This window comes from Bifidobacterium minimum, from assembly GCF_000741645.1.
GTDB classification, from domain to species: domain Bacteria; phylum Actinomycetota; class Actinomycetes; order Actinomycetales; family Bifidobacteriaceae; genus Bifidobacterium; species Bifidobacterium minimum.
In genome coordinates, this window is record NZ_JGZD01000009.1 from 575124 (window position 1) to 632320 (window position 57197).

The window sequence follows — 57197 nt, forward strand, 5'->3', positions numbered from 1 at the left end:
GCGGCGCTGTATTTCGTCCTGTGCCTCTGTCTTACCAGGTTCTCGCAGTGGTTGCCCCGGCATATCCGAGTGATGTCCCCGGCGCCGGGCGATGAGTGATCGACGGATGTGTTGCGGGGCACGTGTTGCGGGGCCGCCGCATGGACGTGCTACGGGGTCGGCGCGTCAGATCCGTGGGTTCCTCTGATCCATCCCGATTGCTTTGCGTGCTCCCCGTGATCCCATGATGATCCGGACGACCGTCTGGTCAGGTTCGGTGGGAAGCCATCCGTCTCTTGGCCGTGGGCCGGCCTTCGACCACAGTCTCCCGGCCATTTGCAGCATGTGCCGGCATCCGGCACCATCATGGATGATGGGTGCGCGGTCATGGGGAGACTCATGCTTTTGACGTCTCGCGTTCCTGATGCCTCATGCCCTTGACGATGCCTCATCATTGGGAGCTCATCATTGGAAGCTCATCGATGGGGTAGGGGAGTTGGAAGGGGAGCGGGTAGGGGGGAACGTCGGACGAGCCTGCGATCGCGAGAACCACGGCGTAGACGGGGAAGACCTGGACGATGGGCGGATTCATCGTTTCGCTCTCATCCGTTTCGCTCCGATCTACGCGGCTCTCCGGCGAAGGATCCGTACCGGAGTCGCGTCACGCGCGCAGTCGGGACGCTTCTTTCCGTCGTCGCGGCGGCGGGGCTCGCCTTGGCGACGCCTACGAGTGATGTCCTTGCCCGGGATTCCTGCATGAGGCCGTCCGTCACGACGGCGGCCGTCACGACGACGAAGGATGGATCCGGGTGCGCGTTGATGTCGATGCCGTTGGCGAATCCACGCGTGACCGCCCCGTTCAGTGCTCCTGAGGCCGCATGGGCGCCGGGGCACCGGGGCATCGATCTGACCGCAGGGGAGGGGGATCTCATCTACTCCCCGGACGACGGCGTCGTAAGCTTCGTCGGTCGCGTGGCGGGAAAGAACGTGCTGAGTGTACGGCACGCGCTCGTGGTGTCATCGTTCGAGCCTGCGACATCGGATCTGAAGGTCGGCGATGTCGTGGCCCGCGGGCAGCGCATCGGCGTGGTCTCAGTGGGCTCGGATCATTGCGACGGTCGGTGCCTCCACTGGGGGCTGCGAGCGCGTGACGGGAACCGGTACGTCGATCCCCGGATATGGACGGAAACGGGCCCCATCGTTCTTAAGCCCGTTATATCCGCGAATCAAGGTGGGTAGACTTGAGGGCAGTGTCCTCCACATCCGATGGGGGTTCATCAGAGCAGGGAGAAGAGATGCGTAAGGAATACACCCGTCCGTTGGAGGCTCCTATCGATAGCGATAAGAACGTGTTCTCCATCCTCCAGAGCAGGGCGGAACGCGATCCCGATGGGACGCTGGTGGAGTATTCGGACAACGGACGGTGGAACTCCTTCACCTCGCAGGAGTTCCGGGACAAGGTCATCGCCTTGGCCAAAGGGCTTATCGTCAAGGGCATCACGCCGGGGGACGCCGTTGCTATCATCGCGCACACGTCATGGCAATGGACGGCGTTGGATATGGCGATCATGTCCATCGGGGCGTTGACGGTGCCCGTCTACGAGACGAACTCCCCCGCGCAGGTCCGAATGATCTTCAACGATTCCCGCGTGGTCATGGCCTTCGCCGAGGATGAGTCCCAGCGGGCGAAGATCGAACAGGTGGCTGAGGAATGCCCCACGCTGGGCGAGGTCTTCGTCTTCACCAACGACGCGATAGACACCATCGTCGAGTTCGGCAGAAGCCTTGACGACAGCATGTTCTGGGATCGGGAGAAGAGCGTGCGAGGGGCCGATCTGGCCACCATCGTCTACACGTCGGGATCCACCGGAACCCCCAAGGGGATAGAGCTGTGCCACTCCAACTTCGTCTTCATCGTGTACTCCGGGATACAGTCCATGCCCGACATAGCGATGAAGCCCCAGAGGCGCCTTCTGCTGTTCCTGCCGTTGGCGCACGTGTTCGCCAGATACATGCAGTTCTTCAGCTTCGCGGGGAACATCACGCTTGGGCTGTCCTGCAATCTGACGACCATTCTGTCGGACTTCCATGAATTCAGGCCGACGTTCATCCTCGCCGTCCCGCGTATCTTCGAGAAGATATACAATGCGGCATCCCAGAAGGCCGGTTCGGGGCTGAAGGGACGCATCTTCGCGAACTCCGCCCGGATCGCCAGGGACTGGTCGTATGCGCAGCAGTCCGGAGACCCCATTCCGCTGCTTATGAGGATCAGACACGGTTTCTACCGGAAAGTCGTGTACTCCTCCATCATGGATGTGTTCGGGGGATCGGTGGAATATGCGGTTTCCGGTGGAGCTCCCATGGACTCATCCATCGCGCATTTCTTCAACGGCGTGGGGCTTCCGCTGCTGGAGGGGTATGGCATGACCGAGACCTGCGCCCCCGCGAGCGTGAATCCCACGAAGGGGTATCGCATAGGCACCATCGGTCTGCCGTTGGAGGGCGTGAGCATGGGCGTCGACGACGACGGCGAGCTGTGCATCAAAAGCCGTGCGGTGTGCGTGGGATACCACAACCATCCGGAGGTCACAAAGGCCCAGATCATCGACGGCTGGCTGCATACCGGCGATCTGGGATCGATCGACGACGATGGGTTCGTCAGCATCACCGGCCGCAAGAAGGACCTGATCATCACGGCGGGTGGAAAGAACGTGTCCCCCGGCCAGATGGAGGCCTCGGTTATGACGTCGCCGGTGGTGGATCAGTGCATCGTCATCGGTGACAGGCGTCCGTTCATCGCGGCGCTGATCACCCTGGATCTCAATGACACCAATCAGTGGCTGAAGGCGCACGGCATCCCCGAGGTCGGGAATCTGGAGGAGGCGGCGGCGAACCCCATTATTCGCACGGAGGTCGAGCGTGCCGTGTCCAAGGCGAACGAGCTGGTGTCGCGGGCGGAATCGATTCGCAAGTTCGAGATCATCCCCGAGCGGTTCACGGAGGCCAACGGAATGCTGACGCCCAGCCTCAAGGCCAAGCGGCAGACGATCACCGACCATTACCGCGAGCTCATCGACAAGGTCATCTACGTCCCCCGGAAGAAGCATTAGACAAAGAAGAAGAATCAGACAAAGAAGCAGACGGGAAGCACCGGGGCGCGCGCCGGATCGCGCCGGAATCCTCGGTCCGAAGCCCCCCCCAAAGGATTCCCCTCCATAGGATCCCTGTCGGGGGTCCGCGATCATGATGGCGTCGGATGCAATCATGATGGCGCACCTTCAAAAGGAAGCGCCACCATGATCGGTTCGTCGGCGTCGATCGCCTACGGTTCCGCGTTCGTTTACAGTCCCGCGTCGGCGAGTGAGACGTATCCCGGATCGATGAGGGCCGCCTTGAGATTGGTGGCGCTGACGGCCACAAGACCCGCATCGATGGTTGGAACCTTGGAATCGTAGTAATTGCCGGAGTCCACGCCCTCGACGGACGACGGCTTTCCTCCGCGGTCCATCCTCGCGCAGGCCTGGGCGAGAAGGGTCGCGGCGCTGCCTCGGTCCTCGACGGTGGTCATCCACAGATGTCCGTTCACAACGCTTGGCAGCGTCGAGACGTTCGCCCCGTATCCGGTGATGATGGGCCATTGCGAGTCGTTCTCCTCGGTGGATTCATCCGTCGGGGCGTCTGAGGGATCGGGCACCGGGGAGCGTTGAAGGTCACGCTTTCCGATGATTCCCTCGACGATGCCGGAGACCGTGATGGACGGGTTGATCTGCGCGGCGGAACCCGTGTATCCCATTTTGGTGAGCTTTTTCACGACGCCCGAGGCGACGTAGTCGTTCGAAGCTACTATCCCGTCGATCCGTGGCGTCGCGACGCCGGCGGAATCCGAGTCGTCATGGTGGAGACGGCGATATATCTCGTCGCCGGCCGCCGATGCGTTCTTCGCGTCAAAGGACACGCTTTTCCAGTCGTCGTCCGTCGTCGAGGACGTTAATGTCTTCGAGGCGCTGACGGCCTTACCGCTCGTGAAATAGGGCTTGAGAACGGACCAGATCCCCGAGAAGACGGCCTTGTCGATATCCTCCGACTGCGTTTGGGGAAGAAGGACCTCGATGACGCGGGGGTGCGAGGACGTGGCGGAGTCAAGCCTGAGCTTCTCGACGAGATTGCGCGCCTGCATCTTGCCTATGGCGGATGCCGACGACATCCGGACGAACAGGTCTGGGGTGACGTCCGGAATCGAATTCGAGATCAGCACGACATGCATGCCGGACTGCTTTGCCAGCTGAAGGACGTCGGACAGGCGGTTCAACGCCTGAACCGTCTCCTGTGACTGCGATGCCGTACTCGTCGAATCCGGATAGGGACGGCTGAGGAAGTCTCCGAAATGGATGTCCGTCGTCGTGTCCTCAGGAACGGGGGCGACGATCAACGTCATGGACTCCGACGAGGACGACTTGGAACTGGATGAGGACATCGTCTTGACCACGGCATCCTGGATGGCCGAGCTTTGCTCCGCCAACGTCGAGGACGTAGTGGTGCTGATGGACTTCTTCGAGAACCCCTCCTTGACGAGCGATGTCGTCATTTCGGGCACGAACTTGGCCCACGTACCCACGGGGACGTTCTGACTCAGCTCTATCGGATCCGATGGCACGAAGATGGAGACGCGTCCCGTCAGGGCGGATGAGGATGCGCTCGGAGTCGTTGTCGAGCCCGTGCCCGGGGTTCCGCAGCCTGCGACGGTCAAGGGCAGGAGAATGGCGCACAGGATGGCGACCAGACGACGCGCTCGGGAAATCCTTGACCGGGAAATCCTTGGCGGGCATCCACGCATACGGTCATCCGGCTCGGCGGAGGGGAACGCCCTGTCACGTAACGACGCCCGTGGGGCCTTCCGTGGGGAACAGTGCACTGCGAACCATCCTTCCAAGTGCTGCATCATGTGCTGCATGGTACCGCATACGCCATCGACGCGACGTCGACGATGACGATTGTAGATGCCTGCATGGCCCGTATGGCGGGACTGCCATACGGGCCATGCCGAACATTCACGTCGAACATTCACGTCGACGGTCTGGCAGCCTCGCTCACTCGCTCAGAGCCCGGGCGAGCCCCTCGTCCAGGGCGTCCATGAAACCCGTGGTGTCCAGCCACGGCTGTTGCGGCCCCACCAGGGTCGCCAGATCCTTCGTCATCTTTCCCGATTCCACCGTCGAGATGATGGTTTTCTCCAACGTGTCGGCGAAATGGCCGACTTCGGGCGTGCCGTCGAGCTTCGCGCGATGGCGCAGGCCGCCGGTCCACGCGAAAATCGACGCGATGGGATTGGTCGAGGTGGTCTCGCCCTTCTGCCAGCGCCGGTAGTGTCGAGTGACCGTTCCATGGGCGGCCTCCGCCTCGACGGTCTGTCCGTCCGGAGTCATCAGAACCGACGTCATCAGCCCCAGTGAGCCGAAGCCCTGCGCCACGCTGTCGGACTGCACGTCGCCGTCGTAGTTCTTGCATGCCCAGATGTATCCGCCATGCCATTTCAGCGAGCTGGCCACCATGTCGTCGATAAGGCGATGCTCGTAGGTGAGACCGGCCTCGTCGAACCGGCTCTTGTACTCGGTGTCGAACACCTCCGCGAAGATGTCCTTGAACCGGCCGTCATAGGCCTTGAGAATCGTGTTCTTCGTCGACAGATACACCGGGCAGTGGCGCAGCAGACCGTAGTTGAAGCAGGCCCGTGCGAACCCGCGGATGGACTCGTCGAGGTTGTACTGGACCTGGGCGACGCCCGCCCCCGGATAGTCGTACACCACGTGCTCGGTGGGTTCGGATCCGTCGGACGGGGTGAAGGTCACGGTGAGGCGACCCGGACGGTCGACGGTGAAATCCGTGGCCTTGTACTGGTCGCCGAAGGCATGACGCGCGACGATGATGGGCTTGGACCATCCCGGGACGATTCTGGGGATGTTGGAGATGACGATGGGCTCGCGGAATATCGTTCCCCCGAGGATATTGCGGATCGTGCCGTTCGGGGATTTCCACATGGTTTTGAGGCCGAATTCGCGGACCCGCGCCTCATCCGGCGTGATGGTCGCGCATTTGACGCCCACATGCTCGCGGGCGATGGCATGGGCCGCGTCCACCGTCACCTGGTCGTCGGTGGCGTCCCTGTTCTCGATCCCCAGATCGTAATAGTCCAGATCGATGTCCAGATAGGGGAGGATCAAGCGGTTCTTGATGTCCTTCCAAATGACGCGCGTCATCTCATCGCCGTCGAGTTCGACGACCGTGCCGGTGACCTTGATTTTGGTCATGGTGATCTCCTGTCGCAGATGGTGGTAGGGTCCATATCCAGTTCTAGCGCATGGCCCTGAGCGGAGGACGTCCGGTGGCGCGGCCGTGAGATGCGAGTCGACGGCGTCGTTCAGCGCGCCGCGGTCACGCCCCGGAACTAGCCTAGGTCGTATGACTCAGGAGATCGAGATCGGTTTGGGCAAAAAGGGCCGTCTGGCCTATTCGTTGGACGACGTGGCGATCGTCCCCTCGCGTCGCACGCGTGACCCGGAGGACGTGTCCACCGCATGGCAGGTCGACGCCTACGAGTTTGACGTTCCCGTTATCGGCGCCCCGATGGATTCCGTGACGAGTCCCGAGACGGCCATTGAGATGGGACGTCTGGGTGCGCTCGGGGTTCTTGATCTTGAGGGGTTGTGGACGCGGTACGAGGATCCCCGTCCGCTGCTTGACGACATCGCGGGCGTGGACGAGCATGATGCCGTCGCCCGCATGCAGGAGATCTATGCGGAGCCGATCAAGCCCGAGCTGATAACGCGGCGGCTCCATGAGATACGGAAGGCGGGCGTCACCGTCGCCGGATCGTTGTCGCCGCAGCGCGTTCAGGAGTTCTATTCGACCGTGGTCGAGGCCGGTGTCGACCTGTTCGTCATCCGGGGCACCGCGGTGTCGGCTGAACATGTGTCGCAGAACCATGAGCCGTTGAATCTGAAGAAGTTCATCTATGATCTTGACGTTCCGGTGATCGTCGGGGGAGCCGCCAACTACACCGCCGCCCTGCATCTGATGAGGACCGGCGCGGCGGGCGTTCTCGTCGGCTTCGGAGGAGGAGCGGTTTCGGCCACGCGTGCCACCATAGGGCTTGAGGCTCCGCTGGCGACCGCGATCGCGGACGTGGCCGAGGCGCGCAGGGACTACATGGATGAATCGGGCGGACGGTACGTCCAGGTCATCGCCGATGGAGGGATGGGCACGTCGGGCGGTTTCGTCAAGGCCTTGGCGCTGGGGGCCGATGCAGTCATGCTCGGATCACCTCTGGCGCGCGCCTCCGAGGCTCCGGGGCACGGTCAGCATTGGGGCGCCGAGGCACGTCATGACACCCTTCCGCGTGGAGGTCGGTCCGCGGTGGGGACCGTGGGGTCCCTGAGGCAGATTCTTTTCGGGCCCAGCCATCGTGCGGACGGGACGACGAATTTCATTGGCGCGTTGCGTCGCGCGATGGCGTCGACGGGTTATGTCGACGTCAAAAGCTTCCAGCGGTGCGGGGTCGTGGTCACGCCTTATCAGGGTCGTGGCTGAGAGGAACCGTTCCTGAGCGGAACTTCCGACGATTCGCCGATGAGGGGACATGGCGTAGGAGGAGCACGGCGTAGGGAATCCGTGGAGTATGGAATCCATGACGTAGTGAATCCGCGGCCTAGCGAATCCACGGCTTGGCGGCGGCTTCGTTGTGGCCTGGGGGTCCCGTCCCCGGTGGGGGATTCCATCCGGTCGTCCGTGTCTGGTGTTGTCCGTGTCCGTTGTTGTCCACTTATGCACACCGTCGTGCATGGACGTTGACATCCGCTTTCCATATGTGATGTTGTGTTGATGTCATCGTCCGAATCACTATGGCGTGAGACGGAATGGATGACGGCACGACAATCAGAGAAGGGAACCACATGAGCAACGAATCCGACCAGTCCCGCCGTCATGCTTTTCCCCAGCGTAGACGGATTCCTCCGCAGGTTTTCGACGGCAGCATCCTGCTGGCCATCGATCGTCTGACCGTCCCGTACCATATAACCACGTGCTTTCCTTCCGAATTGACTGAGGCGGACTTCCATGCGGCGGCCATGAGGTCATGCCAGCTGGCCTGCATGTCGGCCGACGTCGTGCGCGGACGGACGGTCCCGCCGTCGGTCGCCAGGGTCGCCTCGCGCTCCTGCATCTCGCGCCTGCGCACCATGGGCATGTTGCTGGACATCCATATGGACGAGTGCGGGGAGGTCAGACACGAGATGCGCCGGTATCCGGTCGTGCCCATTCTGGTCAATGGCATGCTGGTGAGCCCCACGCGATTCGAGATGTGCGTGAGACTGGGAATCGGGCGCACGACGTACTGGTCCTCCCTGGTGTTTCGCCTCACAGGAAGCCGATGGCTGTGCGTTCTGGCTGATTTCGGCTGATGTCCCGTGGGCCGTGAGGCAGACCCGGCACTATAGTGGTTCACATGCTTCGCGAATTTGCCGTTGACGTCATCCATCCGACCACCGAGAGGGACACCATCTTCTCTTTGCTGGACAATCGTGCCGCGCGCGACCCGTCCGACATCATAGCCGAGAGACAGCTGGGTTCCTCCCGTCGTTGGTCGACGGTCACCGCAGGCGAGATGCTCGATCGCGTGCGGGCCGTCGCCCGGGGGCTTCTTGCTCTGGGGGCCGGCAAAGGCAGCCGCGTCATCGTGTATTCGCCCACATGCTATGACTGGGGGGTCGTGGACTTCGCGTGCGCGGCCGTCGGGGCGATATCCGTTCCCATCTATGAGACGGATTCGGAGATTCAGGCGTCCACCATCGTCCACGATGTGGAGCCGGTTATCGCCTTCGCCGGGGACTATGACCATGCGCAGGCCCTGGAGCGCATCCGCAAGACGTGCCCATCCCTGACCGCGGTGTTCACCTTCGAGGCCGAGGGACTGGACGCCGTCGTCGATTTCGGACAATCCGTACAGGATGACGCGCTTGACGAGGCCATCGCGCAGGTGAAGGCCGACGACCCCTCGACCATCGTCTACACGTCGGGATCCACGGGCAAGCCCAAGGGAGCCGTTCTGTCGAGCAGAAACTTCACCCATATCGTCTATGCGGGATACGACGTCCTCAACGAGATGCTGTACCAGCCCAGCCGCCTTCTGCTTTTCCTTCCCCTCGCCCACTGCTTCGCCCGATACATCGAATACGTCGCGATCGGCGCGCATGGCGTCGTCGGATACCTTCCGTCAGCCAAACGACTGCTTGCCGATCTGCGCAGCTTCAAGCCCACCTATCTGCTGGGAGTCCCCAGGGTGTTCGAGAAGGTGTACAACGCGGCGTCCCAGAAGGCCGGAGCGGGAATCCGGGGCCGGATATTCGCCAAGGCCTTCGACCATTTCGTGGCGTGGTCCAAGAACGACGGCCATCATTCCCTCGCGGCGAGGTCGGCGCATGTCTTCTATGAGAAGACCGTGGGAGCCTCCATCCAATCGGCGCTCGGACCGAACCTCAGGTATCTGGCATGCGGAGGGGCGCCCATCAACCCCGATCTCGCGCACTTCTTCAATGGCCTTGACGGGATCACCTTCATACAGGGGTATGGGATGACGGAGGCCGCCGCTCCCTGCGTGGTCAATTTCGAGGACGCCAACAGGGTGGGATCCGTCGGCCGGCCCGGCCCCGGGATCAAGGTCCGTCTTGCCGATGACGATGAGCTCCTCATCAAAGGGCCGAACATCTTCCTGGGGTATTACCACCAGCCGGAGATGACGCGGCAGACGCTGGATGACGACGGATGGCTCCACAGCGGCGATATCGCGTCGATCGACGATGAGGGATTCATCTATATCACGGGGCGAAAGAAGGACATCATCATCACGGCCGGCGGGAAGAACGTCAGTCCCGGCCCACTGGAACGCGAGATCGACGCGTGTCCGATCGTGTCGCATTCCGTCGTGATCGGCGATGGCCGTCCCTTCGTGTCCGCGCTGATCGCCCTCGAACCCGACATGGTGAGGTCCTGGCTGGCCGGTCAGGGGCTGGACTCCACCGCGACCATGTCGTCGATCGCGCGCAACGATGCCGTCCGCTCGTACATCCAGGAGTTCGTCGATCAGGCCAATGTCGGAGTCTCGCGGGCTGAGTCGATACGCAAGTTCGCCATTCTGGACGAGGATTTCACGCAGGAGACGGGCACCCTGACGCCGAGCATGAAAGTGGTCCGCGCCAAGGTCATCTCGAGATTCGCGTCGGTTATCGATACCGAGATCTATGCGCCGCGCGGGGATGCGCGGCCCCTGCCGGCGACGGTCAAGATTCTCGACAAGACCACGGAGACGGTCCGTCAGGCCTCCGAGACGGTCCGTCAGGCCTCCGAGACCGTCACGCCCAAGGTCATGCAGGCCCTTGATCAGGCCAAGGCCACGATGAACGAGAGATGGAAGACATCGCGTGAGAATCGTGGGGAGGACGACGGGGACGAGACATCCGTACCCGGTCCGTCGGATGCGGCACGTGGAGATGACGGCCTCCGCGGGGATGATGACGAGCGGAAGGACATGAGATAGATGTCGATCCGCAGCATCAGAGTAGTGCCGGATCCCGTTCTGCGAACCGTCTGCGATCCGATCACGACGATAACCCCCGCCGTCCGCGGGCTCGTCACGGATCTTCTCGACACCGTCGACGATCCCGGGCGAGCGGGGCTTTCCGCCAATCAGATCGGCGTAAGTCTGCGCGCGTTCTCCTACAACATCGACGGCAGGGTCGGCTATGTCCTCAATCCGGTTATCGAGGAGACCTCCGGCGAGCAGTACGGGGATGAGGGATGCCTGTCCCTGCCGGGATTGTGGTACCAGACGCCACGTGCCGATTACGCCCGATGCCGGGGGATCGACCTTGACGGGCACACCGTCGTCCTTGAGGGGCGTGGAGTGATGGGGCGCATGATCCAGCACGAGTGCGATCATCTGGACGGTCATGTGTATATCGATCGTCTGGAGCGGGACGAACGCAGAAAGGCCATGAGACAGATGAGGGAGTCGGCGGGCGGAAGCCGGCGCTGATTCGGGCCGTCGAGGGATGACGGGATCCGCCGTGGATCCGCCGTTCGGGTGGGACTTGTGGTACGCTTTCGACTTGTGCGCCGTATATGGGGTCATTCTGTCGTGATGGGTGGCCACTGGAAGATAACATCGTCAACCAGGCGCATAAATCGCGCCATGAACACGATGGACTGTGTCGGTCGGCTCGCATGAGTCGCACTCAGATCCGCATGGCCAGGCAATAACCGACAAGGAAGGCACAATTATGGCTCAGATCACCATGAGCGACATGCTGAAGTCAGGACTTCACTTCGGCCATCAGACCCGGCGCTGGAACCCGAAGATGAAGCAGTACATCCTCACTCAGCGCAACGGCATCCACATCATCAACCTTTTCAAGTCCCTTGACCTGATCGACAAGGCCTACGACTTCATCAAAACCACCGTGGCCCATAACGGAACGGTGCTTTTCGTCGGCACGAAGAAGCAGGCTCAGGATTCGATCAAAACGCAGGCGACCCGCGTGAACATGCCGTACGTCTCCGAGCGCTGGCTCGGCGGGATGCTCACCAACTTCCAGACCGTCTCCAAGCGCGTCTCGCGCCTCAAGGAGCTGGAGGAGATGGACTTCTCCGACGTTCATGGATCGGGGCACACCAAGAAGGAGCTCCTGCTCCTCAAGCGCGAGAAGGACAAGCTCGAGAAGCAGCTGGGCGGCATCCGCAACATGACCAGAACCCCCTCCGCGCTGTTCATCGTGGACATCAACAAGGAGGCCCTCGCGGTCCAGGACGCGAAGAAGCTGGGAATCCCGGTCGTCGCGATCGTGGACACCAACACCGACCCCGATCTCGTGGATTATCCGATCCCCGCGAACGATGACGCGATCCGCGGCATCGATCTTCTGACCACGCTGATGGCCGACGCCGTGGCGGACGGCCTTCTTGAGCGTTCGGGCAAGGCCGAGAAGACGGCCGACGCCGCCGAACAGCCCATGGCCGCGTGGGAGAAGGATCTTCTCGCAGGAGAGGCCGGTTCCCCGGATGCCGACGGCGCTCAGGCGGCACAGTCCGCTCCGGCGGCTCAGCCCGTCGCGGATCAGAAGGCCTCCGAACCGGAACAGGTTCCGACGCAGGCCTGAGTCCCCCCACATCGGGCCCCGCATGTGGATGTGGGGCCCATATTCGTGATAGGAGAAACACCAATGGCAGCAATTACCGCAGCATTGATCAAGCAGGTCCGCGAGGAGACCGGAGCGGGCATGCTCGATGTCAAGAAGGCGTTGACCGAAGCCGAGGGAGACGTCGCCCGCGCCAAGGAGATCATCCGCGCCAAGGGCATCCAGGCGGCCGGGAAGCGCGAGGGCCGCAAGGCCCAGGAGGGCACCATCGCATCCGCCGTCGTCGACACGGAGACAGGACAGGCCGCCTATGCGGTCGAACTGAATTCGGAGACCGATTTCGTGGCGAAAACCCCGAAGTTCGTTGAATTCGCTCAGTCCATTCTTGAGGACGCCATCAAGGCCGACGCGACCGACGCTCAATCCGTCCTTGCGGCGCCCGCCGAGGGAGGCACCGTCCGCGAGGCGGTCGAAGAGGCCGCGTCGTTGTTCGGCGAGCACGTCAAAATCGGTCGTGTCGCGAAGGTCGAAGGACCTCGCGTCGAGATCTACGCGCATCGCAAGTCCGTGGAGATGCCTCCCAGCATCGTCGCCATCATCGCCACCGATGAGGCGGGTTCCGCGGTCGCGCACGATGCGGCGCTGCAGATCTCGGCGATGTCGCCGCGTTGGCTCACCCGCGAGGACGTCGATTCCGATGTCCTTGAGTCCGAGCGTCGCGTGGCCATGGAGAAGACAAGCGATGAACTCAAAGCCAAAGGCAAGCCCGAGGCCGTCATCGAGAAGATCGCACCGAAGATCGTCGAGGGACGTCTTAACGCCTTCTACAAGGAGAACGTCCTTCTGGACCAGTCCTATGTGAAGGATCCCTCCAAGACGGTTGGCGACCTTTTCACCGAGGCCGGGGGCAAGGCCCTGTCCTTTGCGCGTCTTGAGGTCGGCAAGTCCGAGGACGAGTAAGACGGTTATTCGTCGACTGCGGCGGTGACGGCGGCGGCAACGCCCCGTCGCCGCCGTTCTTTTTACGCCGTCGCCCTTTTCTCGTCACGGGCCTCCCGGCCTCGTCACCGGCCTCGTCGCCCGGTTCGTGGTGCCGGGTCCGTGGAACGTGGTCCCGTGGTTCCGTGACGTTTCATGCGGTTCTGTCATACGTCCGCGCCCGTCATACGCGAACGGATGCGGATTGCGGGCCGGCTTCGGGATCCGTCGGCCTTCCGCCGTGTCGTTATACATGTATACGCTTGACGTGATTTATCGCATGATGGACGCGCGGCGCCGTGTTCCGACGAAGGATGGAGATGCCATGAGCGAAGAGACCATTGACAAGCCACGACGGGTTCTGCTCAAACTGTCCGGCGAGGCCTTCGGTGGCGGATCGGTGGGGATCGACACCACCATAATCCGACGGATAGCACAGGAGATCACCCGGGCCGTGCGTCGGGGCGTCCAGGTCGCCATCGTCGTCGGAGGCGGCAATTTCTTCCGCGGGGCCGAGCTCCAGCAGGCGGGCATCGACCGGAGCCGCGGCGACTACATGGGAATGCTGGGAACGGTTATGAACTGCCTCGCCCTGCAGGATTTCCTGGAGCAGGAGGGCCAGGCCACGCGTGTCCAGACGGCCATCGCCATGGGACAGGTCGCCGAGCCCTATATACCGCTCAAGGCCATCCGTCATCTGGAGAAAGGGCGGGTCGTCATTTTCGGGGCCGGCGCGGGGATGCCGTATTTCTCCACCGACACGGTGTCCATCCAACGCTCCCTTGAAATTCACTGCGATGAGGTGCTGATGGGCAAGAACGGCGTCGACGGCGTCTACACCGCGGACCCGCGGAAGGACCCCTCGGCCAGGCGCTTCATCTCGCTGAGCTACACCAGGGCCCTGGTCGACAACCTTTCGGTTATGGATGCCTCGGCATTGTCCATGGCGCGGGACAACCGGCAGCGTATCCGCGTGTTCGGGCTTGAGGGCGATGGGAACGTCACCAAGGCCATTCTGGGATGTTCCATAGGCACGCTTGTGTCGGACGTCGAGTCTACCGTGTCTGACTAGGGTGGTGTCAGGTTTGGTGCGGTGTTCATCGTCGAACCCGACGGCAGCCAATGGTTCTTATAGTTAAGCGAGGTAGATGATGGCAACAGCAGTCACCCAGGCCAAGGGTCAGATGGCGAAGTCAGTGGAGGCCACCAAGGAGAACTTCTCCGGGATCCGTACCGGACGGGCGAATCCCGGTCTGCTCAACGGTCTGACGGTCGATTACTACGGAGTCCCCACGCCGATCAAATCGGTCGCGTCGATCGGCGTTCCGGAGCCTCGCACCCTGTCGGTCACCCCGTTCGATGCGTCGCAGGCGAACGCCATCGAAAAGGCGATCCGCGATTCGGATCTGGGGGTCAGCCCGCGGCGCGATGGAAACGTCATCCGGCTGACCATGCCCGAGCTCACCGAGGATCGCCGCAAGGAGTACGTCAAGCTGGCGAAGACCAAGGCCGAGGACGGGAAGATCGCGGTGCGCAACATCCGGCGCAAGGCCAAGGAGGACATCGACAGGTCCGTGAAGGACGGCGATATGGGGAAGGACGAGGGGGAGCGCCTTCTCAAGGATCTCGACAAGGTCACCAAGCAGATCACCGACGAGCTGGACGATCTTTTCGAGACCAAGCGCAAGGAGATCATGGAGGTCTGACGACAGCCGCCACGTCAGGAAGGTGCCATGATGGTCGACAACGTGTCCAAGCCCGAAGGATCCCCGGATCCGCAGAAGGTGGTCGAGGAGATCAACCGCAAGGCCGGCAGGAACATGCCGCAGGCGGTCGCCACGGCCGCCCTGCTGATCGTCGTGATCGTCGGGTGCCTGCTGATCAGTCTTCAGACGTTCGTGGTTCTCGTCATCGTGTTCATGATTCTGGCGCTGTGGGAGTTGAGGGTCGATTTCGCCACGGTGGGGTTGCACATACCCGTGATAACCCTGTGGCTCTGCTCCGTCGGCATGCTTCTGGCGACCTTTTATTTTCCGCGGCATGTGGAGGCCATGGCGGTGTCGTCCATCGTCGCCTTCCTGGCGGTAGTCGTGATGTCGACGATGAGGGTGACGCTGGGCAGCCACCTCTCCCTGGCCGTCGCGGGCAAGCTCGCGGCCTCGGATCCCGGGGAGCGCGATGGACTCGGTCCGTCGTCGGACGCCGAGCCTCCGGTGCACAGCAGGATGAGCAATGTCGCCGTTTCGGTGTTCAGTCTGATGTACGTCCCACTTCTCGCCGGAAGCATCGTCTTGTCGCTGACGTTCCATGGCCATCCGGTCGCCCACGCCATCATTCTGGTCTTCCTTCCCGCCCTTAGCGACACCGGTGGGCTTTTCGCCGGGGCATGGTTCGGCAGGCATAAGCTTTCGCCGCGAATCTCGCCCAAGAAGTCCGTGGAGGGCCTTATCGGGTCCATGCTGTTCGCCGTCATCGGAGCCGTGGCCGTCTTCGCGTCCACCTATGCGCATCTGTGGTCGACCATGTGGTGGGTTCCGGTGGTCATGGGCGTGATGGTCGGCATCGTGGGGACGTTCGGCGACCTGTGCGCATCCATGCTGAAGAGGGATATCGGCATCAAGGACATGGGCCATCTCCTCAAGGGCCATGGCGGCGTCATGGACAGAGTGGATTCGATTTTGCTGGCCGCGCCGTTTCTCACGGTGCTGCTGTGGATGACGGGGATGTGATGGGTGATACAGGATTCCGTGAAGTGCTGTCCCATGCCCATGCGGCGCGGGGGAAGGCTCCGCGCCATTTCGCCGATATGACCGACGACGAGGCCGTGGAGGCAGTCACGGGGATGGGCCTTCCCCGGTTCAGGGCGCGCCAGCTGGCCTCGCACTATTACGGCCACGGCGATGTCGACGTAGAGTCCTTCACCGATTTCCCGCGTGACCTTAGAGGCCGCATCGCCGAGACGCTGTTCCCCGTCCTGATCGACGAGGTCACCCGGCAGATAGCGGACGAGGGCATGACGGTGAAGACGCTGTGGCGTCTGTTCGATGGATCCCGCATCGAATCCGTGCTGATGCGCTACCCGCGACGGGCGACCCTCTGCATCTCCAGCCAGGTCGGCTGCGGGATGGGCTGTCCCTTCTGTGCGACGGGGCATCTGGGATTGACCAGAAACATGTCCACCGGCGAGATACTTGAGCAGGTCCGCGTCGCGTCGTGCGCCATGCGGGACGGTGAGGTGGCGGGCGGTCCCGGGCGTCTGAGCAATGTCGTCTTCATGGGCATGGGCGAGCCCATGGGGAACTACCGTTCGGTGCTCGCGGCCGTCAGAAGGATATGCGCTCCCGCTCCCGGAGGGTTCGGCATATCCGCGCGCAACATCACCATCTCGACGGTCGGCGTCGTCCCGGGAATCAGAAAACTCGCTTCGGAGGGGCTGCCGGTGAGACTCGCGGTGTCGCTCCATGCCGCCTCGGACGTTCTGCGTGACGAGCTGGTTCCGATGAATCGGCGGTTCGACACCACGCAGGTTCTTGACGCCGCCCACGACTACTACGAGGCCACCGGCCGCCGCGTCAGCATCGAATACGCGCTGATGCGGGGAATCAACGATCAGGCCGAACACGCCACGCTGCTGGCGAAGCGGCTCAACCATTACGGCGATGACTGGGTGCATGTCAACCCCATCCCCCTCAACCCCATCGAGGGCTCGCGATGGACGGCCTCGAAACCCGAGGATGAGCGGCGTTTCCTGGACATCCTCCATCATGCGGGGATAGCCGCGACGCTGCGCGACACCCGTGGCAGCGACATCGATGGGGCGTGCGGGCAGCTCGCCGCGAAGATGGAGGATAGCTCCACGCTGTGAGAGACGGAATGTCGTTGACATCCCGGAACTGTACGCTGGTGCCCGGTTGACAACTGTTCACTCGCTGGGAGGTCATCGTGTCGTTGGCGGTACGGGTTATTCCTTGTCTTGACGTCGATGATGGTCGTGTTGTCAAAGGAGTGCATTTCGAGAATCTCCGGGACGCCGGCGATCCCGTGGAGCTTGCGGCGGAATACTACCGTCAGGGGGCCGATGAGCTGACCTTTCTGGATGTGACTGCGTCAAGCTCGCATAGGCGCACGATGGTCGAGGTGGTCAATCGCACCTCGGAGACGCTGTTCATTCCTCTGACCGTTGGTGGCGGGGTCCGCTCCGTCGAGGACGTGGACACCCTGCTTCGTTGCGGAGCCGACAAGGTCGGGGTGAACACCGCGGCCATCAACGATCCGCAGCTGATATCCCGCGTGTCCCGTCGCTTCGGGAACCAGGTCCTCGTTCTCTCCGTCGACGCGAGACGCGAGAAGGGCGAGGCCCACACCGAGTCGGGTTTCGAGGTCACCACGATGGGTGGACGGCATTCGACGGGCATCGATGCGGTGTGGTGGGCCCGACGTGCCCAGGAGCTTGGCGCGGGTGAGGTCCTTCTCAACTCCATGGACGCCGATGGGACCAAACAGGGGTTTGACCTTGAGATGATCCGCGCCGTGCGCCGCGAGGTCACCATCCCCGTGATCGCGAGCGGGGGAGCGGGAGCGCCGGATGATTTCCCTCCGGCGATCGCCGCGGGCGCGAACGCCGTTCTTGCGGCGTCGGTGTTCCATTATGGCGTGATGACCATTCGTGACGTCAAGCAGGAGCTGCGCAGGGCCGGTTACACGGTGCGGTGACGGGGCCTCGTCGACCGCATAAGGCCCCGAGTCATGGCGCGCGTGACGCGGCATGGGACGAGACGATGGTACGGGGTGGAGCGGATGGTACGGGGTGAAGCGATGGTACAGGGTGAAGCGATGGAGATGTGGAAGGTGGAGAGACGATGGGTGTGACGCGTGGCGATGCTGGCATGAGCGATGGGACCGGGAACGACGCCGGACGCCTGTCGGGCGCGGAGGGGGAGCGCCTTGATCCCGCGGTCGCACGGCGCCTCAAAAGGGACGACCGGGGGCTTGTGGCCGCGGTGGTCCAGCAGTACGACAGCAGGGAGGTGCTAATGGTGGGCTATATGAACGATGAGGCTCTGCGCAGGACGCTGACGACGGGCCGCGTGACGTTCTGGTCCCGCTCCCGTCAGGAGTACTGGCGCAAAGGTGACACCTCCGGCCATGTCCAGTTCGTCAAGGCCGTGTCCCTGGACTGCGATGGCGACGCCCTGCTGGTAGAGGTGGATCAGATCGGGGCCGCATGCCATACCGGAAGTCGGTCCTGTTTCGATGCGGGTGGTCCGCTTCCCGCGGTGGTGGGCGAGCGGGATGGACTGGAGGTGACGGCGCGATGATCGACTGCTCCGTCGACGGTCTGCAATGGGGCCAGACATGGCCGACCCGGGACACCTTCCACGGGCTTGCCGACGAGGGGTACCGCGTTATTCCGATAGTCCGCAGGCTCCTCGCCGATTCGCTGACGCCGGTGGGCCTGTACCGGCGTCTGGCGGGCGGTCGCAGCGGGACGTTCATCCTTGAATCGGCGGAATACGGGGGATCGTGGAGCCGATACAGCTTCATCGGCGTTCGCTCCATGGCTCAGCTGCGTTCGCGCGATGGACGGGCGGATTGGCTGGGAACCGTGCCGTCGGGGATACCGGAGGAAGGCGACGTCATCGATGTGGCCCATGCGGCGCTGAAGGTGCTGCGCGCCCCCCGGGTGCTCGGGCTCCCCAACCTCACCGGTGGTCTGGTCGGCTCCGTGGGATGGGACGCCATACGGCATTGGGAGCCCTCCGTCAGCGCGACCGCGCCTGACGAAACGGGCCAGCCCGACGTGGCCCTGTCTCTGGCCACCGATATGGCCGTCGTCGATCATGTTTCGGGATCCGTGTGGCTGATAGCCAACGCGGTTAACGTCGACGACAGACCGACCCGGGCCGACAAGGCCTACGATGACGCCGTGGAGAGACTGGACCGGATGCAGGTTCTGGCTTCGTCGTCGGTTCCCGGTGAGACCAGCGTCAGCGTCCTCGATGGGGACGCTCCCACACCGGAGCTGAGGTTCCGCACGGCGAAGGCGGAGTATGAGCGGTCCGTCGACAGGGCCAAACGTCATATCGTGGACGGCGACGTCTTCCAAGTGGTGATTTCGCAGCGGCTTGACATCGACTCCCCGTCCGATCCCTTCGACGTCTATCGTGTGCTGCGCACACTGAATCCGAGTCCCTATATGTACTTCTTCTCGCTGACGGACGCGATGGGACGGGACTTCTCCATCATCGGATCAAGCCCCGAAACTCTGATCAAAGTCGATGACGGGCATGCGATGACGTTCCCCATCGCGGGATCGCGGCCGCGCGGGGCGACCCCGGAGGAGGACGAGAGGCTGGCGCGGGAGCTCCTGTCCGACCCCAAGGAGCGCAGCGAGCACATCATGCTCGTCGATCTGTCGCGCAATGATCTGAGCCGTGTCTGCGTCCCCGACAGCATCGAGGTCGTGTCGCTGATGGACATCAAGCGCTTCAGCCACATCATGCATATCTGCTCCACTGTCACGGGTCGTCTCTCGCCCGGCGTCAGTTCGTTCGACGTCTTCGCCGCGGCCTTCCCGGCGGGGACACTGTCGGGCGCGCCCAAACCGCGAGCGGTCGACATCATCGATGAGCTTGAGCCATCTGACAGGGGGATATACGGAGGAACCGTCGGGTACTTCGATTTCTCCGGAAACCTCGACATGGCCATAGCCATCCGCACGGCCTTCCTGCGGGACCATGAGGCTTCGGTGCAGGCGGGAGCGGGAATCGTTCTTGACTCCGTTCCCGGCAATGAGTGGCAGGAGACGCGCAACAAGGCGGAGGCAAGCGTCGAGGCGGTGCAGATAGCCGCACGGCTGCGCAATCTGTAGGGAATCGACCTGCATAGGGCGCTGACTGCGTCCGGAATCTGATTATCGGCAACCTGAGCCGGCACGTCCCACGTACAGTGGCGATTGTCGCTCAATGGAGGGAAGAGACTGTGTCAGTACTCGATGATTTGATGGCTGGAGCTCTGGAGGATCAGCGTTCCAGGGAGAGCGCGGTGCCGATCGAGGAGCTTCGGGAGGCCGCCAGGCGGGCGCCTGCCGCGAAGGACGCGCGCAAGTGGCTTCGCCGTGACGCGGAAGTCCCCATAATCGCCGAGATCAAAAGGGCATCGCCGTCGAAGGGCAGGCTGTGCGACATCCCCGATCCCGCGGCTCTGGCACGCGAGTATGAGCGCGGCGGGGCAAGCGCCGTGTCGGTTCTGACGGAGGGACGCCGCTTCCTGGGGTCGTTGGCCGATGTCGACGCGGTCCGCTCCGCCGTCTCGATTCCCGTCCTGCGCAAGGACTTCATCGCGACCGACTATCAGATATGGGAGGCCAGGGCGCATGGCGCCGACATGGTCCTGCTGATCGTCGCCGCGCTGGACGATCCGACTCTTCGGCGCCTTCTCGAATTGGCCCACCGTCTGGGCATGACCGCGTTGGTGGAGACCCACACCCGCGAGGAGATCGCAAGGGCCATCGATGCCGGAGCCCATGTGATCGGCATCAATGCGCGTAATCTCAAGGATCTTCATGTGGATGTCGGCAGATACCGCGAGTTGGCGGCGAACCTTCCCGACGATGTCATCAAGGTGGCCGAGTCGGGCGTGTTCGGCGGCGTCGAGTTGGAGGATTACGCGCGTGCGGGCGCCGACGCCGTCCTCGTCGGCGAAGGGGTGGCGACTGTGGACGACCATGCCGACGCGTGGCGCGTCTCGTCGCGGCGGGGCGTCGCGTCAAGGCCTCGGTGCGGATGCCGCTGAGCTCACATGAGGGGCCGTACTTCGGACGTTTCGGCGGGAGATACGTTCCCGAGGCCCTTGTCGGGGCTTTGGACGAGTTGGAGCATGTCTACGACGAGGCCAAAAGGGATCCCGATTTCCATCGCGAGTTCGCGGATCTGAGCAGGCGATACGTCGGGCGCCCCTCCCCGCTGACCGAGGCGCCTCGGTTCGCCGAACGGGTGAACGACAGGGCCGGCATCCATGCGCGGGTGTTCCTCAAGCGCGAGGATCTCAACCATACCGGCGCGCATAAGATCAACAACGCGCTGGGGCAGGCTCTTCTGGTCAGGAGGATGGGCAAGCACAGGGTCATCGCCGAGACCGGGGCAGGCCAGCATGGCGTGGCGACGGCGACGGTGTGCGCGCTTATGGGGCTGAAGTGCCGGATATACATGGGGCAGATCGATGCTCGCAGGCAGGCCCTGAACGTCGCCAGAATGAGGCTGCTTGGGGCCGAGGTCGTCGAGGTCACCCAGGGGACGAGGATACTCAAGGACGCCATCAACGAGGCGCTTCGAGATTGGGTGACGAACGTCGAGGACACCCACTACCTTCTGGGAACCGTGGCCGGGCCGCATCCCTTCCCCACCATGGTGAGGGATTTCCAGAAGGTCATCGGCGAAGAGGTCCAGCATCAGCTTCGTGAGGACTATGGCATCGACCATCCCGATGCGATCTGCGCGTGCGTCGGCGGCGGCTCCAACGCCATCGGCGTCATGAACGCCTTCCTCGATGATCCGCGCGTCAGTCTGTATGGGTTCGAGGCCGGAGGACACGGTCCCGAATCCGGAGAGCATGCGATTCGCTTCGCTCCGGGGACGGGCCGGCTTGGTGTCTTCCAGGGGACGAAGTCCTATCTGCTCGAGAACGACGAGGGACAGACGCGGGATACCTATTCGATCTCCGCGGGACTGGATTACGCCTCCGTGGGACCCGAGCACGCATGGCTCAAGGAGCTGGGACGGGTGAGATACTCATGGGCCACCGATGACGAAGCCATGTCGGCTTTCAAGGACCTCTGCGAGACCGAGGGAATCATCCCCGCGATAGAAAGCGCCCATGCCGTGGCGGGAGCGTACAAGGCCGCGGCGGATCTGCGCGAGCGGGGCATCACCGAACCCGTGATGATCGTCAACATCTCGGGCCGGGGTGACAAGGACGTGGCGACTGCGGGTCGGTGGTTCGGGTATCTCACGGACGACCAGAGCCGTGCGCTTGACGCCAACGGCGCCCACGGAACCAGCGTCGAGGGGGAATGAGGCAATGATGGATTCGACAGTGACGACTTCGGGACAGCCTCTGGGTATGAGTCATAGGCCTAGCGCCATGGGAGAGCTGTTCTCACGGCTGGATGGGGAGAACCGTCCGGCCTTCATCGGATACCTTCCCTACGGCTTCCCCGATCCGCAGACCTCACTCGAGGCATTCAGGATCATGGTGGAGAACGGTGTGGATGCGGTCGAGATCGGCCTGCCATACTCCGATCCCGTTATGGACGGTCCCGTCATCCAGGCCGCCGCCCAGACCGCCATCGAGTCGGGCGAGAGGATGTCCGGCGTCTTCGACGCGGTGCGCGTGGTGGCCGCGGCGGGTGCCGTGCCATTGGTCATGAGCTACTGGAATCTGATCATGAACTACGGCGTCGAGCGCTTCGCGGATGATTTCGAACATGCCGGCGGCGCGGGGCTCATCACCCCGGATCTCATTCCCGACGAGGCGGACGAATGGGTCGAGGCCTCGCAGAGGCATGGACTCGATCGGATCTTTCTGGTATCGCCGGACTCCACGGACGACCGGCTCGCCTTGGCGGCTCATGCATCCCGCGGATTCGTATATGCGGCCTCCCGTATGGGGGTCACGGGCGAAAGGGCGACGTTGTCCAGTTCGCCGGAACGACTTGTGGAACGAACCAGGCAGTCCGGCGCGGAACGCGTATGCGTCGGAATCGGCGTGTCGACCGCGAGCCAGGCGGCGCAGGTCGGCGGCTATGCGGACGGCGTCATCGTCGGCTCGGCGCTGGTCCACACGCTTTTCGACGCGGATGGCGGTAAGGTGGGTGTTGCGCCCGACCGGCTGGACAGGCTGGCACGGACGACACGCGACATCGCTCGTGGGGTGCGCTCCGCACGGTCCTAGTCCTATGAGGACGTGGGCGAACGGGCGCCACGACGGGGACGCGCAGGGTCATCAACGGAAAGGCTGCTTGGCACATGACATTGGCGTACATCCCCTCACCATCGATATCGCAGTTCACCATCGGACCCGTGACCATTCACATCTACGCCTTGTGCATGCTGGCGGGGATCGTCGCCGCCGTGGCCATCACGTCGAGGAGATGGTCTCGTCATGGCGGTGATTTCGACCAGATACTGGACATAGCGCTATGCGCGGTTCCGGCGGGCATCATAGGCGCACGGATCTACCACATCATCACCACGCCTGAACGATTCTTCGGTCCCGACGGCGATTGGGTCGAGATGTTCCGCATATGGCACGGCGGACTGGGCATCTGGGGTGCGATCCTGCTGGGTGGATTGGCAGCGTGGGGATGGTGCCGGCACAAGCATTATCCTGTGGATCTGCTCGTTGACAGCGTCGCTCCGGCGCTGCTCGTGGCGCAGGCCATAGGCCGTCTGGGGAACTGGTTCAATCAGGAGCTTTACGGCGCCCCCACCACCCTTCCCTGGGGTCTGAAGCTCAACACGGCGGGAACGGCCATCGGATCGGGGGAGAAGTGCTACAGCGGGACGACCTGCCCGACGGGCACGCTGTTCCAGCCCACGTTCCTGTACGAGATGATCTGGAACCTCATCGGCGCCGCGCTGCTTGTCTGGCTGGGACGGCGCGCCGCGGCGTATCTGAAGGCCGGATCGCTTTTTACCGTGTACGTCATGTGGTACACCCTCGGACGCGGATGGATCGAGACGCTCCGGATCGACTATGCCCATGAGTTTCTGGGTGTGCGGATCAACGTCTGGGTGGCGATGATGGTTTTCGTGCTGGGCGCCATAGCCTTCATCGTGGTCCAGCGCATCGGCGCGACGGTGGAGTCGTCGGAGGCGCGGCTGAGGGCCGTCACCGCGACGGAGGTCCGTGACTGATGCCGTCCCCGTACCCGTCGGTCTGTCGCACTTCATAGAATGGGCATCATGACAATTCGAATCGCACCCAGCATACTCTCGGCTGATTTCTGCAATCTTCAGCGCGACCTTGACGCCATCGCCACCGCCGATCTGGTCCACGTCGACGTGATGGACCATCATTTCGTCCCGAACCTCACCCTGGGGGAGCCGATCGTCAAACGCATCTGCGAGGTCACCGATCTTCCGGTCGACGTGCATCTCATGATCGAGGATCCCGACAGATGGGCCCCCGAGTACGCGCGTCTCGGCGCCGCGTCCGTGAGCTTCCACATGGGCGCCGCCCATGCCCCCGTCAGACTTGCCCGTCAACTGCACGATATGGGATGCAAGGCCTGCTTCGCGGTGCGTCCTGCGGAGCCGGTCGAACCGATTTTCGACATCCTCGACGAGTTCGACATGATCCTCGTCATGACGGTTGAGCCCGGTTTCGGCGGTCAGAAGTTCCTGGACAACCAGATGGGCAAGGTCCGCCGGCTTCGTGACGAGATCACGCGACGCGGACTGTCCACCAGCATCCAGGTGGACGGCGGGGTGAGCGCGTCCACGGCGTCCGTCGTGGCTCAGGCGGGGGCGGATGTTCTCGTGGCGGGTTCCGCCGTGTACGGCTCCGGAGATCCCCGGACGGCCATAGCGGACATACGTCGGACCGCGCAGGCGGCGTATCGCGCATGACCGGGACATTGACCACCATACGAAAGGTGACGGAATGAAGACCTTTGAATCGTTGTTCGCGGAGCTGAGCGAGAAGGCGTCTCGGCAGGATCCGGAGTCCCTGACGGTCGGCGAGCTCGCCAAGGGGACCCACTTCATCGGCAAGAAAATCGTCGAGGAGGCGGGGGAGACGTGGATCGCCGCCGAATACGAAGGCGCCGACCGCACGGCCGAGGAGATGAGCCAGCTGATCTATCATCTTCAGGTCATGATGATCGACCGTGGCATCACGATGGAAGACGTCTACAGGAATCTGTAGGCGCAGGGAACAAAGGGAATATGAGCGCGGGCTCAGGTAGGGATGCGAGGAGAGAAGAATGCTGAGAATCGCCGTACCGAACAAGGGCATGCTGTCGGAGCCGGCGTGGTCGATGCTCGGGGAGGCCGGCTACCGTTTGCGCAGCAACCCCCGTCAACTGGTCGTCCATGATGAGGACAACGACGTCGAGCTGTTCTATCTGCGTCCGTTGGACATCGCGGTCTATGTGGGTCGCGGGACCATCGACGTGGGGATCACGGGACGCGATCTTCTGCTGAATTCGGGGACGACCGCACTGGAACAGATGCCGTTGGGGTTCGGAGCGTCGACCTTCCGCTTCGCCGCTCCCGCCGACTCGTCCATCAGCACCATGGAGGATATCGACGGCAAGCGCGTCGCCAGCTCATATGACCGTCTCGTCGACGATTATCTGGCCGCCCATGGCGTCCACGCCGACATCATCCATCTTGACGGGGCGGTGGAGTCGTCGGTGCAGCTCGGCGTCGCCGACCTCATCGCCGATGTGGTGTCCACGGGCACCACTCTGCGCAATGCGGGTCTGCGCGTATTCGGCGATCCCATTCTGCGTTCGGAGGCGATTATGATTCGTTCGCCGCGTCTTGGTTCGGACGACGACCGTCTGGTGATCCTGCAAAGGCGTCTTCAGGGCGTTCTGACCGCCCAGAGGTACGTCATCATGGATTACGACATACCGGTGTCCAAGGTGTCCGAGGCCGTCGCGGTGACACCCGGTTTCGAGAGCCCGACGATTTCGCCGCTGCATGACAAGCAATGGTCCGCGGTCCGCGTGATGGTCCCCAGGGACAGAGTCAACCTGCTGATGGACAGACTGTATGATGTCGGCGCGCGTGGGATCATCGTCACCGCGCTTCAGGCGTCAAGGATCTGATCAGCGCGATGCGTGGTGGAAGCAGCGACAAGGGAAACGGGTATGGCTCGGAGCCCCGGGACATCTATCTGACCATCCCCAATCTCATCAGCATCCTGCGGATCATGTCCATACCCTTCATCGCGGCGCTGATAGCGAAGCATGACATGATTCCGGCGCTGGTCGTGATGGGGATATCCGCCGCATCCGATGGCGTGGATGGGATCATCGCGCGTTCGTTCGACCAGGTCAGCCGCATCGGACAGATTCTCGATCCGGTGGCCGATCGCCTGCTGATATTCTGCAGCATTCTCGCACTCGGCCTCGCGGGGATCATACCGTGGTGGATGCTTCTGGTCGTGGGACTGCGCGATTGCCTGATGGCCGTCGAGATCCTTGTTCTGGCGCAGCATGACTATGGTCCCCTTCCCGTCCATTTCGTGGGGAAAACGGGGACGGCGCTGTTGATGACGTCCATCGTCACGCTTATCGTCGCCGATATGCTGGTCGGCGTCAGCGGTCTGGTGCTGCGGACGATAGCCCTCGCCGTGTTCATCTGGGGGATAGCGCTCTACTGGCTCGCGGGGGTCCTCTACGCCTGGCAGGGCGTCACCCTCATAAAGTGCCGGGGTTGATGTTATGGAACGTGACGGCGGTCCGGAACCCATCAGTCTTCCTGTCGAGCCCGACAGGGCCCTGCTGAGGCGCCGGGCCGTTTTCTCGCGTCAGGCGTGGGGGCTGGGGCCCCACCATGTTTCCGGTCCGGACACGGCGGGTGGCCGTTCCCCGGTTCCCCGGCGCCATGCGCGGGACTCATCTCTGCGGCTTATCGACGATCTGACGAACCGCTCGGTGGATCCGATGTTCGTCGATTCCCTGCTCGCGCCCGCGGCACGCCCACCCCTGACCGTATGGTTGACTCGGACGGTCGTATTCCTCATATGCGTCGGCGTGGGACTGTTCGGCAGCGCCTTCGTGCGTCAGCTGAACACGGATCCGCGAAAGGAGGTCAGAATGAGTCTGGCCGCGGAGCTCGAGCAGCAGACGGACACCCTCAATGGCCTTGACACCGAGGTCTCGCAGCTGAGATCACGCGTGGACAGCCAGTCCAAGAAACTGGGTAGCAACCAGCAGGACGAGACGCTGACCGAGGACGAGCTGGTCAACGGGCTCGTTCCCGTCACGGGGAAGGGCATCACCCTGACCATAGCCAATCCGCTTGCCGCGGCCGATGATGGCGCATCCACGCGAGTAGGAACCTCGCAGCTCAGAGTCGTCACCGACTCGGATCTGCAGACCTTCGTGTCCATCCTGTGGCAGGCCGGAGCCGAGGCGATATCCATCAACGGATACCGGATCGGAGTCCAGACGTCGGTGCGCACCGCCGGGCAGACCATCCTCGTCGGGGTCAACGGGGTGCAGAGTCCCTATAGGATCGAGGCCATCGGCAATCCCTCGACTCTGGCGTCCGCCGTCAGCTCCAGCACGCAGCACGATTTGTATGCGGCTTTTGCGAAGGCCGGCATTACGCCGCATGTGGACAAGTCATCATCGCTTACCATGGACGCTGCGGGCTTCGGTGACGTCACCTTTGCCACGAGGAGGGACTAATGGCCGCTGTACTGGGACTGATCATAGGAATCGTTCTCGGCATATTCGTGCGTCCGGATATCCCCGTCCTTCTGCAGCCGTATCTTCCGATCATGGTCGTCGCCGCGATCGACGCGCTTCTGGGCGCCGGGCGCGCCTATTTCGAACGCAGCTTCTCCGACAAGGTCTTCGTGATCTCCTTCGTCTCCAATGTGATCACGGCGGCGCTGCTGGTTCTCCTCGGAAACCAGCTTGGCGTGGGATCCCAGCTGCAGACGGCCGTGATCGTCGTGCTCGGCATCAGGATCTTCTCCAACGTGTCGGCCCTCCGTCGCTTCATCTTCCACGGGTGACCTGCGATGAAGCATAATCGATCCCAACCGGATGACGTCATACGCGATGAGTCGCGACGCCGCGAGCACGACGCCGAGAACGACAGCACCCAGACCGGTTCGTTCCCCGTCATCAGGCGACGCAGAAGGATCCCGTCGATCGGCGATTCCTCCGTGGGCGGCAGACTTCTGACGAGTCTGCTCATCATGGTGCTCTGTGCCATGCTGGGATTCGGATATGCCATACAGCTCAACAATGAGACCTCGACCTACGAGACGATGAGCGAGGAGGAGCTTACGCGGCTGATCACCGAGACGAGCACCCAGATACAGAATCTGGAGCAGCGTAAAATCGAGCTCAACACCCAGCTCCAATCACTGAAGGCCGCCGTCGACAAGCAGAAGGAGGCCGAGAAGATCGCCAAGCAGAACGAGGAGACGAACGGTATCCTTTCGGGGCGTCTTGCCGCGAAGGGGAAGGGCGTCGTCATCACCATCAAGCAGGGGAGCAAAGCCTCGATCGATGCCGCCACCATGTTCCAGCTGATCGAGGAGCTGCGCAATGCGGGCGCCGAGGTCATGGCCTTCAACAGCGTGAGGATCGTCACCTCGTCCTATGTCGCGGACACGGACGACGGACTGGAGTGCGACGGCATCCTCCTGACGACGCCGTATGTCATACGGGCGATCGGCGATCCGCAGAACCTCCAGAATGCGGTGAGCATAGCCGGGGGAGTGGGATCCCGTCTGGAGGTCAAATTCGGCGCCACGGTCAAGGTGACCTCATCCTCCAGCGTCGTCATCGACGAGATTCGGCAGAGCCGCCAATTCACGTATGCGAAGACTGTAGAATAGTGCGCATGACAGATCCCATTCCTTCAGCTGGTGAAACCACGATAATCGGTATGCCTGCGATAACCATTCCCGTGACGATGACGGGGGACAGGCCGTTGACGGCAGAGGATATTGACACGATATCCCGTCTGGCGCCGGGAACGGGTCTGTTGATCTCGACCCGTGGCGCGGTGTCGGGATCGCGGTATCTTCTGGATCAGGACGAGACCACGGTGGGGCGTGATCCCCATGCCGACATTCTTCTGGATGATTCCACCGTCTCCCGGGCCCACGCGGTGTTCAGACGTGTGGGAGACGCGTTCACAGTCTCCGATTCGGGAAGCCTCAATGGGACCTACGTCAACCGCCATAGGGTCGACGTCCGGGAGCTGCACAATGGTGACGAGATCATGATCGGCAAATTTCGACTCGTTTTCTTCACACAATCGAAACCCGCGCGCTGACGCGTTTTGAAGCGTTAGCCATTATCGTGGATGTGACGGGCCTGTTCCCGATGCCACGGGATTCGTCCGCCGACTCCGCTCACAACACACAGGAAGTTCCATTGATGTCCAAGTCACGCCATGCCACGACGAATCACACGAATCCGGATCTGAGACTGCACATCCCTCTCGACCAACGCGACGATCTGTCAGGAGACGACGCCGTGCAGGGGGAGCTGTTCTCAGGAACCGTTGAGGATGAGAGACCCACGAGGGGATACCGTGGAACCGTGGCGTCCAAGGCCGCCGGCATAACCTACCGCCAGCTCGACTACTGGGCGAGGAAACGCATTCTGGAGCCGTCGATCACTCCGTCGCATGGATCCGGCTCCAGGCGGTTGTACTCCTTCAAGGACGTCGTCATCCTTGCGGTCTCCAAACGGCTTCTGGATGCCGGAATCAACCTTCAGAACGTCACCGCGGCTATCGGTTTCCTATCGCAGAGGACCGTCGATGAGCTGGGACGCATCACCATCATGTGCGACGGGCAGCGCGTCCATGAATGCGTTTCCGGTGGGGATATGGTGGATTTCCTCGGTACCGGGGCCGCCGTCTTCGCCGTGTCGGTGGGGTCGTTGTGGAACCAGATCCGTGTGGCGTTGCAGGATGAGGACTACGTCGATCTGAGTAGCGCCCCTCAGGCGACGGTGGGCGTGGCACCGCGGCCGGTGGACCAGTTGGCCGAGGTCCGCATGCGTCGCGAGCTTGCCGCCCGTCATGCGGCTCGTGAGGCCGCCTGAGGACGGCATCGACCGTATGAGCGTGGTGATGGCTTTTCTGCCGTTGGGATTATGGATATTCGGCTTCACCTCCGGACTTGCCGTCGGCGCGTTCTGCGTCGTCGCGGGTGCCGTTTCGCCGTCCGCTCGTTCGCGGATCAGCGAAGTGCGTCCCGTGCCGTGGGCGATGGTGCTGCTGCATCTCGTCTCGGCGATCGTCTTCGCCTCGTCGTATGCCGTGTATCTTCTTGTCCGTCCGGACCTATCGGCGGACGTTGACGCGTGGTATCGATCGGTCGGACTGGTCTCGGCCTGCGTGGCGGTTGCCGCGGTCGGAATACAACTGGCGCTTCTCTATGTGCATGCGGTTCATGCGATGCATGGTGAGATGGACCGACGCCTGCATCCGAAGGGTACCGATCCTTCACGTCGCCGATGACGTTCACGCCGGCGGTGTCATCGGCGACGTGTGCGGATCGGACGCAGCTGATCGCCGCCGGTCTCAGCCGAGCGTTGCCGAACGCATCGTTGTCGTGCGCAGCGGATGGGACGGGGTGGAATCGGCGACGGGGAGCGCTCGTGATTATCGAATCTGACATAACGTGCATTATCGGCGATTGACTTTGCAAGGAAAGAGGAGCGCGCATCGGACGTTCAGACCGGCGTAACGAATGTCCAATCACGAATGTCCAGGACGGAACGGCGGAGCCCATCCCACCGGAGCCCATATCAGGGAATACACTCACGCCGCGAAATTCATGAGCGGAACATGCGAGCGGAATACGCGAGCTTGGGAAATGCCTACGAAAATGTCTACGTGGAAATGCCTACGATCGGAAATACTCGCTCACGGCCGCAGACAGCTCATTGACCCCGGCGATGATCCGATACGCGCCATGGTCGTGCAGTTCGCCGGACTCCGCATATCCCCATCCGCAGCCCAGGCAATCCAGACCGCAAAGGCGCGCGCCATCGGCGTCCGTCCAACGATCTCCGACCATCAACGCCCTGTCCCCGGAGGCCTTATCGAATGACATCATATCGAAGGCGTAGCTAATGACCCGATCCTTCGTGATGCGCGACGAGTCCCGGCTGGCGCCATATATCCCATCGACGAGACGATCCAGACCGAAATGCTCGCAAATCGGTCTGGCCTGATATTCGGGTTTGCATGTGGCGACGGCAAGAACGAACCCCTGCTCGCGAAGGCGTCGAAGCTGCTCGGGGATTCCGGGATACACGGAGTTGGCCAGACAGCCCGGAACCTTGTGCCCCGGGTGCAGTGGATCCTCGAACACGGCCTCGTCGGAATAGTATCGGCGGTATATGGCGACGGCTTCGTCAAGACGATCCTCGGGGACGTTGTTGCGCCGCATCGACTCGCTGATCGCGGGACCGATGAATCTGCGCATCTCCGCCATGTCGGGGACCGGCACGCCGATCCTCTGCATGGCCTTCCGCGCGCTGGCGATGATTCCAGGGTCGGACTTCGTGAGAGTACCGTCAAGATCCAAAAGGACGATGCGCCGCTGGTGTGTGATCGGAGACAATGCCATGGTTCGTGGTGCTTCCTTGTATTAAGCCGGCCTATGATCAGGTCGGCTATGGGGATATCGTTCCACCGCTTGCTTTTGCCGTATGCGTCGCATTCCATCGAAGGTTTGCGCCGAGGACGGTCTCCTCCTACTCGTAGTCGGGGATCCACCCGTCATGATGCATGGCCAGACGCTTGTCGAGCAGCGCCTTCAGCTCATCCTCGCTGCGTCGTTCCAGAAGCATGTCCCAATGGGTTCTGGTCGGCTTGACGATATCGTCGGCGACCTCATTGGATTCGTCCTCGCGATGCGCCGTCGACCCGCAGCGGCACTCCCACTCGTTGGGAATCTCCGCGCCTTCGGCAAAGGGAAGGATGGTCCGGTGGCCCTTCGGACAAATGAACGACACCTCCGTGCGTGCCGCGAAATCAACGTTGTCGTCGGATTCCAACGACTTGGCCCCGATGCTCATACCGCGCAGGCTGCGCTCCGCCATCTTGTCTGCCTTCCTTGTCGCGGCCGATGCGAAACATGCGAACCATGCATCGCTGCCGCACATACAATACCATTGTCCAAGGTATCGAACACTTCGGACGTCGACGTTCTTCCCATCGTTCTCGCAGGCTGAGAACGATGGGAATGCGGCCATGTCAATCGACGCCGGAATACGCCACCACTCCCCTGTTCACGCGGTCGCGTGCCTGACGGATTATTGCGGGGTCCATGGCGGGGATGAGCCCGGAACCGGAGCCGCACGCCTCGAGCATCTGGCCCAGAAGATCCGACAAGCGCTTCATGGATCTGACGAAATCCCCTCCGGTGATGTCGCTGTGCTCCAGCACCATAGACAGAGGCGCTCCCCCGGTCCAGTCATAGACGATGTCGCATATCGAGAAGTCCACCGGCAGCGACTTATCAAGCCCGTGATCGACGCATAGGGAATCTACTTCTCCCCAGACATCCATAATCCCTTTGCTGGTTCTGGACACGGGGCCGTCGTCGCCGCCCGGAAAACGACGCGGCTCACCGTCACCACTCCGGCGGGGCTCGTAGATCAGGGACGATACCACGGCGGCGAGCTCACGGTACCCCAGTCGATCGAACACGCCACGCGTCATCAACTCGGCTAGCAGAAGATCGCGCTCGCTATAGAGCCGACGCAGCATGTCCCCCTTGGGAGTCAGCCGCAGCGATGCGCGCGCGCCCCTGATCGACCGATGCACGTAGCCCAGGGACTCCAGGACATCGCATATGCTGTCGAATTCGTGGGCGACGGATCCGGTTCGGTTGTCGTACGCCTCGGTGGCCCGATCGAGCTCGCGCGACTCTCGGATCCAGCGGTGCCCCCATACCAGATGCCGATCCAGATCGGGACAGGAACGGCAGGGGTGGTCGTGCTCGCGGCGTTTGAGCGTGGCGATACGTTCGTCCAGACGGCGGAAGGCCTCCGAGCGTTCCGCATCCGTCCGGAACGCCCGGCGTTTGAGGGCGCGTCGGTCGTCCTTCTGCGCCGTGCTGAGATCCCGTCGTATCTCCATATAGTCGCGGAAATCCCCGTGCGAACATGCGAAGGCCTTCTTGTACGATGCGATGGCGTCGCCAAGGCGATTGATGCGGGCCTCCAACGCCTCCGCCGAACGGTTGGCCTCCCACTGGGCAAAACAGTGGTCCAGGGTCGAGCGCGCCGTGGAATAGTCGCTGTAGTTGAGCAGGTTGACCGCCATGTTGAAGGTCGGACGGAAACTCGAATGCAACGGGTAGACGCGCGTGCTCGACAGCGCGGCCATCGTCGAGGGGAGGAAGCGCTCATGGTCGACCACGACCGCATGCCCTATCGAATCGACGCCGCGCCGGCCCGCGCGTCCGGTCAGCTGCGTGAATTCTCCGGGAGTGAGCGCGACATGCCCGGTTCCATCGTATTTCTCGAGCCTCTCGATGACGACGCAGCGGGCGGGCATGTTCACGCCCAGAGCCAAGGTTTCCGTCGCGAACACCATGCGCACGAGGCCCATCTCGAAGAGGCGCTCGACGATCTGGCGGAACAGAGCGATCATTCCCGCATGATGCGGGGCGAATCCCGCCTCCACCGCGAATCTGAAACGGGGGAAGCCAAGAGCCCTGAGATCCTCGTGCGAAAGCTGCCCGTCAACCATGTCGTCGACGATCCGACGGATTCTCTCCGATTCGTCGTCCGTCGTCAGCTTGAGTCCGGCGGAAAGGCACTGCTCCACGGCCTTGTCGCATCCGGTGCGGGAGAAGATGAAGTAGATTCCGGGCAGAAGATCCAGGAAGTCAAGCTCATCGACCACGGCCCAGCGGCGGGGGGTGTGACGATGGACGGTATCGCGTCCTCCGCCATGTGCTCCATGACGGGACCGATCGGATCTGCTCCACGGACGGCGTTCCGTGGCCTGACGGTCAAGTCGTTCCAGCTGACGCGGTAGCCAGGGGTTGAGCTCGTGAGTCTGCTCCCCTCTCGCCGTTCTTTTGTAGAGGTCGATGAGCTCGGGTTCGTGGGCGTCGTCCTGCTGGATGAGGACATGCTGTTCCAGGGGGACGGGACGGTGTTCGGAGACGATGAGTGCCGTGTCACCCCGCACCGAGGATATCCATCCCGAGAAATCCTCGACGTTGGAGACCGTCGCGGACAACGCGACGATGCGTACGGCTGAGGGGAGATGGATGATCACCTCCTCCCAGACGGGGCCGCGGAAACGGTCGGCGAGATAGTGGACCTCGTCGAGGATGACGTACCCCAGAGAGTCCAGTGACGAGGATCGCTCATAGAGCATGTTGCGCAGGACCTCGGTTGTCATGACGACGATTCCGGCATCGGGGTTGACTGCGGTGTCCCCGGTGAGAAGCCCGACCGACTCCTGGCCATACGTATCGACGAGGTCATGGTACTTCTGGTTGCTCAACGCCTTGATCGGCGTCGTGTAGAAGGCCTTCACGCCCCGATGTCGGGCGAGGTACACCGCGAAATCGGCAATGATGGTTTTCCCTGCCCCGGTGGGCGCCGCCACCAGAACGTTGGAACCCGATTCCAGCGCGTCGTTGGCGTTGATCTGGAAATCGTCCAGATCAAAGGGGAATGATTTCGCAAATCGTCCGGATAGCGTGGCGTCGTGACGTTGGCGTCTGATGAATGACCTATATCTTTCGGCAGGCGATGCTGTCATGGTCCTGGTGGGTCCTCTCCCCTACTGGTGTCGTCCATCGCGCGCATCGGACACAGTGGAGGCCTTCCGGGTCGACGCGCGATCCATGGGCATCGGCGCCGAGGAGGGTTCGAAACCGGTGTCCGTGAGGGACTCCGGGATGGATGTGCGGTCCCAGTTCCGCCATATGCGGCGATGCATCATATGGTTCCGAGCACGTCGACGTTCGATGTCGATCCGGGTATCCTCGTATCGGCGTGCCACCTGCGACAAGGGAAGAGCGAAGGATGCGGTATGGCCGGCATCCGTGGCCGCGCCCGGATCGTTCATGGCGTCGACGGCCGATGAGATGGCCGAGACGGTTCCGCCCATCGACCGCAACGCGGACAGCCCGCGGAGGACGGCGTAGACGCATCCGGCGACAAAGATAGCAATCGCGGCGATGATCAGAACCAGCCACATCCACCATGTCATGGTGAATCTCCTTTTCCCGTTCCCTAGTCGACGTCGGATGCCGCGGACGCGTCCTGCTGCCCGACGCTCAGCTCGCGCTGGGCCCGTGCCACGATCATGGTCCGAAGGGTCTGCGGAGCCACCGATACGATATGCCGCGCATGCGAGATGCAGAAGGCCACGAACCAGGAGTCCGAGGACACCGTGAGATGGACCTTCTCCCCCTCCCCATACTTCTCCACCCGGGCTCCGGGCAGGGTCGAGATGAAGGGCAATCCGCCATGGTCCGTGATGAACACCGCCGCGGTTCCGTTGTCGAAGCTCCATTTGCGCAGCTCGCCCACCGGAACGTCGGGGATCTGCAGGCTGGTCGTAGGGGTCACAAGCTCCGCATGCTCGATCCTGGCGATTCGTAGGACCTGCCAGATGCGGGGAAGACCGTTGGCGCGGTTGATGGTCATATCCGTGGAGACGAGGGGGATCTTGTCCTCCGGGGCGGCCTGCGCCACATCGGTCCATACTGCGGCATAATAGACGCCCTCGTCCACGAATATCTTCGCCGGCGCGACGAGCTTGCGCCGCGTGCGGCCGGCTCCATCCGTGTACTCCATGTCCAGAAGGGAGGCCGTGTCGATGGCCTGTTTGACGACGGAGAAGCTGCGTGGCTCAAGCTCATACCCCGTCAGACTCAGCCATGGGGTCTCGCCGGGACGCACGTGCTGCCGCAGGCGCAGATAGAGGGACTCCGCCTGGGAGCGCTGCCTATCGGGAAGAAGCGGGGCATGGGCCAGATAGCTGGCGGATGCGGTCAGCATGCTGAGATACTGCTGGGAGATTCCGGCCAGACGCTCCAACCCCAGAGAATTGGTCGCCGAGACGATTCCCTCGGAATCCAGAAGCGACCAATCGATGTCGAAGAACTGGCTTCCGGCCATCTCGCCGTCGTCGGACACGGTCGTCAGCGTGTTGATGTCCTTGTGTATCGCAGCCACGGCGCGACGAGTCTCCTCGGGCGTTCTGGTCGGACCGATGAAACGCTCGGCGAGCTCCGCCAGAGAGAACTCCTCGCCAAGATGGGCGGAGAGGAAGAGCATCAGACGCAGCCGTCTGTCGACCTCGCTGCCCGTCTGGAAGGCGGCGGCGTTCTTATGGGCGGACGTCTGCTGTTGGGGGGCATCCCCTTCGTCGCCCTGACGGCTGATCGTCGGAGACACCACGGTGTCCCCCTCGTCGCCCTCGCTGGTGTCGGCGAGCGTGATGGTGACCGCGGAGGTGAGACGACGGTGGAAGGCGTCGACGGCTTCCTGCGGGTTGACGATGGAGGCCCCCGGATGCTCGAGGACGAACATGGCCAGATCGTCCGAATCGGCGTAGGCCACGTTGAGATGCTCCCCGTCCACATCCACGGTTGCGGCGAAGCGACGTGAATCGATCACCTTGACCAGAGCGTCGGGAATCGTCTGCGTTCCCAGACCGGGTGCGATGGAATCGAGGCCGAGGCCCGGGGCCGGTGTCTGCGGGACCCGTGGGGTTGTTCGTGAGGACCGTCTCTCCACCGACTCCTGGGATGTGCGCGACGAGATGGACATGGACCGGGCGAGATAGTTCGCCGCAGCGAGGATGGGAAGATCCTCCTGTTCGAAGCGAAGACGCACGCGGGGCTCGTCGCCGAGCTGAAGACGATACGATGCGAAATCTTGTCCTTCGGACTTCGACGAGTACTCCGGCTGACGCGACTCGATGGCGATGCCCATCGCGGCCAGCTTCGCACGATCGCGTTGGAACTGTTTGGCGAAGGCGGCCTTGGCCGCCTGATCGGCCAGTTCCCCATAGGAGTCGGCATAGGCCTTCACGCGCTGGGCGATCTGTCTTGAGGTGAGCCACTGCGGGAAGGCCGATGATAGGACGGCCAGAACATCAAGTTCATGCTTTCCCCATTTGTCGGAAAAACGCCGCCTTCCACTGCTTCCCTCTGCCATTGGTCCTCACGTATCGTTAACGTTTCCTTACATCGCGTTCCTTGTGTGAACGCACTATATTCCATAGTAGAGCTTTTTTTACGCGGCGTCGCGCCATTTCTCCGGCACTGGCGTTTTTCCGGGTGATTTCATATCGTCCAGCGCGTCACTACGACGTACGCCGTCGGCGGATTCACCGGTCTGGCCCGTCGGTGTGCGACCAGACCGGCGACGGTCACACCCAGTTGTCGGGCTCGATGCCCTGCGGACCGACGAATTGGCCGTCGGGAACGTAGCTGGGATGTCCCGGATCGTCGAGATGGGCGTCCCCGTACATGACGACGTTGCGTCCGAACGTCCAGTCGCCGTCGATCGTGACCGACCGTGCGGCCGCGAGGGATGGAACGTCGTAGGGGAAGCGCTCGTCGAAATCCGAGATGTTGCGATAGTACCGGTCGTCCAGCTTGACGTTGGGCAGATTGTAGTCGCCATCCTCCATCTCGAACGAATCCGTGAGATGGAAGCGATCGGATCGCATGAGGAAGAGATCATCGGTGGTCTTCACGGGCAGGAAGCGCATCCTGTCGACCTGTACGCTGATGGCGCCGTCGAACAGCGCCATCGCGGCTCCCATGGCGGTCTCCAGCTGGACTACTTTCTGCGAGGTCGGGTCGGTGGGATCGACGGTCTTGTGGTTGACGATGACGGGAAGGGGAAGAACTCCGTGGTACTCCTCGAGCTTCTTCTTCAACGCGTCGATTCTGATCCACATGCTGTTCGTGTTGAAGTACGGATGCCGCGAGATGTCCTGCGCGTACGCCTTGTCCTGATCGCGCACCTGGGTCATCTCGCGCAGGAGGAGACGACCCGTCCTGCGATCGCGGACAAGGTGTCCGCCCTTGCGGTCCGATTCCGTTCTGATCGCCACCTCGGCCATGAATGGCGCTCCGGTGTTCTCGAAGTACTGGGCCAGGGTCCGTGAGGGGCGTGCCCCCAGATTGTCGGAGTTCGAGATGAAGAGGTAGGACATTCCCTGATCCAGGAGAATGTCCAGAAGACCGGATTCCCATATCGTCGAGAAGAGATCGCCGTGCCCTGGCGGGCACCACCCGAGCCGGTCGTCGGCCGTGGACGAGACGGGGAGACCGGTTTCCTCGACGATTTTGGGCTCCCGATGCTGAATGATCTCGAGAGGGACGGTGTTCTGCGAGAAATGGCGATTCCGGGAGATTCTGCGCATCGTATCCCTGGACGTGCGGAAGGAGTTCATGAAAGTCACGGGAAGAGGCACGTCGAGACGTGACCGCGCGGTGATCACCTGACCGAGGATGATGTCGAGGAATCTCATCTGCCGGGCCTTGTGCCGCCGCACCGGCAGCAGCGACTTGGCCTGTTCGAGGCCCATCGAGGTTCCCAGACCGCCGTTGAGTTTGAGAAACGCGGTTTTGCGGAAGGCCTGGACGGCCTTTTCATGGTCTATGGTTCCGTAGACGTCATGGAAGCTGGGAACGTCGGTGAGGGGCTCGACGTCGTCCTTGGCTATCACCGTTCCTTCGTTCCCGGAGCGCCAGACGTCGTACATCCTCCTGAATTGTGAGATGGCGGTCTCACTCATTCCGGCGTCACGCATCGTGTCCGCAGACTTCTCGAATTCGTCGGACATGTGGACTCCTCTCCTTCTTCTCGTTCGTGGCTACCTAGTGGCTACCCACAGGGCTACCCACGGATGGCGGCGGGTGATTGCAGACCGCGGCAGATCATCATGGAGTTCCTTTGCGTCGTATACGCGAATGACCGGCGCGATCACGCCGGTCATTCGTCAATGTCGGGCCGGCGGGATTTGAACCCGCGACCCCTTGACCCCCAGTCAAGTGCGCTACCAAACTGCGCTACGGCCCGAACAGTGCACGAGGCACCGAGAGGAGATACTAGCACAATTGCGGTCGTTCCTCAACTGCGCGTCATTTCGTGTCGTCATCGCGACGCCGCCATGACGTCGCCGCCACGCCGCCACCGCATGGCCATGGCGGGGCGAACCGCAGGGTCCCGGAGGCTCCCACCATCGATACGTGAAGCTATATCGATACGTGACGCTTTCTGGTCTGTCGGCGACGTAATCCAATGGTCTAACGGCGGCGTTTCTCCCTGACCGTGACCGAGATCTGAAGCGGAGTCCCCTCGAAGCCGAACTCCTCCCGCAACGATCTTTCGATGAACCGTCGGTATCCGTGTTCCAGGAATCCCGTCGCGAAGATGACGAAACGCGGCGGTCGCGTGGACGCCTGCGTCGCGAACAGGATGCGGGCCTGCTTCCCTCCACGAAGAGGGTGAGGATGGGCCGATTGCAGCTGCCCGAGGAAGGCATTGAGCTTTCCGGTGGGAACGCGCTGGTCCCATGAGCTCAGCGCCTTCCTCATGGCGTCGGCCAGACGGTTCGTGTGCCATCCGGTTTTCGCGGACAGATTCACGCGTTGAGCCAGGTGACCCGGTCGAATTCGGTCTGCCACAGTCTCTCCACGCGTTGTCTGACGAACTCGTCGGCGAGGTCCCATTTGTTGAACACCAGAACGACCGCTCGTCCGGCGTCCACCGCCTGGCTCATCACCTTGAGGTCCTGATCGGATATGGGCTGCGAGGCGTCGAAGAGGACCAGAACGAGTTCGGCTCTGTCGATGGCCGCAGCGGTCCGAAGGGATGAGTAGTACTCCGCCCCGGTGAGCTTGTGCTGCCGGCGTCGTATCCCCGCGGTGTCGATGAACAGCCAGTCCTCGCCATCAATGGTCACGACGTCGTCAACGGGGTCCCGTGTGGTGCCGGCGAGCTCGTTGACGACGGAGCGTTCATTATGGGCCATCTGGTTGAGAAGGGATGACTTACCCACGTTGGGGCGTCCGATGAGCGCCACGCGGCGTAGATGAGACGGAGTGAGGCTTCCGGAGGTCCGGCTCGACCTCGACAGCGCCGCGACGGCGGCGTCGAGGAGCTCCCCGATGCCACGCCCATGCATGGCCGATATTCCGTAGGGCTGTCCCATCCCGAGCTTCCAGAATTCGGCGGTGAGGTATTCGGCGCTCTGTCCGTCGATTTTGTTCACCGCGAGCGTCACCGTCTTCCCCGACGCCCTGAGCATGGAGACGATCCGTTCGTCCGTGGCGGTCATGCCGACCTGCCCGTCGACGACCAGGATGACGGTGTCGGCGAGACCCACGGCGATCTCGGCCTGATCCGCGACGGCGGAATCGATCCCCTCCACGCCGCTTTCCCAGCCTCCCGTGTCCACCAGACGGAAATCGGTTCCGGCCCATTCGGCGTCGTAGCTCACGCGGTCCCTGGTGACGCCGGGGACGTCCTCGACGACGGCGGCCCTGCGGCCCAGAATCCTGTTGACGAGTGTGGATTTGCCGACATTGGGCCGTCCGACCACGGCGATGACGCCGACCATGCGGGCGGATGCCGTGCCCGCGGCGTCGCGCGACTCGTCTCCGTCGAGAAGGCGCCTGTCGTCGTCGTCGAGATCGTATCCCTCAAGGTTGGCCGCGTATCGCTGGTATTCCTGCTCGTCGATCGCGGCATCAACCAGGGCGATCAGGGCATCGAGCGTCTGCTGGAACGTCAGGTCGGAATTGTCCACCGTGGTCACGCCGTCGGCGGCCGAGAGGAAGCTGGTCACCGTCGAATCCGCATGGTCGCGGGCAGCGACGTCGTCCTGACCGACCCCTGCGGATTTCTGCCCGCTTCGGCGGGCCTGCCGGACGTCCTCGCGGGCGGTCAGCAGCACCCTTACCTCGGCGTCGGGGGCGACCACCGTCGTGATGTCGCGGCCCTCCACGACGATTCCCGTGCCGTGCGAGAACGACTCCGCGTCGGACTCCTGGGCGATGATGGCGCGCTGGGCGGCGATGAGGACATGCCTGACGGGGATGATCGACGACACCGTGGAGACATGGGATGAGACGTCATGGGACCGTATCTCGTCGCGGATGTCGCGGCCGTCGGATTCCACGACGGGATCCTTCGGATCGACGCCGAACCGCGCATGACCGCCGGTGAAGAAGTCCCCGACCGCCTCGGTGATGGCCTGCGCATCGAGATCCTCGGCGTCGAGGTCGAGGCCTGACCTTATGCACCACCATGCGCAGGCCCTATACATCGCGCCCGTGTCCAGATAGGCGTATCCGTAATGTTCGGCCAGGGCCTTCGACGTCGATGATTTACCCACTCCGGCGGGCCCGTCGATGGCGACGCGGATCATAGACCGACCTCCTTGGACAGCGACCGGACCTCGGTCGCAGACAGAACGCGATAGGCTCCAGGCTTGACGTCTCCAAGACGGATGGGGCCTATCTGCGTGCGGACAAGCCGACGGACGGGGAATCCGACCGCGGCGAACACGCGTCTGACGATTCTGTTGCGTCCCGAGTGGAGAACGACTTTGACGATGGTCGTGTCCCTGTTCGAGTCGATGATCGCGCACCGGTCGAAGGAGATGTGGCCATCCTCAAGCTGAACGCCCTGGGTGACGAGGCGATGGCACACGTTGCCGCCGATATGTCCGTCAATCGTGGCGATATACGTTTTCGCGACCTCGTATTTGGGATGCATGACGTGCTGGCTCAGCTCGCCGTCGTTGGTCATGAGGATCAGACCCTCGGAATCGTAGTCCAGACGGCCCATGTGGAATATCCGCTCGTATTTGTCGCCCACGATGTCCCTGAGAGTGAAGCGCCCCTTCGGGTCGTCCATGGTGCTGAGGACCTTGCGTGGCTTGTTCAGAGCCAGCGTGACGTGCCGTCCGTCGAGACGGACCCGTGAACCGTCGACGCGGACCTTCTGGCTTCGGGGGTTCACGCGGGTCCCCAGCTGGGTGACCAGCTCCCCGTCGACCTCCACGCGCCCTTCGGTGATCAGCTCCTCGCATTTGCGTCGTGAACCGAAACCCGCCTGCGCCAGAAGCTTCTGAAGGCGTATCGCGCCATCATCGGATGGGCGCTCCTCCCGCGTTCCCTGCCGATGGGGGGTGTCCTGAAAAGATGTGGTGTTCGTGTGTGGCATCGTTCTCCCAACGTGGCCCGATGACGCCGCGATGACGATGTCCTGCTCGTGGCGGCGTCGATGATGTCGTATCCGTGCCCAGGGCGACGCATACGAAGTGACCATGATACCGCATTCCGAGGATGGACTGGTACACTGACAGCGTTCCGCGGGGTTCCGCGGCAGTCAAGACAAGGACCGTCATGAACGATTGCATTACCAGAGGCGCGGAGAAAACCGTGTCGTATCCACTAGCCCTCCGCATCGCATCCGAATTCGCCTCAAGCCTGGTGGTGTGCTTCGCCATCTATGCCGTGAGCACGCTGGGGACCGCGATGTACGGAGTCAACATGGCCTTCGTCGCGGTTGCGACGGGTCTGGCCTACATGGCGGCGGCCGTCGTCTTCGGCAGGGTGTCCGGCGCGCAGACCAATCCGGCCGTCACCCTCGCCGCGATGCTGATGGGGCGCACGCGCATCGTCGATGGGGTCTCGTACATCGTGGCCCAGCTGGTGGGAGCCATTGGCGCCGGTGCGCTGATCGTGAGGCTTCTGCCCACCTCATCCACGTTGACGGCAAAGATCTGGCTGACGCCGGCCGTCAACGGCTTCGATGACGGATCGGTGTCGTATTCGACGCTGAGCAGCGTGAACGTCACCTTCAGCATCGCGCTGGCGGTCATCGTCGAGCTGATCGGTGCCCTGATCGTCATCTCCACGGTGCTGCGCGCGATGGATCAGGATGGTCATGTCGATGCGGCCCACACGGGGTTCATCGCGGTGGCCTATGGCATCGCCGCCGGGATCACGTATCCGGTCACGGGTTCTGGACTGAATCCCGCGCGTTCTACCGGCATCGCCGTGTTCGCGCAGAACCATGGGCTCGCGCAGGAGCCGCTTCAGCAGCTATGGATCTTCTGGATATGCCCGGTTCTTGCCGCGGCTCTGGTGTCATTGGTGGTGATCGTCTCGCAGATGGTTCTCAATCCGCGCCCCGCCTCGGTGCCCCAGACCTTCCAGAATGCCGTAACGGCCAGCGATACCGATGCGGACGGCGACGAGGACTCGGTCGTTGATGATGCGCAAACCGCGGATGATGCGGAATCGGAGTCAGCCGTGGAGCCTGATGGACATGTAGAGGACGATGAGTCCGAGTCCCAGAGCGAATCCGATGAAGGAGTCGAAACGCACTGAACGCACCTTCCACGGACTCCGCTCGCGAAGAGCGAGCCTGAGGAACGCGCAGACCATGGAGGCCACGGAGAACACCGCCGTGGCCTCCATGGTCTTTCCTATGAATCCGAGGACCGTCGCGACGATGACGATGAGGGTGAGCGCCCATTCGAACCACGGTGATCCCTCATGCGATTCGGAGACATAGGGGTGATGACCGCCGTCGCTCATATGCGCACCTGCCTTTCCTTCGTTCGTCTTCCCGTTGTTCGTCTTCCCGTTGTTCGTCTTCCCGTTGTTCGTCTTCGGCTCCCGTCGACCTATGACATACTGTCCCTGCACATTGTCCCATGTCCCGTGCCGAATATGGATTCCGTGCAGGATATGGCCACGGCGCCGCCATCATCCGCGCTATGCCGGATGGCGGCGCCGTTCAAACCCATGTCATGAGGCGGGGATCATCCTACGGTTCAGTGGAAGAAGTGGCGTGTGCCCGTCAGGTACATCGTCACATCGCTCGATTGGGCCGCCGCGATGACCTCCTTGTCCCTGATCGATCCTCCTGGCTGGACGATCGCCCTGACTCCGGCGTCGATGAGGATCTGGGGGCCGTCCGCGAAGGGGAAGAAGGCGTCGGAAGCCGCCACGGAGCCGCGTGCGCGGTTCGCTCCGTCGGCGAGGGTGTTGGCTCTTTCAACCGCAAGATTGCAGGAGTCGACGCGATTGACCTGTCCCATGCCGATGCCCACGGTGGCGCCGTCGTGGGCGAGCAGAACGGCGTTGGATTTGACGCAGCGGATGGCTCGCCATGCGAACTGGAGATCGCGCAATGTCGGCTCGTCCGCGGCCTGTCCCGAGACCAGTGTCCATGACCGGGGATCATCGCCGGGGGCGTCGATGAGATCGGTGGACTGCACCAGAACCCCTCCATCGATGGCGCGCATCTGGGTCGCGGACCGCGGAGGCTGGGCCACCTTGAGGATCCGGAGGTTCTTCTTGTGCTGCCGGAGGAACTCCACGACGCCGGGCTCATAATCGGGAGCCACCATCACCTCGGTGAAGATGGGGCGGACTCCCTGCGCCATCTCCATGGTGATGGGGGCGTTGGCGGCGATCACACCGCCGTAGGCGCTGAGGGGATCGCAGGCATGGGCCTTGAGATGGGCCTGTGCCACGGTGTCGCCGATGGCCAGACCGCAGGGATTGTTGTGCTTGACGACGGCGACGGCGATGTGGGGGGACATGTCCCACACGGCCCTCCATGCGGCGTCGGCGTCCACGTAGTTGTTGTAGCTCATGGGCTTTCCGCCAAGCTGATCCGCCTGGGCGAATCCGGAAAGATTGAGGGGATCGCGGTACAGCGCGGCCTTCTGATGGGGGTTCTCGCCATATCGGAGCTCATGGGATTTCGACCATGTCCGTGTCAGATTCCTCGGGAACAGCGTCTCATCCGCCGCGGACGGCCCGCTTGCGGCGTCCTCCGTCGTGGGTTCATGGCCATCCCCGGTAAGCGATTCGGGACGCGGCCACGTCGTCGAGGCCCATTCGATGATGGACGCGTCATAGGCGGCGGTGGCGGCAAAGGCCCGTGCGGCCAGCCAACGGCGCTCCTCGAGCGTGAATCCCGAGCCGTTCTCCACGCGGGACGCGACGAGGGCATAATCCTCCGGATCCGTGATGACGGCGACGCTCGCACTGTTCTTGGCCGCACCTCTGACCATGGAGGGGCCTCCGATGTCGATCTTCTCGATGCACGAGGCCTCGTCGGCCCCTGAGATGACGGTCTGTTCGAAGGGATAGAGATTGACGACGACCAGATCGAAGGGCTTGATGCCCAGCTCCCGCAGCTGCCCCACATGGTCGGGATTGGTCATATCCGCGAGGATTCCCGCGTGGATATGGGGATCAAGCGTTTTGACGCGTCCTCCCAGACTCTCGGGGAAGCCCGTGACGGTGCTGACGTCGATGACGTCGACCCCGTAGTCGCGCAGCGCCTTGGCGGTGGATCCCGTGGACACGACCTCGACCGACGCCTTGATGAACGCCCGGGCGAGGACGTCCAGACCGTTCTTGTGGTAGACGGACACCAACGCCCGTTTGATTGGTCGGTTAGTTGCTGCCATCGTTCTCCTCCTTGGTTGGTGGTTGTGAGCTGACGATTCGTGGTCCGTCCCCCGGGGAGTCCTTCGTGGAGCCCTCCGGGAAGTCCTTCGGCGTGGCCTTCAGACGGGTGCGGATGGTGGCGTGGAGCCATTTCGTCGCGAAAACGGCGCAGAAGACGATGAGGACCAGCGTCCACGCGGCCAGCATCCCCCATGCGGCCGAACGCGTCACTGCGCGGGTGGCCTGCGCGACGTTCACTCCGACGTGGGCGAGACGATCCGTTCCCAGGGCTCCGTTCGATAGGGCGAACAGAGCGCTGAATGCCGCCGAGAGCACGGCCACTGCGACGAGCATCGACGCCGCGGGGGTGAGGAACGAGAGAAGGGAGGTCAGGAAGACGTGCGGATCTTCCGTTCGGACAGGACGTAGACGATAGGCTCGGGACGACAGCAGCATCGCCAACATGGCGGCGAAGCCGATCGCCACGGGAACGAGAAGGAGCGTGGTGCGCAATGCGTCGTTGCCCACCGCGTCGGGAAGGATCCCCAGAAGCGGGATAGGGGGAAGGTCGGTGGCACTTCCGGACCACAAGGTGAACGTCGCGTCCGAACCGATCGAGAAACCGGATCCGCACATCCAGGACAATCCCCACAGCCATATATTGGGCAGCCATATAAGCGTGCAGAGCGTGGTGAGAATGCGTGATCCGGTTTTCATGCCCAGCATGTCGAACAACGCCGCCATGCCGGAATGGTTGCGTATGGCCCATATGGTCGTCACGATGATTCCCGCCGCGAGGGAGGATGCCAGAACGACGGCTACGATCTGAATTCCGACGCGTCCGACGCGTCCGACGGCGGATGGTATCCGTTCGTGAGCCGCCCTGATCAGGTCGGCGAGTACCGGGGGCTTTCTTCCCAGCGATCCGAGAACATACGCCAGGGAGAACAGCGCGGCGGCTTTCGCGATAATCGTCCACGTCGGATCCATAAGGGTGACGGTGACGCCCTGAGTGAATATCCATGACAATCCGGACCAGGTGAGCACTCCTGAAAGATATCCGAGGGGTGATCCCGCCAACTGCATGGTCAGGGCCGCGATCAGCGCCACGAGAAGAACCGTGAGCAGAAGCGGTATGAGGGTCACGGTCACGGATCCCCATGTGATGCCGATCCCCTGGCTCTGCAGAACCACCGCCTCCATAAGAGGGATCGCGGATTGGGATACGCTTTCCTCGCCCTCCTCCATGGAGATGACAAGAAGCGTCAACGCGAGGAACAGCCCCACGGCCAGAGCGTACAGCGCAAGGGCGCACGCGGACACCACGATGCCCATGAGCAAGCGTCGGAGGCAGGATCGTGGAGTCATTGGCGCCGGATTGCCTTGTCCTGAATAAGCGAACGCATGATGGCCGCGGCCTGCGCGGGAGTGGATCCCACCGGAATCCCGCACGATTCCAATGCCGTCTTCTTGTCCTGCGCCGTTCCCTTTCCCTGGGATACGATCGCTCCCGCGTGCCCCATCTGGCGTCCCTCGGGAGCCGTGAATCCGGCGATGTAGGCGACCACGGGTTTGTCCATGTTCCTCCGGGCCCACTCGGCGGCCTCCTGCTCGGCGGCTCCGCCTATCTCTCCGATCATCATCACGGCCTTGGTGTCGGGGTCGGCGTTGAACTGCTCAAGGGCCTCCTGAAGCGTCGTGCCGACGATGGGATCCCCTCCCGCGCCCAGGCATGCGGTGAATCCGATGTCCGAAAGCTCTCCCATCAGCTGGTATGTCAGGGTTCCCGATTTGGAGACAAGGCCCAGGGGACCGCGGCCCACGATTCCATCGGGTATGATGCCGAGATTCACGCCCCGACCCGTGGGGGATGCGGGCAGGGTGATCAGTCCCGGGCAGTTCGGCCCCACGATCCGCGATCCGCGTCGCAGGGCGAGCTCCACGGCGTAGGCGGTGTCGGCCACGGGAATGCCCTCCGTGATCACCACGATAAGCGACATGCCCGCTTCGATCGCCTCGACCATCGCGTCCTTCGCGAAACGCGGGGGAACGAAGATCACGCTCGCGCGGGCCCCCGTTGCCTTCCGAGCCTGCGCGCAGTCGGCAAAGACGGGGATGCGGACGTCCGGTCCTCCGTCGACGCCGGGAAAGTCGATAAGCGATCCGGCTTTGCGTGGATTGACCCCGCCGACGATGCGCGTTCCCGCCCGAAGCATGCGGGCGGTATGGACCATGCCCTGATGACCCGTCATCCCCTGGACGATCACCGGAGATCCGTCGTCAATGAAAACACTCACTTATTGTCCCCTCCCGAAACCGCCATACGCGCCGCGAGTGCGGCGGCCTCCTCCATGGTCGGACAGACATGTATCGACGGGCGGCCGGCGCTTCCGAGGATGTCCAGTCCCTCGGCCGCCTCGTTGCCGTCGAATCGCACGATTATCGGCAGATGCGATCCCAGGGCGTCGATCGCGCTGAGGATCCCTTCGGCCACAAGACGGCAGGAGGTGATGCCGCCATAGATGTTGATGAACACCGACGCGACCTGCGGGTCGGACAGGATGATCGACAGGCTGTCCTGCATCACCTTGGCCGAGGCCCCTCCGCCGATGTCGAGGAAATTGGCCGGCGCGACGCCGCTGCCCTGCGCGTCCCCTGCGCCCGAGACGGCGTCGAGCGAGCTCATAACAAGTCCGGCCCCATTGCCGATGACGCCTACCTGTCCGCGGAGCCTGACGTAATGCAGGCCCAGTTTCTTCGCCCGCTCCTCGAAGGGGTCGTGACGTGAGGTGTCCTCGAACCGGGACCAGCCGTCATGCCGGAACGCCGCGTTCCCGTCAAGCGAAATCTTGGCGTCAAGCGCGCACAGCATCTTGGATGATTCGTCATCCGGATCGCCGATTTTCGCGAGGGGATTGATCTCGACCAATGTCGCGTCGTTCTCGATGAAGCAGCGCCACATGCGCAGAAGGATGTCGGCGGCCTGATCGACGTCCGCATGGTAGAAGCCGATGCTCCGCGCCATGTCTCGGGCGGCCGATTCGTCGAAGTCGTCCAGGGCCTCGATATGGAGTCTTTTGACCGACTCGGGATGCTGCCGAGCGACCTCCTCCACCTCGGTTCCGCCATTCGCCGTGGCGAGGACATCGAAGTCCCGTGACGATCTGTCGACCGAGATGGAGACGTAATACTCGTGGATGATGTTCTTGGCCTCGGCGATGAGGACGCCGTTGACGTGATGGCCGTGAATCGTCATGGGCAGTATGCGGCGGGACAGCTCGCGGACCTCATCCGCGTCATGGGCGACGACGACGGCACCCGCCTGTCCCCGATGTCCTATCGTGGCCTGTCCCTTGACCACGCAGGGGAATCCGATGCGGACGGCCGCGGCGACGGCCTCCTCAGGCGTAGTCGCATAGAACCCGCGGGGAATGGCGATTCCCTGTTCCGCCAGAAGCTCGCGCGCCTGGTACTCATAGAGATCCATCAGAAGAAATCCCTCCCGTTCCGGTTGTGATGTCAGGCTGGCATGGTCAGCAATGAGCTGGTCGGATGATCACCCAACGCGGCCACGCCATTCAACCCGTTGAGCTCCATGACGAAGCTGAATCCCGACACTTTCCCTCCGCATGCGACGATGAGGTCGGCGGCGGCTTTGGCCGTCCCGCCCGTGGCGATGAGGTCGTCGACGACCAGCACCCGTTGTCCCGGACGGATCGCCGAACGTTCGATCTCGATTCTCTGCGTTCCGTATTCGAGAGAGTACTCCTCCCCCACGGTCTCGGGAGGAAGCTTTCCTGCCTTTCGGACGGCTATGAAGCCCTTCCCCAGTCGGGACGCCAATGCCGGGCCGAAGAGAAAGCCGCGCGCCTCAAGACCCGCCACGAGGTCGAAGGAATCGACGGGAACCGGCAGCGCGGCCTCCAGCCCGTTGATCATGATCCGCAGGCCACGGGGGTCGGCCAGTACGGGCATGAAATCCCTGAACAGGATTCCGGGTTTGGGGAAATCCGGAATGGACCGGATCAGAGACACCAGATATCGGGCGTCCGCCTGATCGACCTTCTCCAATTTATCGATGCTGATGTCACCGTGAGACATTCGTTCTCATCCTCGTGTTCCTTTGTGTGGTCGCTGAGTGATCGCCGAGCGACCGCGAACTGAGTGGCCGTGATCGGGCCGTCACGCCCGGACCGGACGAGCAATCTCTTGTCGTCCGGTCCGTGAAGCCGTTCTTTATCGGGCGTCCGCCTCGTTCGGGACCGATGCCGAGGACGGGGTCGTGCCGTCCGCCGGATCGGAGTCCGTTCCGGGCGTTCCGGACTCGGCTGATGATACGGACTCGGCCGACGATGAGGTCGAATCCGATGGGGTGGGTGAGACCTCATCCGATGATTCGCCCGTAGCCTCGGGAAGGGGATTCCCCTGCTCGTCCACCTCGGAGTCCGGGATGAATGCCGGCCTGGTGTAGGCCTTGTGGATGGCCCTGAAGGTGAATCTCATCAGGGATCCCTCTGAATCCAGGACGATCTCCTCGTACTGGGGGTCGACGGACACCACCTTGCCGATCACGCCGCCGATCGTGATGACCTCCTCGCCGGGCTGGAGATTCTTGCGGAAATCCTGTGTTTCCTTTTGCTGTTTACGCGTCTTCCGCGATGACCACCACATCATGCCTCCGAAGAGCACGATGATTATGACCATGAAGAACAATTGCTGGCCCTGATCCACTGAAGGAACTCCTCACGCAAGGGATGTCACCGACAACATCCGACGAGCACATACTCTAGATGTTCTTGCTGACATCGCCGTCACGTCCAGGGGGCGTGATGCCCAGATGCCTCCACGCCTTATCCGTGGCGACACGGCCCTTGGGCGTGCGCACGAGGAACGCCTCGCGGACCAGATAGGGCTCGCACACGGTTTCGACGGTCTCCGACTCCTCCCCCACCATGGCGGACAGGTTGTTGAGCCCGACGGGTCCGCCGTTGAAATTGCGCACGATGGCCCTGAGGACGGCGATGTCCAGACGGTCGAGCCCCTCGGAATCGATCTGGTAGAGGGACAGCGCGTCATGAACCGCATCGGGGCCGACAGTCGACAGATCATGCACGGTGGCCCAGTCGCGCACCCTGCGGAGAAGGCGATTGGCGATTCGCGGGGTACCGCGGGAACGGAGCGAGAGTTCCCGCGCCGCATCCGGCGCCAGACGCATGCCCAGCACGTCGGACGAGCGCTCGATCAGCCGTTCGAGCTCCTCATGCGGGTAGAAGTCCAGATGCGCAGTGAATCCGAAACGCGCTCGAAGGGGCGAAGGGAGCATGCCCTCCCGGGTCGTGGCTCCGATAACGGTGAACCGCGGCAGCGTCAGGGGGATGGAGGATGCGCCGGGCCCCTTGCCGACCATCACATCGACGCGGAAGTCCTCCATGGCGATGTACAGGAGCTCCTCCGCGGCCCGTGGAAGGCGATGGATCTCGTCGATGAACAGAACCTCCCCCGTCTCCAATGAGCTGAGAATGGACGCGAGGTCGCCGGCGTGCTGGATCGCCGGCCCGGAGGTCACCCGTATGGGGACTTCGAGCTCATTGGCGACGATCATGGCGAGGGTCGTCTTTCCCAATCCGGGAGGGCCTGCGAGGAGGATATGGTCCGGCGGCACGTCGCGTTTGCGCGCCGCATCCAGGAACAGCTGCAGCTGCGCCTTGAGTCGCGGCTGCCCGATGAACCCCTCAAGATGGTGGGGTCTCAGCTCCTCGTCGCTGACGGGCTCGTTGTCCAGCGGAGACGAGGACACCATGCGGAGGGATTCCTCTGCGGCGCCGGAGTTGTCGTGGCCGTTCGTCATGATCTATCGTCCTCTGTCCATTGACGCCAAGGCGAGTCGCAGCAGTCGGGGGATGTCCTCCGCGCCGGGGGCGCCGTCATGCGGGTCTCCGTCGGTTTCGCAGACGCGACGGGCCGCGGCGGTGGAATCCTGCTCGCTCCATCCCAGGGACATAAGCCCCTGGATCACGGTGGACATGGGAGAGCCGTCGGAGTCCATCGTCGCGGGCGTCTTCTCGGCGTCCTCCCGGGAGAGGATTCCACTGAGTTCGAGGATGATCTTCTGCGCGCCCTTCCGGCCCAATCCCGGCGCCGTGGACAGTGCGGAGACGTCCCCGTCGACGATGGCCCGCGACAATCCCGTCGCTCCCAACGTAGACAGAAGCGACAGCGCCACCTTGGGGCCGATCCCGCTGGTTTTCTGGAGCTGGGTGAAAAGCCGTCGCGAGGATTCGTCGATGAATCCGTACAGGGTCATCTGATCCTGACTGGCGCTGAGAACCGTGTAGATGCGGGCGTGCTGCCCGGCGTGAAGGGAGGAAAGATCGGTGGCCGGCATTCTGACGGTGAAGCCGAGGCCCGAGGACAACATGATAAGCGTCGTGTCCGTGTCCACCGATTCGACCGTTCCCGACAGCAAGCCAATCATACCGCTCCGTTCCCTTCCGTCGTAGGTGGATGCCCGGTCCGCCATGACATGGAAGTCTCTTGTTCGAACATCTGTTCGATATGGTACTACATGCCCCGGTCACCGTTGATCCGACGACGCTTCGTCCGCTGGGCCGCAAGCGCCCATTGCCGCTGGGCCGCGGTGAGATGCTCCTCCCTCTCCCCTCCCTGCAGCGCGCCCGCGGGCCGCAGGGCGTGGCATATGGCGAGGGCCAGAGCGTCGGCCGCGTCGGCGGGGGTGGGCATCTCATTGAGGTTGAGGAACCGCATGACCATCCGCTCGACCTGGACCTTCTGGGCCTTCCCGTTGCCGGTGATGGCGAGTTTGGCCTCGGTGGGCGTGTGCAGCGCGACGGGAATCCCCCGCTGCGCCGCGGCCAGCATGGCGAGGCCCGCCGCCTGAGCCGTTCCCAGGACGGTGTTGCGGTTGTCCTGGGCGAAGACGCGCTCGATGGAGACCGCATCCGGCGCGAAGCGTTCCAGCTTCTCGGACAGACCGTTGTAGATCGCCAGAAGACGCAGATCCTGGGATATATGCGGATCGGATCGGACGACATCCACGTGGATAAAGGAAAGCCGGCGGGAACCGCCGGCCTCCACGACGCCGACCCCGCAGCGGGTGAGGCCCGGGTCGACGCCAAGAATGATCACGAGGATCAATCCTCCTGCGCGAGCTGGGCCATCACCTCGTCCGAGGCCGTCCAGTTGCTGTAGATGTTCTGGACGTCGTCGAGATCGTCGAGATTGTCGATCAGCCGCGATACCTTCTGCGCATCCTCCAGAGAGAGCTCCACCTCGGTTTTCGGCATCATGACCAGGTCGGCGGAGTCGTAGTCGATGCCCTCGGCCTGGAGCGCCTTGCGGACCTCGATCATATCCGAGGGATCGGTGACGATCGTGAAGACGTCGTCATCGTCGATGACGTCCTCGGCGCCGGCCTCGGCCGCCTTCTCGAACAGGTCATCGTAGTCGAGGCCCTCCGAGGGGACGACGATCTGCCCCTTGCGCTCGAAGTTGAAGCTCACGGAGCCGCTTGTGGCCAGAGACCCGTTGCCCTTGGTCAGCACCGAACGGACCTCGGCCGCCGCCCGGTTGCGGTTGTCTGTGAGGCATTCGATGATGACGCCCACGCCCGCAGGCGCATAGCCCTCGTAGACGATGTCCTCGTAGTTGGCGGCGCCAGCCTCCTCGCCCGATCCTCGCTTGACCGCCCGCTTGATGTTGTCGGCCGGCATCGAGGCCTTCTTGGCCTTGACGATCGCATCGTACAGGGTCGGATTGCCGTCGGGGTCGCCTCCGCCCATGCGCGCCGCGATCTCGATGTTCTTGATCAGCTTGGCGAACAGCTTGCCACGCTTCGCGTCGATGGCGGCCTTCTTGTGCTTGGTGGTTGCCCACTTCGAATGCCCTGACATATTGCTCCTAGCAGGTAGCGTATACGGAAAACGACACGATTCTAGAGCATTCAGCCGACAAGAGCGTTCGGCGTCGTGCCGTCGTCACGCGGGGGCAGCTGCGAGCGGACCTCGCCGACCCGCTGGATCACGGTTATCGTTCCCAGAATGGCCAGGACGACCATGGCCAGCGAGAGGATGATGTCCTGTCCCGACAGTCCGGCGATCCCCATCCCGACAAGGATGATGGTGAGCCTGTCGGATCGCGTCGCCACTCCGCTTTTGGCCTCGCATCCGACCGCTTCCGCCCTCGCCCTCGCGTAGGACGTGACGAACGAGGTCATGATTGAATACAGCGCTGCAAGAAGGCCGATCCATCCCATGACATCGGACGTCGTCATCGGTGGGGTGGCGGGCGACGCCGACCATGGCGTATGGATGAGGAAATACACCACCACGCCGGCCAGGACGGCCCAGTCCGCGATGCGATCCAGCGTGGAGTCCAGAAAGGCCCCGAAGGCCGTTCCTCCGGTCGTCATCGCGGCGACGGAACCATCAAGCGAGTCGAAGATGACGAGCACGGTCATCACAAGGGCCCCGGTGAACAGCCACCCCGATACCCCCGTGGCGATGGCAGCGATGATCGTTCCCACGGCACCGATGATGGTGACCGCGTCGGCGCTTAGACCCATGGCCACCATGGCGCGTGCCACCGGTGCGATAAGCCTTTTGAAGGGCCCGCGAAGTCGTTCAAGCATAACGACCGTTACCTTCCTGCGTCACGTCTCATGACGACGGCATGACCGCGTTGCACTCGCGAGGGGCCGCGCCAGTCCCGCATGCGCAAGCCCCTCACCTTGACCGGTCCGCCCGGACTATCGGGTCGCCTCGGCGAAATCCTCGGCGCTGTTGACCTGGGTCCGAGAGCGGATCACACGCAGAATCCAGTCCTCGGCCTGATCGGCGGCGACGCCGTTGAGCTGGCTTCCGTCACGGAAACGGAAGCTTACGGCATTGTTGCTGACGTCCTCTTCGCCCGCGATGAGGATGAACGGAACCTTGGACTTCGACGCGTTGCGGATCTTCTTGCCGAAACGGTCGTCGGAGGAGTCGAGTTCGCAACGGACCAGATTGTCCTCCAGCCGCGAGAGGAAGGAACGCAGATGCGGAGCGAACTCGTCGGCGACGGGGATGCCGGTGACCTGCACAGGCGCCAGCCATACCGGGAAAGCTCCCGCATAGTGCTCGAGCAGGATGGCGAAGAAACGTTCGATGGAGCCGAACAGCGCGCGGTGAATCATGACCGGACGCTGGTGCGAGCCGTCGGCGGCGATGTACTCAAGGCCGAACCGCTCGGGGAGATTGAAGTCCAGCTGGATCGTCGAGACCTGCCATGTGCGGCCGATGGCGTCGCGAGCCTGCACGGAGATCTTCGGACCATAGAATGCCGCGCCGCCGGGATCGTCGACGAGCTCGAGACCGGAATCCCGCGCCACCTCCGCTAGCGTGGTGGTGGCCTCATCCCAGATCTCGTCGGATCCCACGAACTTGTGGGGATCCTTCGTGGACAGTTCGAGGTAGAAGTCGTTGAGACCGAAATCCTTGAGCAGTCCAAGAACGAAGTTCAGCAGACTGGTCAGCTCGTCCTTCATCTGTTCCCGCGTGCAATAGATGTGGGAGTCGTCCTGAGTCAACCCCCGGACGCGGGTGAGTCCGTGCACGACGCCCGACTTCTCGTAGCGGTACACGGTTCCGAACTCGAACAGGCGAAGCGGGAGCTCGCGGTACGACCGTTGGCGCGACCTGAAGATCAGGTTGTGCATCGGGCAGTTCATGGGCTTGAGATAGTAGTCGAAGCCCTGCTTGGTGACGTTGCCGTTCTCGTCGCGCTCCTCGTCGACCCTCATCGGCGGATACATGTTGTCCTTGTACCACTGGAGATGGCCGGATGTCTCGTACAGTCCGCCCTTGGTGATGTGGGGGGTCTGGACGAAGCTGTAGTGGTGCCGGCGGTGCTGCTCCCGGGAGTAGTCCTCCATGGCGTTGATGACGGCGGCGCCTTTGGGATGGAACACCGCCAGACCCGGACCGATCTCGTCGGGGAAGGAGAAGAGGTCCATCTCCTGTCCAAGCTTGCGGTGGTCGCGCTTCGCGGCCTCCTCCATCCGGGCCGTGTAGGCCTTGAGCGCGTCCCTGCTGGGCCAGGCGGTCCCGTAGATGCGCTGGAGCATGGGGTTGGCCTCGCTGCCCCTCCAGTAGGCGGCGGCGGTGCGCTCGAGCTTGAACGCCTTGATGTAGCGGGTGTTGGGCAGGTGCGGTCCTCGGCAGAGGTCCTTCCACACGACGGTGCCGTTGCGGTCGACGTTGTCGTACATGCTCAGCTCAGAGGTCGCGACCTCGGTGGACGCCTCGGGGTCCAGAGCCGCTTCCTTGTCGCCGATAAGCTCCAGCTTGTAGGGCTGGTCCTTCTCCTCCTCGCGGGCCTCGGCCTCGGTGACCACGCGACGGCGGAACGATTGGGATTCCCTGATGATGCGCTGCATGCGCTTCTCGATCTGCTTGAGATCGTCGGGCGTGAAGGGGGTGTCCACGTCGAAGTCGTAGTAGAAGCCGTTTTCGATAACCGGGCCGATGCCGAGTTTGGCATCGGGACGAATCTCCTGAACCGCCTGGGCCATGACGTGGGTTGCGGAATGACGCATGATCGCGATGCCGTCCTCGCTGTCGAGCGCGATGGGTTCCAGCGCGTCACCGTCATGCAGGGGCGTGTACAGATCCCGGGGCTCACCGTTGAGCCGTACCGCGATGATGGTCTTGTCGTCCGCGAAAAGCTCGACTCCCGTGAGATCGGCCGCCACCTCCTTCGCTTCGCCGCTGATGGTTATGGAGATGGTCTGTTCAGCCATGATCGTCCTTTTCTATCGGGGCCCGCGGTACGAGGTGCAGGCCTGGACTGAGATTCAACAGCATCACAGTATGAAGGCTTCGGGACATCAGCATCGGGACATCCTCACGCGCGGGTTCGCATACACGCCGTCGCGCATCGGGACATATGAACGGACGCGCGGTACAGTGCACGATCCAAACGACAGAGAACGACAAAGAGCGACAGAGAAAACATGAAGGTTCGAGTGGCGGGAAGTCCGCGTGGGTGATGCAGGAATCGAACCTGCGACCCCTTCCGTGTGAAGGAAGTGCGCTAGCCGCTGCGCCAATCACCCAGTCAACAGGCTCGCGACCCCCGCTGGGGGATTCCTCGCGATCCGTGTGGGCGATACAAGATTCGAACTTGTGACCCCTTCCGTGTCAGGGAAGTGCGCTACCTCTGCGCCAACCGCCCGGGTCTGGTGATGGTCCTTTCGGGCCTCCACGAGGTGGGTACGAGAGTCGAACTCGTCTATACGGCTTTGCAGGCCGCTGCCTAACCGCTTGGCTAACCCACCGTAAGGTCGTCAACTCCTCGGACCTCGAGCGGACAACGGGACTCGAACCCGCGGTCTCGACCTTGGCAAGGTCGCGCTTTACCAACTAAGCTATGTCCGCATGTGCCTCGCTGCTGCCTGAGCACGAGGCACTACTGTAAACGACGGGCGTGGAAGATGCAAATGCGCGTGTCGTGCACGCCCGGATGGTTCGTGCGCGGCGAGGATGCCGTCGATCCATCGGAAGGAGGGCGGTCCCGCAGACGGGAACCCCACCGCCACGGCCGCATGACAGGAGTCGTCCGGGCATTCACCGTTGGCTGAAGAAGCGGGGCTTGGCGCCGGTCCGAGGTCTCCCCCGTTACATTGGTGGATATGGGCTGTACCGAGAGAAGATCCGGAGCGACGTTGATCGTCGCCTTCGAGGGGTGGAACGACGCGTGCCAGACGGCGACGAACGTCGTCAGAAGGATGGTGGCGCATTACGAGTCCCGTGAGGTGAGGCATATCAGCTGCGACGGGTACTACGACTACCAGAC

At 62.8% G+C, this 57197-nt stretch carries 54 protein-coding genes, 5 tRNA genes and 2 pseudogenes (2 of these 61 cut by a window edge); 31 read left to right on the forward strand and 30 right to left on the reverse strand.

Annotation, left to right across the window (positions count from 1 at the left end; genetic code table 11):
- Nucleotides 1-87: pseudogene (locus tag BMIN_RS06170) on the forward strand (amino acid ABC transporter permease); its annotated part reaches 801 nt to the left of the window's first position; the annotation flags it as partial.
- A 343-nt stretch (nt 88-430) separates the two neighbouring features.
- Here BMIN_RS06170 and BMIN_RS08625 read toward each other — a convergent pair.
- Nucleotides 431-571 carry a hypothetical protein gene (locus BMIN_RS08625; RefSeq protein ID WP_155522360.1) on the reverse strand — a complete coding sequence of 47 codons (141 nt, stop codon included), beginning with the start codon at nt 569-571 and terminating at the stop codon, nt 431-433.
- Between the two features lie 164 nt (nt 572-735).
- Between BMIN_RS08625 and BMIN_RS06175 the strand changes: the two genes are divergently transcribed.
- Together BMIN_RS06175 and BMIN_RS06180 are read left to right on the forward strand one after the other, a co-directional pair.
- Entirely contained in the window at nt 736-1218 is a 483-nt protein-coding gene (locus BMIN_RS06175; RefSeq protein ID WP_051126220.1) for a M23 family metallopeptidase, read from the forward strand.
- Nucleotides 1219-1274: 56 nt separating this feature from the next.
- Nucleotides 1275-3089, forward strand: a complete 1815-nt coding sequence (locus BMIN_RS06180) for an AMP-dependent synthetase/ligase (protein WP_022860613.1) — start codon at nt 1275-1277, stop codon at nt 3087-3089.
- Between the two features lie 230 nt (nt 3090-3319).
- On the opposite strand, the gene BMIN_RS06185 is transcribed toward BMIN_RS06180, so the two are convergent.
- Nucleotides 3320-4564 carry a substrate-binding domain-containing protein gene (locus tag BMIN_RS06185; RefSeq protein WP_238565635.1) on the reverse strand — a complete coding sequence of 415 codons (1245 nt, stop codon included), beginning with the start codon at nt 4562-4564 and terminating at the stop codon, nt 3320-3322.
- 502 nt (nt 4565-5066) lie between these two features.
- The gene (locus BMIN_RS06190) at nt 5067-6284 is read right to left on the reverse strand and encodes an NADP-dependent isocitrate dehydrogenase (RefSeq protein WP_022860615.1); all 1218 of its coding nucleotides are present in this window, start codon (nt 6282-6284) and stop codon (nt 5067-5069) included.
- Nucleotides 6285-6435: 151 nt separating this feature from the next.
- On the opposite strand from BMIN_RS06190, the gene BMIN_RS06195 reads away from it, so the two are divergent.
- The 26 genes and pseudogenes from BMIN_RS06195 to BMIN_RS06320 all read left to right on the forward strand — a co-directional run bounded on the left by BMIN_RS06195 (nt 6436) and on the right by BMIN_RS06320 (nt 30373).
- Nucleotides 6436-7563, forward strand: coding sequence for a GuaB3 family IMP dehydrogenase-related protein (locus BMIN_RS06195; RefSeq protein ID WP_022860616.1), 1128 nt, complete (start codon nt 6436-6438; stop codon nt 7561-7563).
- Between the two features lie 362 nt (nt 7564-7925).
- Complete coding sequence (locus BMIN_RS06200) at nt 7926-8432, forward strand: hypothetical protein (RefSeq protein WP_022860617.1); 507 nt, start codon at nt 7926-7928, stop codon at nt 8430-8432.
- 44 nt (nt 8433-8476) lie between these two features.
- A complete protein-coding gene (locus tag BMIN_RS06205; protein WP_022860618.1) occupies nt 8477-10564 on the forward strand; it encodes an AMP-dependent synthetase/ligase in 2088 nt (695 codons plus the stop codon).
- Nucleotides 10565-11062 carry a peptide deformylase gene (locus BMIN_RS06210; protein WP_022860619.1) on the forward strand — a complete coding sequence of 166 codons (498 nt, stop codon included), beginning with the start codon at nt 10565-10567 and terminating at the stop codon, nt 11060-11062. It begins immediately after the preceding gene.
- A gap of 244 nt (nt 11063-11306) precedes the next feature.
- Nucleotides 11307-12182 carry a 30S ribosomal protein S2 gene (gene rpsB, locus BMIN_RS06215; protein WP_022860620.1) on the forward strand — a complete coding sequence of 292 codons (876 nt, stop codon included), beginning with the start codon at nt 11307-11309 and terminating at the stop codon, nt 12180-12182.
- A gap of 63 nt (nt 12183-12245) precedes the next feature.
- The gene (gene tsf, locus BMIN_RS06220) at nt 12246-13121 is read left to right on the forward strand and encodes a translation elongation factor Ts (RefSeq protein ID WP_022860621.1); all 876 of its coding nucleotides are present in this window, start codon (nt 12246-12248) and stop codon (nt 13119-13121) included.
- Between the two features lie 343 nt (nt 13122-13464).
- Nucleotides 13465-14211, forward strand: coding sequence for a UMP kinase (pyrH, locus tag BMIN_RS06225; RefSeq protein WP_026647322.1), 747 nt, complete (start codon nt 13465-13467; stop codon nt 14209-14211).
- 79 nt (nt 14212-14290) lie between these two features.
- Entirely contained in the window at nt 14291-14845 is a 555-nt protein-coding gene (gene frr / locus BMIN_RS06230) for a ribosome recycling factor (RefSeq protein WP_026647323.1), read from the forward strand.
- Nucleotides 14846-14875: 30 nt separating this feature from the next.
- Entirely contained in the window at nt 14876-15868 is a 993-nt protein-coding gene (locus tag BMIN_RS06235) for a phosphatidate cytidylyltransferase (protein ID WP_051126248.1), read from the forward strand.
- A complete protein-coding gene (rlmN, locus tag BMIN_RS06240) occupies nt 15868-17004 on the forward strand; it encodes a dual-specificity RNA methyltransferase RlmN (RefSeq protein ID WP_022860625.1) in 1137 nt (378 codons plus the stop codon). Before BMIN_RS06235 ends, rlmN begins: the two co-directional genes overlap by 1 nt.
- A 77-nt stretch (nt 17005-17081) precedes the next feature.
- Entirely contained in the window at nt 17082-17852 is a 771-nt protein-coding gene (hisF, locus tag BMIN_RS06245) for an imidazole glycerol phosphate synthase subunit HisF (RefSeq protein ID WP_022860626.1), read from the forward strand.
- Nucleotides 17853-18025: 173 nt separating this feature from the next.
- Nucleotides 18026-18457, forward strand: a complete 432-nt coding sequence (gene hisI / locus BMIN_RS06250) for a phosphoribosyl-AMP cyclohydrolase (protein ID WP_026647326.1) — start codon at nt 18026-18028, stop codon at nt 18455-18457.
- Nucleotides 18454-20010 (forward strand): anthranilate synthase component I, encoded by a 1557-nt coding sequence (trpE, locus tag BMIN_RS06255; RefSeq protein WP_022860628.1) that lies wholly within the window; start codon nt 18454-18456, stop codon nt 20008-20010. Before hisI ends, trpE begins: the two co-directional genes overlap by 4 nt.
- A gap of 110 nt (nt 20011-20120) precedes the next feature.
- Nucleotides 20121-22213, forward strand: a pseudogene (gene trpB, locus BMIN_RS06260) (tryptophan synthase subunit beta).
- A gap of 4 nt (nt 22214-22217) precedes the next feature.
- Nucleotides 22218-23090: a tryptophan synthase subunit alpha gene (gene trpA / locus BMIN_RS06265; RefSeq protein WP_026647327.1), complete on the forward strand. Its 873-nt coding sequence runs from the start codon at nt 22218-22220 to the stop codon at nt 23088-23090.
- A 74-nt stretch (nt 23091-23164) separates the two neighbouring features.
- Nucleotides 23165-24055: a prolipoprotein diacylglyceryl transferase gene (gene lgt, locus BMIN_RS06270; RefSeq protein WP_022860631.1), complete on the forward strand. Its 891-nt coding sequence runs from the start codon at nt 23165-23167 to the stop codon at nt 24053-24055.
- A gap of 48 nt (nt 24056-24103) precedes the next feature.
- Nucleotides 24104-24769, forward strand: coding sequence for a ribulose-phosphate 3-epimerase (gene rpe / locus BMIN_RS06275; protein ID WP_026647328.1), 666 nt, complete (start codon nt 24104-24106; stop codon nt 24767-24769).
- Between the two features lie 34 nt (nt 24770-24803).
- Nucleotides 24804-25067: a phosphoribosyl-ATP diphosphatase gene (locus tag BMIN_RS06280; RefSeq protein WP_022860633.1), complete on the forward strand. Its 264-nt coding sequence runs from the start codon at nt 24804-24806 to the stop codon at nt 25065-25067.
- Between the two features lie 58 nt (nt 25068-25125).
- Entirely contained in the window at nt 25126-25977 is an 852-nt protein-coding gene (hisG, locus tag BMIN_RS06285; protein WP_022860634.1) for an ATP phosphoribosyltransferase, read from the forward strand.
- Nucleotides 25978-25985: 8 nt separating this feature from the next.
- Nucleotides 25986-26591: a CDP-alcohol phosphatidyltransferase family protein gene (locus tag BMIN_RS06290; RefSeq protein WP_022860635.1), complete on the forward strand. Its 606-nt coding sequence runs from the start codon at nt 25986-25988 to the stop codon at nt 26589-26591.
- Between the two features lie 4 nt (nt 26592-26595).
- Nucleotides 26596-27567, forward strand: coding sequence for a DUF881 domain-containing protein (locus BMIN_RS06295; protein ID WP_022860636.1), 972 nt, complete (start codon nt 26596-26598; stop codon nt 27565-27567).
- Nucleotides 27567-27899 carry a small basic family protein gene (locus tag BMIN_RS06300; RefSeq protein ID WP_022860637.1) on the forward strand — a complete coding sequence of 111 codons (333 nt, stop codon included), beginning with the start codon at nt 27567-27569 and terminating at the stop codon, nt 27897-27899. The genes BMIN_RS06295 and BMIN_RS06300 overlap by 1 nt, the downstream gene beginning before the upstream one ends.
- A gap of 6 nt (nt 27900-27905) precedes the next feature.
- Complete coding sequence (locus tag BMIN_RS06305) at nt 27906-28733, forward strand: DUF881 domain-containing protein (RefSeq protein ID WP_022860638.1); 828 nt, start codon at nt 27906-27908, stop codon at nt 28731-28733.
- Nucleotides 28734-28738: 5 nt separating this feature from the next.
- Nucleotides 28739-29176: an FHA domain-containing protein gene (locus BMIN_RS06310; protein ID WP_026647329.1), complete on the forward strand. Its 438-nt coding sequence runs from the start codon at nt 28739-28741 to the stop codon at nt 29174-29176.
- A 104-nt stretch (nt 29177-29280) separates the two neighbouring features.
- Nucleotides 29281-29955: a MerR family transcriptional regulator gene (locus tag BMIN_RS06315; RefSeq protein ID WP_022860640.1), complete on the forward strand. Its 675-nt coding sequence runs from the start codon at nt 29281-29283 to the stop codon at nt 29953-29955.
- A gap of 16 nt (nt 29956-29971) precedes the next feature.
- Nucleotides 29972-30373, forward strand: a complete 402-nt coding sequence (locus BMIN_RS06320; RefSeq protein ID WP_022860641.1) for a hypothetical protein — start codon at nt 29972-29974, stop codon at nt 30371-30373.
- A 388-nt stretch (nt 30374-30761) separates the two neighbouring features.
- Here BMIN_RS06320 and BMIN_RS06325 read toward each other — a convergent pair whose 3' ends face one another.
- From BMIN_RS06325 to BMIN_RS06365, 10 genes are all read right to left on the reverse strand, one after another.
- Nucleotides 30762-31490 (reverse strand): HAD hydrolase-like protein, encoded by a 729-nt coding sequence (locus BMIN_RS06325; protein ID WP_022860642.1) that lies wholly within the window; start codon nt 31488-31490, stop codon nt 30762-30764.
- 127 nt (nt 31491-31617) lie between these two features.
- Complete coding sequence (locus BMIN_RS06330) at nt 31618-31965, reverse strand: RNA polymerase-binding protein RbpA (protein ID WP_026647332.1); 348 nt, start codon at nt 31963-31965, stop codon at nt 31618-31620.
- Nucleotides 31966-32119: 154 nt separating this feature from the next.
- On the reverse strand, nt 32120-34651 hold the full coding sequence (locus BMIN_RS06335; protein WP_022860644.1) for a DEAD/DEAH box helicase: 2532 nt from the start codon (nt 34649-34651) through the stop codon (nt 32120-32122).
- Between the two features lie 21 nt (nt 34652-34672).
- The gene (locus tag BMIN_RS06340) at nt 34673-35104 is read right to left on the reverse strand and encodes a hypothetical protein (RefSeq protein ID WP_022860645.1); all 432 of its coding nucleotides are present in this window, start codon (nt 35102-35104) and stop codon (nt 34673-34675) included.
- 23 nt (nt 35105-35127) lie between these two features.
- A complete protein-coding gene (locus BMIN_RS06345; protein WP_022860646.1) occupies nt 35128-37062 on the reverse strand; it encodes a helix-turn-helix transcriptional regulator in 1935 nt (644 codons plus the stop codon).
- A 214-nt stretch (nt 37063-37276) separates the two neighbouring features.
- Entirely contained in the window at nt 37277-38704 is a 1428-nt protein-coding gene (locus tag BMIN_RS06350; protein WP_022860647.1) for a UTP--glucose-1-phosphate uridylyltransferase, read from the reverse strand.
- A gap of 162 nt (nt 38705-38866) precedes the next feature.
- Nucleotides 38867-38940: transfer RNA gene (locus BMIN_RS06355), tRNA-Pro, on the reverse strand.
- Nucleotides 38941-39167: 227 nt separating this feature from the next.
- Nucleotides 39168-39509: a hypothetical protein gene (locus BMIN_RS09270; RefSeq protein ID WP_476559197.1), complete on the reverse strand. Its 342-nt coding sequence runs from the start codon at nt 39507-39509 to the stop codon at nt 39168-39170.
- Nucleotides 39506-41293, reverse strand: coding sequence for a ribosome biogenesis GTPase Der (gene der, locus BMIN_RS06360; protein WP_476559198.1), 1788 nt, complete (start codon nt 41291-41293; stop codon nt 39506-39508). The genes BMIN_RS09270 and der overlap by 4 nt, the downstream gene beginning before the upstream one ends.
- Entirely contained in the window at nt 41290-42093 is an 804-nt protein-coding gene (locus BMIN_RS06365; RefSeq protein ID WP_033395332.1) for a pseudouridine synthase, read from the reverse strand. The genes der and BMIN_RS06365 overlap by 4 nt, the downstream gene beginning before the upstream one ends.
- 182 nt (nt 42094-42275) lie before the next feature.
- Here BMIN_RS06365 and BMIN_RS06370 point away from each other — a divergent pair, with 182 nt between their 5' ends.
- Nucleotides 42276-43265: an MIP/aquaporin family protein gene (locus BMIN_RS06370; RefSeq protein WP_022860650.1), complete on the forward strand. Its 990-nt coding sequence runs from the start codon at nt 42276-42278 to the stop codon at nt 43263-43265.
- Here BMIN_RS06370 and BMIN_RS08400 read toward each other — a convergent pair.
- The 17 genes from BMIN_RS08400 to BMIN_RS06455 form a co-directional block, all read right to left on the reverse strand.
- Nucleotides 43182-43475 (reverse strand): DUF3017 domain-containing protein, encoded by a 294-nt coding sequence (locus BMIN_RS08400; RefSeq protein ID WP_081647951.1) that lies wholly within the window; start codon nt 43473-43475, stop codon nt 43182-43184. The genes BMIN_RS06370 and BMIN_RS08400 overlap by 84 nt on opposite strands.
- A 239-nt stretch (nt 43476-43714) precedes the next feature.
- Nucleotides 43715-45367, reverse strand: a complete 1653-nt coding sequence (purH, locus tag BMIN_RS06380) for a bifunctional phosphoribosylaminoimidazolecarboxamide formyltransferase/IMP cyclohydrolase (protein WP_022860653.1) — start codon at nt 45365-45367, stop codon at nt 43715-43717.
- Entirely contained in the window at nt 45354-46682 is a 1329-nt protein-coding gene (locus tag BMIN_RS06385; protein WP_022860654.1) for a cell division protein PerM, read from the reverse strand. Before BMIN_RS06385 ends, purH begins: the two co-directional genes overlap by 14 nt.
- A 29-nt stretch (nt 46683-46711) precedes the next feature.
- Nucleotides 46712-47644: a succinate--CoA ligase subunit alpha gene (sucD, locus tag BMIN_RS06390; RefSeq protein WP_022860655.1), complete on the reverse strand. Its 933-nt coding sequence runs from the start codon at nt 47642-47644 to the stop codon at nt 46712-46714.
- Nucleotides 47641-48834 carry an ADP-forming succinate--CoA ligase subunit beta gene (gene sucC, locus BMIN_RS06395; protein WP_022860656.1) on the reverse strand — a complete coding sequence of 398 codons (1194 nt, stop codon included), beginning with the start codon at nt 48832-48834 and terminating at the stop codon, nt 47641-47643. Before sucC ends, sucD begins: the two co-directional genes overlap by 4 nt.
- 32 nt (nt 48835-48866) lie before the next feature.
- Nucleotides 48867-49448: an adenine phosphoribosyltransferase gene (locus BMIN_RS06400; protein ID WP_022860657.1), complete on the reverse strand. Its 582-nt coding sequence runs from the start codon at nt 49446-49448 to the stop codon at nt 48867-48869.
- 135 nt (nt 49449-49583) lie between these two features.
- Nucleotides 49584-50051: a preprotein translocase subunit YajC gene (yajC, locus tag BMIN_RS06405; protein ID WP_051126250.1), complete on the reverse strand. Its 468-nt coding sequence runs from the start codon at nt 50049-50051 to the stop codon at nt 49584-49586.
- An 82-nt stretch (nt 50052-50133) separates the two neighbouring features.
- Nucleotides 50134-51195 (reverse strand): Holliday junction branch migration DNA helicase RuvB, encoded by a 1062-nt coding sequence (gene ruvB, locus BMIN_RS06410; protein ID WP_022860659.1) that lies wholly within the window; start codon nt 51193-51195, stop codon nt 50134-50136.
- 3 nt (nt 51196-51198) lie between these two features.
- A complete protein-coding gene (ruvA, locus tag BMIN_RS06415) occupies nt 51199-51822 on the reverse strand; it encodes a Holliday junction branch migration protein RuvA (RefSeq protein ID WP_026647335.1) in 624 nt (207 codons plus the stop codon).
- 86 nt (nt 51823-51908) lie between these two features.
- Nucleotides 51909-52493, reverse strand: a complete 585-nt coding sequence (gene ruvC / locus BMIN_RS06420; RefSeq protein ID WP_022860661.1) for a crossover junction endodeoxyribonuclease RuvC — start codon at nt 52491-52493, stop codon at nt 51909-51911.
- Between the two features lie 5 nt (nt 52494-52498).
- The gene (locus BMIN_RS06425; protein WP_022860662.1) at nt 52499-53257 is read right to left on the reverse strand and encodes a YebC/PmpR family DNA-binding transcriptional regulator; all 759 of its coding nucleotides are present in this window, start codon (nt 53255-53257) and stop codon (nt 52499-52501) included.
- Between the two features lie 50 nt (nt 53258-53307).
- Entirely contained in the window at nt 53308-53994 is a 687-nt protein-coding gene (pgsA, locus tag BMIN_RS06430) for a phosphatidylinositol phosphate synthase (protein WP_022860663.1), read from the reverse strand.
- A 117-nt stretch (nt 53995-54111) separates the two neighbouring features.
- The gene (gene thrS / locus BMIN_RS06435; protein WP_022860664.1) at nt 54112-56142 is read right to left on the reverse strand and encodes a threonine--tRNA ligase; all 2031 of its coding nucleotides are present in this window, start codon (nt 56140-56142) and stop codon (nt 54112-54114) included.
- A 242-nt stretch (nt 56143-56384) separates the two neighbouring features.
- Nucleotides 56385-56457, reverse strand: a tRNA-Val gene (locus BMIN_RS06440).
- A 47-nt stretch (nt 56458-56504) separates the two neighbouring features.
- Nucleotides 56505-56576: transfer RNA gene (locus tag BMIN_RS06445), tRNA-Val, on the reverse strand.
- Between the two features lie 32 nt (nt 56577-56608).
- Nucleotides 56609-56679, reverse strand: a tRNA-Cys gene (locus tag BMIN_RS06450).
- Between the two features lie 27 nt (nt 56680-56706).
- Nucleotides 56707-56779 (reverse strand) — tRNA-Gly (locus BMIN_RS06455).
- Nucleotides 56780-57033: 254 nt separating this feature from the next.
- Between BMIN_RS06455 and BMIN_RS06460 the strand changes: the two genes are divergently transcribed.
- On the forward strand, nt 57034-57197 hold the start of the coding sequence (locus BMIN_RS06460; protein ID WP_022860667.1) for a PAC2 family protein. It continues 670 nt past the right edge of the window; only the first 164 of its 834 coding nucleotides appear in the window; the start codon lies at nt 57034-57036; the stop codon falls past the right edge of the window.

Bases quoted from the DNA above. Each gene is read 5' to 3' on its own strand.
- BMIN_RS08625 (WP_155522360.1), bottom strand. From the start codon at position 571: ATGAATCCGCCCATCGTCCAGGTCTTCCCCGTCTACGCCGTGGTTCTC.
- BMIN_RS06175 (WP_051126220.1), top strand. From the start codon at position 736: ATGAGGCCGTCCGTCACGACGGCGGCCGTCACGACGACGAAGGATGGA.
- BMIN_RS06180 (WP_022860613.1), top strand. From the start codon at position 1,275: ATGCGTAAGGAATACACCCGTCCGTTGGAGGCTCCTATCGATAGCGAT.
- BMIN_RS06185 (WP_238565635.1), bottom strand. From the start codon at position 4,564: ATGACGACATCGCTCGTCAAGGAGGGGTTCTCGAAGAAGTCCATCAGC.
- BMIN_RS06190 (WP_022860615.1), bottom strand. From the start codon at position 6,284: ATGACCAAAATCAAGGTCACCGGCACGGTCGTCGAACTCGACGGCGAT.
- BMIN_RS06195 (WP_022860616.1), top strand. From the start codon at position 6,436: ATGACTCAGGAGATCGAGATCGGTTTGGGCAAAAAGGGCCGTCTGGCC.
- BMIN_RS06200 (WP_022860617.1), top strand. From the start codon at position 7,926: ATGAGCAACGAATCCGACCAGTCCCGCCGTCATGCTTTTCCCCAGCGT.
- BMIN_RS06205 (WP_022860618.1), top strand. From the start codon at position 8,477: ATGCTTCGCGAATTTGCCGTTGACGTCATCCATCCGACCACCGAGAGG.
- BMIN_RS06210 (WP_022860619.1), top strand. From the start codon at position 10,565: ATGTCGATCCGCAGCATCAGAGTAGTGCCGGATCCCGTTCTGCGAACC.
- rpsB (WP_022860620.1), top strand. From the start codon at position 11,307: ATGGCTCAGATCACCATGAGCGACATGCTGAAGTCAGGACTTCACTTC.
- tsf (WP_022860621.1), top strand. From the start codon at position 12,246: ATGGCAGCAATTACCGCAGCATTGATCAAGCAGGTCCGCGAGGAGACC.
- pyrH (WP_026647322.1), top strand. From the start codon at position 13,465: ATGAGCGAAGAGACCATTGACAAGCCACGACGGGTTCTGCTCAAACTG.
- frr (WP_026647323.1), top strand. From the start codon at position 14,291: ATGGCAACAGCAGTCACCCAGGCCAAGGGTCAGATGGCGAAGTCAGTG.
- BMIN_RS06235 (WP_051126248.1), top strand. From the start codon at position 14,876: ATGGTCGACAACGTGTCCAAGCCCGAAGGATCCCCGGATCCGCAGAAG.
- rlmN (WP_022860625.1), top strand. From the start codon at position 15,868: ATGGGTGATACAGGATTCCGTGAAGTGCTGTCCCATGCCCATGCGGCG.
- hisI (WP_026647326.1), top strand. From the start codon at position 18,026: ATGAGCGATGGGACCGGGAACGACGCCGGACGCCTGTCGGGCGCGGAG.
- trpE (WP_022860628.1), top strand. From the start codon at position 18,454: ATGATCGACTGCTCCGTCGACGGTCTGCAATGGGGCCAGACATGGCCG.
- trpA (WP_026647327.1), top strand. From the start codon at position 22,218: ATGATGGATTCGACAGTGACGACTTCGGGACAGCCTCTGGGTATGAGT.
- lgt (WP_022860631.1), top strand. From the start codon at position 23,165: ATGACATTGGCGTACATCCCCTCACCATCGATATCGCAGTTCACCATC.
- rpe (WP_026647328.1), top strand. From the start codon at position 24,104: ATGACAATTCGAATCGCACCCAGCATACTCTCGGCTGATTTCTGCAAT.
- BMIN_RS06280 (WP_022860633.1), top strand. From the start codon at position 24,804: ATGAAGACCTTTGAATCGTTGTTCGCGGAGCTGAGCGAGAAGGCGTCT.
- hisG (WP_022860634.1), top strand. From the start codon at position 25,126: ATGCTGAGAATCGCCGTACCGAACAAGGGCATGCTGTCGGAGCCGGCG.
- BMIN_RS06290 (WP_022860635.1), top strand. From the start codon at position 25,986: ATGCGTGGTGGAAGCAGCGACAAGGGAAACGGGTATGGCTCGGAGCCC.
- BMIN_RS06295 (WP_022860636.1), top strand. From the start codon at position 26,596: ATGGAACGTGACGGCGGTCCGGAACCCATCAGTCTTCCTGTCGAGCCC.
- BMIN_RS06300 (WP_022860637.1), top strand. From the start codon at position 27,567: ATGGCCGCTGTACTGGGACTGATCATAGGAATCGTTCTCGGCATATTC.
- BMIN_RS06305 (WP_022860638.1), top strand. From the start codon at position 27,906: ATGAAGCATAATCGATCCCAACCGGATGACGTCATACGCGATGAGTCG.
- BMIN_RS06310 (WP_026647329.1), top strand. From the start codon at position 28,739: ATGACAGATCCCATTCCTTCAGCTGGTGAAACCACGATAATCGGTATG.
- BMIN_RS06315 (WP_022860640.1), top strand. From the start codon at position 29,281: ATGTCCAAGTCACGCCATGCCACGACGAATCACACGAATCCGGATCTG.
- BMIN_RS06320 (WP_022860641.1), top strand. From the start codon at position 29,972: ATGAGCGTGGTGATGGCTTTTCTGCCGTTGGGATTATGGATATTCGGC.
- BMIN_RS06325 (WP_022860642.1), bottom strand. From the start codon at position 31,490: ATGGCATTGTCTCCGATCACACACCAGCGGCGCATCGTCCTTTTGGAT.
- BMIN_RS06330 (WP_026647332.1), bottom strand. From the start codon at position 31,965: ATGGCGGAGCGCAGCCTGCGCGGTATGAGCATCGGGGCCAAGTCGTTG.
- BMIN_RS06335 (WP_022860644.1), bottom strand. From the start codon at position 34,651: ATGACAGCATCGCCTGCCGAAAGATATAGGTCATTCATCAGACGCCAA.
- BMIN_RS06340 (WP_022860645.1), bottom strand. From the start codon at position 35,104: ATGACATGGTGGATGTGGCTGGTTCTGATCATCGCCGCGATTGCTATC.
- BMIN_RS06345 (WP_022860646.1), bottom strand. From the start codon at position 37,062: ATGGCAGAGGGAAGCAGTGGAAGGCGGCGTTTTTCCGACAAATGGGGA.
- BMIN_RS06350 (WP_022860647.1), bottom strand. From the start codon at position 38,704: ATGTCCGACGAATTCGAGAAGTCTGCGGACACGATGCGTGACGCCGGA.
- der (WP_476559198.1), bottom strand. From the start codon at position 41,293: ATGATCCGCGTCGCCATCGACGGGCCCGCCGGAGTGGGTAAATCATCG.
- BMIN_RS06365 (WP_033395332.1), bottom strand. From the start codon at position 42,093: ATGCCACACACGAACACCACATCTTTTCAGGACACCCCCCATCGGCAG.
- BMIN_RS06370 (WP_022860650.1), top strand. From the start codon at position 42,276: ATGAACGATTGCATTACCAGAGGCGCGGAGAAAACCGTGTCGTATCCA.
- BMIN_RS08400 (WP_081647951.1), bottom strand. From the start codon at position 43,475: ATGAGCGACGGCGGTCATCACCCCTATGTCTCCGAATCGCATGAGGGA.
- purH (WP_022860653.1), bottom strand. From the start codon at position 45,367: ATGGCAGCAACTAACCGACCAATCAAACGGGCGTTGGTGTCCGTCTAC.
- BMIN_RS06385 (WP_022860654.1), bottom strand. From the start codon at position 46,682: ATGGGCATCGTGGTGTCCGCGTGCGCCCTTGCGCTGTACGCTCTGGCC.
- sucC (WP_022860656.1), bottom strand. From the start codon at position 48,834: ATGGATCTCTATGAGTACCAGGCGCGCGAGCTTCTGGCGGAACAGGGA.
- BMIN_RS06400 (WP_022860657.1), bottom strand. From the start codon at position 49,448: ATGTCTCACGGTGACATCAGCATCGATAAATTGGAGAAGGTCGATCAG.
- yajC (WP_051126250.1), bottom strand. From the start codon at position 50,051: ATGGTCATAATCATCGTGCTCTTCGGAGGCATGATGTGGTGGTCATCG.
- ruvB (WP_022860659.1), bottom strand. From the start codon at position 51,195: ATGACGAACGGCCACGACAACTCCGGCGCCGCAGAGGAATCCCTCCGC.
- ruvA (WP_026647335.1), bottom strand. From the start codon at position 51,822: ATGATTGGCTTGCTGTCGGGAACGGTCGAATCGGTGGACACGGACACG.
- BMIN_RS06425 (WP_022860662.1), bottom strand. From the start codon at position 53,257: ATGTCAGGGCATTCGAAGTGGGCAACCACCAAGCACAAGAAGGCCGCC.
- pgsA (WP_022860663.1), bottom strand. From the start codon at position 53,994: ATGCTTGAACGACTTCGCGGGCCCTTCAAAAGGCTTATCGCACCGGTG.
- thrS (WP_022860664.1), bottom strand. From the start codon at position 56,142: ATGGCTGAACAGACCATCTCCATAACCATCAGCGGCGAAGCGAAGGAG.